Annotated in this window: 55 protein-coding genes and 2 tRNA genes (2 of these 57 cut by a window edge); 25 read left to right on the top strand and 32 right to left on the bottom strand. The window is 62.2% G+C overall.

Annotated elements, in window-relative coordinates; all coding sequences use genetic code 11:
• Positions 1–624, top strand: partial view of a LytR/AlgR family response regulator transcription factor gene (locus LVY65_RS00835; RefSeq protein WP_235066121.1) — the 3' portion only. Its footprint begins 135 nt before the window's first position; the window shows 624 of its 759 coding nt (coding positions 136–759); the start codon falls outside the window, past its left edge; its stop codon occupies positions 622–624.
• A 196-nt stretch (positions 625–820) separates the two neighbouring features.
• Here the strand turns inward: LVY65_RS00835 and LVY65_RS00830 are convergent, their stop codons facing one another.
• The gene (locus tag LVY65_RS00830; RefSeq protein WP_235066120.1) at positions 821–2,074 is read right to left on the bottom strand and encodes a dicarboxylate/amino acid:cation symporter; all 1,254 of its coding nucleotides are present in this window, start codon (positions 2,072–2,074) and stop codon (positions 821–823) included.
• Entirely contained in the window at positions 2,071–2,820 is a 750-nt protein-coding gene (locus LVY65_RS00825) for a class I SAM-dependent methyltransferase (RefSeq protein ID WP_235066119.1), read from the bottom strand. The genes LVY65_RS00830 and LVY65_RS00825 overlap by 4 nt, the downstream gene beginning before the upstream one ends.
• Positions 2,821–2,980: 160 nt before the next feature.
• Between LVY65_RS00825 and LVY65_RS00820 the strand changes: the two genes are divergently transcribed.
• Entirely contained in the window at positions 2,981–3,724 is a 744-nt protein-coding gene (locus LVY65_RS00820) for a hypothetical protein (RefSeq protein ID WP_235066118.1), read from the top strand.
• Between the two features lie 144 nt (positions 3,725–3,868).
• On the opposite strand, the gene LVY65_RS00815 is transcribed toward LVY65_RS00820, so the two are convergent.
• Genes LVY65_RS00815 through LVY65_RS00805 form a run of 3 tightly spaced genes read right to left on the bottom strand, consistent with a single transcriptional unit; the run spans position 3,869 to position 6,354 of the window.
• Positions 3,869–4,270, bottom strand: coding sequence for a low affinity iron permease family protein (locus LVY65_RS00815; RefSeq protein ID WP_235066117.1), 402 nt, complete (start codon positions 4,268–4,270; stop codon positions 3,869–3,871).
• Positions 4,267–5,838: a flavin monoamine oxidase family protein gene (locus tag LVY65_RS00810; RefSeq protein WP_328282461.1), complete on the bottom strand. Its 1,572-nt coding sequence runs from the start codon at positions 5,836–5,838 to the stop codon at positions 4,267–4,269. The genes LVY65_RS00815 and LVY65_RS00810 overlap by 4 nt, the downstream gene beginning before the upstream one ends.
• Before the next feature lie 30 nt (positions 5,839–5,868).
• Complete coding sequence (locus LVY65_RS00805; protein ID WP_235066116.1) at positions 5,869–6,354, bottom strand: RidA family protein; 486 nt, start codon at positions 6,352–6,354, stop codon at positions 5,869–5,871.
• A gap of 736 nt (positions 6,355–7,090) precedes the next feature.
• On the opposite strand from LVY65_RS00805, the gene LVY65_RS00800 reads away from it, so the two are divergent.
• Positions 7,091–9,361, top strand: coding sequence for an ATP-dependent helicase (locus tag LVY65_RS00800; RefSeq protein WP_235066115.1), 2,271 nt, complete (start codon positions 7,091–7,093; stop codon positions 9,359–9,361).
• Between the two features lie 13 nt (positions 9,362–9,374).
• Here LVY65_RS00800 and LVY65_RS00795 read toward each other — a convergent pair whose 3' ends face one another.
• The 5 genes from LVY65_RS00795 to LVY65_RS00775 all read right to left on the bottom strand — a co-directional run bounded on the left by LVY65_RS00795 (position 9,375) and on the right by LVY65_RS00775 (position 13,308).
• Positions 9,375–10,010 carry a hypothetical protein gene (locus tag LVY65_RS00795; protein WP_235066114.1) on the bottom strand — a complete coding sequence of 212 codons (636 nt, stop codon included), beginning with the start codon at positions 10,008–10,010 and terminating at the stop codon, positions 9,375–9,377.
• A 335-nt stretch (positions 10,011–10,345) separates the two neighbouring features.
• The gene (locus tag LVY65_RS00790) at positions 10,346–10,939 is read right to left on the bottom strand and encodes a Pr6Pr family membrane protein (RefSeq protein ID WP_235066113.1); all 594 of its coding nucleotides are present in this window, start codon (positions 10,937–10,939) and stop codon (positions 10,346–10,348) included.
• Positions 10,940–11,068: 129 nt separating this feature from the next.
• Positions 11,069–11,581, bottom strand: coding sequence for a hemerythrin domain-containing protein (locus tag LVY65_RS00785; protein WP_235066112.1), 513 nt, complete (start codon positions 11,579–11,581; stop codon positions 11,069–11,071).
• A 120-nt stretch (positions 11,582–11,701) separates the two neighbouring features.
• The gene (locus tag LVY65_RS00780; protein ID WP_235066111.1) at positions 11,702–11,878 is read right to left on the bottom strand and encodes a hypothetical protein; all 177 of its coding nucleotides are present in this window, start codon (positions 11,876–11,878) and stop codon (positions 11,702–11,704) included.
• A 125-nt stretch (positions 11,879–12,003) separates the two neighbouring features.
• A complete protein-coding gene (locus tag LVY65_RS00775) occupies positions 12,004–13,308 on the bottom strand; it encodes a serine hydrolase domain-containing protein (protein ID WP_235066110.1) in 1,305 nt (434 codons plus the stop codon).
• 160 nt (positions 13,309–13,468) lie between these two features.
• Between LVY65_RS00775 and LVY65_RS00770 the strand changes: the two genes are divergently transcribed.
• From LVY65_RS00770 to LVY65_RS00755, 4 genes are read left to right on the top strand one after another with little or no spacing between them, the layout of a single operon-like run.
• A complete protein-coding gene (locus LVY65_RS00770; RefSeq protein ID WP_235066109.1) occupies positions 13,469–13,756 on the top strand; it encodes a LapA family protein in 288 nt (95 codons plus the stop codon).
• A complete protein-coding gene (gene pyrF / locus LVY65_RS00765) occupies positions 13,753–14,427 on the top strand; it encodes an orotidine-5'-phosphate decarboxylase (protein ID WP_235066108.1) in 675 nt (224 codons plus the stop codon). Before LVY65_RS00770 ends, pyrF begins: the two co-directional genes overlap by 4 nt.
• A gap of 55 nt (positions 14,428–14,482) precedes the next feature.
• Positions 14,483–15,349 carry an acetyl-CoA carboxylase, carboxyltransferase subunit beta gene (gene accD, locus LVY65_RS00760; RefSeq protein WP_235066107.1) on the top strand — a complete coding sequence of 289 codons (867 nt, stop codon included), beginning with the start codon at positions 14,483–14,485 and terminating at the stop codon, positions 15,347–15,349.
• Positions 15,349–16,659 carry a bifunctional folylpolyglutamate synthase/dihydrofolate synthase gene (locus tag LVY65_RS00755; protein WP_235066106.1) on the top strand — a complete coding sequence of 437 codons (1,311 nt, stop codon included), beginning with the start codon at positions 15,349–15,351 and terminating at the stop codon, positions 16,657–16,659. The genes accD and LVY65_RS00755 overlap by 1 nt, the downstream gene beginning before the upstream one ends.
• On the opposite strand, the gene LVY65_RS00750 is transcribed toward LVY65_RS00755, so the two are convergent.
• Positions 16,637–17,983 carry an AmpG family muropeptide MFS transporter gene (locus LVY65_RS00750; RefSeq protein WP_408021970.1) on the bottom strand — a complete coding sequence of 449 codons (1,347 nt, stop codon included), beginning with the start codon at positions 17,981–17,983 and terminating at the stop codon, positions 16,637–16,639. The two genes, LVY65_RS00755 and LVY65_RS00750, sit on opposite strands and share 23 nt — an antisense overlap.
• Positions 17,984–18,143: 160 nt before the next feature.
• Here LVY65_RS00750 and LVY65_RS00745 point away from each other — a divergent pair, with 160 nt between their 5' ends.
• A complete protein-coding gene (locus tag LVY65_RS00745) occupies positions 18,144–19,283 on the top strand; it encodes an aromatic ring-hydroxylating oxygenase subunit alpha (protein ID WP_235066104.1) in 1,140 nt (379 codons plus the stop codon).
• On the opposite strand, the gene LVY65_RS00740 is transcribed toward LVY65_RS00745, so the two are convergent.
• Positions 19,280–19,711 (bottom strand): response regulator, encoded by a 432-nt coding sequence (locus tag LVY65_RS00740; RefSeq protein WP_235066103.1) that lies wholly within the window; start codon positions 19,709–19,711, stop codon positions 19,280–19,282. The genes LVY65_RS00745 and LVY65_RS00740 overlap by 4 nt on opposite strands.
• 24 nt (positions 19,712–19,735) lie before the next feature.
• Here LVY65_RS00740 and LVY65_RS00735 point away from each other — a divergent pair, with 24 nt between their 5' ends.
• Both LVY65_RS00735 and rsmD read left to right on the top strand, forming a co-directional pair.
• Complete coding sequence (locus tag LVY65_RS00735) at positions 19,736–20,560, top strand: pseudouridine synthase (protein ID WP_235066102.1); 825 nt, start codon at positions 19,736–19,738, stop codon at positions 20,558–20,560.
• Entirely contained in the window at positions 20,557–21,102 is a 546-nt protein-coding gene (gene rsmD, locus LVY65_RS00730; RefSeq protein WP_235066101.1) for a 16S rRNA (guanine(966)-N(2))-methyltransferase RsmD, read from the top strand. Before LVY65_RS00735 ends, rsmD begins: the two co-directional genes overlap by 4 nt.
• Here rsmD and LVY65_RS00725 read toward each other — a convergent pair.
• The 3 genes from LVY65_RS00725 to LVY65_RS00715 all read right to left on the bottom strand — a co-directional run bounded on the left by LVY65_RS00725 (position 21,094) and on the right by LVY65_RS00715 (position 24,534).
• Positions 21,094–21,459, bottom strand: coding sequence for a hypothetical protein (locus LVY65_RS00725; RefSeq protein ID WP_235066100.1), 366 nt, complete (start codon positions 21,457–21,459; stop codon positions 21,094–21,096). The two genes, rsmD and LVY65_RS00725, sit on opposite strands and share 9 nt — an antisense overlap.
• A gap of 27 nt (positions 21,460–21,486) precedes the next feature.
• Positions 21,487–22,500: a 2-oxoacid:ferredoxin oxidoreductase subunit beta gene (locus LVY65_RS00720; protein WP_235066099.1), complete on the bottom strand. Its 1,014-nt coding sequence runs from the start codon at positions 22,498–22,500 to the stop codon at positions 21,487–21,489.
• A gap of 147 nt (positions 22,501–22,647) precedes the next feature.
• The gene (locus tag LVY65_RS00715) at positions 22,648–24,534 is read right to left on the bottom strand and encodes a 2-oxoacid:acceptor oxidoreductase subunit alpha (RefSeq protein WP_235066098.1); all 1,887 of its coding nucleotides are present in this window, start codon (positions 24,532–24,534) and stop codon (positions 22,648–22,650) included.
• Positions 24,535–24,737: 203 nt separating this feature from the next.
• On the opposite strand from LVY65_RS00715, the gene LVY65_RS00710 reads away from it, so the two are divergent.
• Positions 24,738–25,514, top strand: a complete 777-nt coding sequence (locus tag LVY65_RS00710; protein WP_235066097.1) for a hypothetical protein — start codon at positions 24,738–24,740, stop codon at positions 25,512–25,514.
• 112 nt (positions 25,515–25,626) lie between these two features.
• Here the strand turns inward: LVY65_RS00710 and LVY65_RS00705 are convergent, their stop codons facing one another.
• From LVY65_RS00705 to LVY65_RS00690, 5 genes are all read right to left on the bottom strand, one after another.
• A complete protein-coding gene (locus tag LVY65_RS00705; protein ID WP_235066096.1) occupies positions 25,627–26,040 on the bottom strand; it encodes a hypothetical protein in 414 nt (137 codons plus the stop codon).
• A 126-nt stretch (positions 26,041–26,166) separates the two neighbouring features.
• Positions 26,167–27,834: an FAD-dependent oxidoreductase gene (locus LVY65_RS00700; protein ID WP_235066095.1), complete on the bottom strand. Its 1,668-nt coding sequence runs from the start codon at positions 27,832–27,834 to the stop codon at positions 26,167–26,169.
• A gap of 897 nt (positions 27,835–28,731) precedes the next feature.
• Positions 28,732–28,890 (bottom strand): ribosome modulation factor, encoded by a 159-nt coding sequence (locus LVY65_RS13410; RefSeq protein ID WP_408021951.1) that lies wholly within the window; start codon positions 28,888–28,890, stop codon positions 28,732–28,734.
• Positions 28,891–29,004: 114 nt separating this feature from the next.
• Positions 29,005–29,337 (bottom strand): DHCW motif cupin fold protein, encoded by a 333-nt coding sequence (locus LVY65_RS00695; RefSeq protein ID WP_235066094.1) that lies wholly within the window; start codon positions 29,335–29,337, stop codon positions 29,005–29,007.
• 234 nt (positions 29,338–29,571) lie between these two features.
• Complete coding sequence (locus LVY65_RS00690; RefSeq protein ID WP_235066093.1) at positions 29,572–30,903, bottom strand: L,D-transpeptidase family protein; 1,332 nt, start codon at positions 30,901–30,903, stop codon at positions 29,572–29,574.
• A gap of 261 nt (positions 30,904–31,164) precedes the next feature.
• Here LVY65_RS00690 and LVY65_RS00685 point away from each other — a divergent pair, with 261 nt between their 5' ends.
• The gene (locus LVY65_RS00685; protein WP_235066092.1) at positions 31,165–31,530 is read left to right on the top strand and encodes a hypothetical protein; all 366 of its coding nucleotides are present in this window, start codon (positions 31,165–31,167) and stop codon (positions 31,528–31,530) included.
• 22 nt (positions 31,531–31,552) lie between these two features.
• Entirely contained in the window at positions 31,553–31,945 is a 393-nt protein-coding gene (locus LVY65_RS00680) for a GFA family protein (protein WP_235066091.1), read from the top strand.
• A 321-nt stretch (positions 31,946–32,266) separates the two neighbouring features.
• Here the strand turns inward: LVY65_RS00680 and LVY65_RS00675 are convergent, their stop codons facing one another.
• A complete protein-coding gene (locus LVY65_RS00675) occupies positions 32,267–33,559 on the bottom strand; it encodes an NRAMP family divalent metal transporter (RefSeq protein ID WP_235066090.1) in 1,293 nt (430 codons plus the stop codon).
• A gap of 213 nt (positions 33,560–33,772) precedes the next feature.
• Here LVY65_RS00675 and lptB point away from each other — a divergent pair, with 213 nt between their 5' ends.
• The 7 genes from lptB to LVY65_RS00640 all read left to right on the top strand — a co-directional run bounded on the left by lptB (position 33,773) and on the right by LVY65_RS00640 (position 39,924).
• Positions 33,773–34,540: an LPS export ABC transporter ATP-binding protein gene (gene lptB / locus LVY65_RS00670; protein ID WP_235066089.1), complete on the top strand. Its 768-nt coding sequence runs from the start codon at positions 33,773–33,775 to the stop codon at positions 34,538–34,540.
• A gap of 76 nt (positions 34,541–34,616) precedes the next feature.
• Positions 34,617–35,141, top strand: coding sequence for a GrpB family protein (locus tag LVY65_RS00665; protein WP_235066088.1), 525 nt, complete (start codon positions 34,617–34,619; stop codon positions 35,139–35,141).
• A gap of 54 nt (positions 35,142–35,195) precedes the next feature.
• A complete protein-coding gene (locus LVY65_RS00660; protein ID WP_235066087.1) occupies positions 35,196–35,885 on the top strand; it encodes a CDP-alcohol phosphatidyltransferase family protein in 690 nt (229 codons plus the stop codon).
• A gap of 38 nt (positions 35,886–35,923) precedes the next feature.
• A complete protein-coding gene (locus LVY65_RS00655; protein WP_235066086.1) occupies positions 35,924–36,394 on the top strand; it encodes an RNA pyrophosphohydrolase in 471 nt (156 codons plus the stop codon).
• A gap of 58 nt (positions 36,395–36,452) precedes the next feature.
• Positions 36,453–37,661 carry a hydrolase gene (locus tag LVY65_RS00650; RefSeq protein WP_235066085.1) on the top strand — a complete coding sequence of 403 codons (1,209 nt, stop codon included), beginning with the start codon at positions 36,453–36,455 and terminating at the stop codon, positions 37,659–37,661.
• Positions 37,658–38,674: an arginine N-succinyltransferase gene (locus LVY65_RS00645; RefSeq protein ID WP_235066084.1), complete on the top strand. Its 1,017-nt coding sequence runs from the start codon at positions 37,658–37,660 to the stop codon at positions 38,672–38,674. The genes LVY65_RS00650 and LVY65_RS00645 overlap by 4 nt, the downstream gene beginning before the upstream one ends.
• Positions 38,671–39,924 (top strand): N-succinylarginine dihydrolase, encoded by a 1,254-nt coding sequence (locus LVY65_RS00640; RefSeq protein WP_235066083.1) that lies wholly within the window; start codon positions 38,671–38,673, stop codon positions 39,922–39,924. Before LVY65_RS00645 ends, LVY65_RS00640 begins: the two co-directional genes overlap by 4 nt.
• Before the next feature lie 414 nt (positions 39,925–40,338).
• Here LVY65_RS00640 and LVY65_RS00630 read toward each other — a convergent pair whose 3' ends face one another.
• Both LVY65_RS00630 and LVY65_RS00625 read right to left on the bottom strand, forming a co-directional pair.
• On the bottom strand, positions 40,339–40,686 hold the full coding sequence (locus LVY65_RS00630) for a hypothetical protein (protein ID WP_235066082.1): 348 nt from the start codon (positions 40,684–40,686) through the stop codon (positions 40,339–40,341).
• 88 nt (positions 40,687–40,774) lie between these two features.
• Positions 40,775–41,020: a hypothetical protein gene (locus tag LVY65_RS00625; protein WP_235066081.1), complete on the bottom strand. Its 246-nt coding sequence runs from the start codon at positions 41,018–41,020 to the stop codon at positions 40,775–40,777.
• 195 nt (positions 41,021–41,215) lie between these two features.
• On the opposite strand from LVY65_RS00625, the gene LVY65_RS00620 reads away from it, so the two are divergent.
• Positions 41,216–41,389 carry a hypothetical protein gene (locus LVY65_RS00620; protein ID WP_235066080.1) on the top strand — a complete coding sequence of 58 codons (174 nt, stop codon included), beginning with the start codon at positions 41,216–41,218 and terminating at the stop codon, positions 41,387–41,389.
• Between the two features lie 178 nt (positions 41,390–41,567).
• Positions 41,568–42,422: an outer membrane protein gene (locus LVY65_RS00615; protein WP_268828550.1), complete on the top strand. Its 855-nt coding sequence runs from the start codon at positions 41,568–41,570 to the stop codon at positions 42,420–42,422.
• Positions 42,423–42,567: 145 nt separating this feature from the next.
• On the opposite strand, the gene LVY65_RS00605 is transcribed toward LVY65_RS00615, so the two are convergent.
• Positions 42,568–42,644: transfer RNA gene (locus LVY65_RS00605), tRNA-Arg, on the bottom strand.
• 113 nt (positions 42,645–42,757) lie between these two features.
• Here LVY65_RS00605 and LVY65_RS00600 point away from each other — a divergent pair.
• Positions 42,758–43,249, top strand: a complete 492-nt coding sequence (locus LVY65_RS00600; RefSeq protein WP_235066079.1) for a hypothetical protein — start codon at positions 42,758–42,760, stop codon at positions 43,247–43,249.
• Here the strand turns inward: LVY65_RS00600 and LVY65_RS00595 are convergent.
• Genes LVY65_RS00595 through hemB form a run of 3 tightly spaced genes read right to left on the bottom strand, consistent with a single transcriptional unit; the run spans position 43,246 to position 46,071 of the window.
• The gene (locus tag LVY65_RS00595) at positions 43,246–43,818 is read right to left on the bottom strand and encodes a GNAT family N-acetyltransferase (protein WP_235066078.1); all 573 of its coding nucleotides are present in this window, start codon (positions 43,816–43,818) and stop codon (positions 43,246–43,248) included. The two genes, LVY65_RS00600 and LVY65_RS00595, sit on opposite strands and share 4 nt — an antisense overlap.
• Positions 43,815–45,071 carry an APC family permease gene (locus LVY65_RS00590; RefSeq protein WP_235066077.1) on the bottom strand — a complete coding sequence of 419 codons (1,257 nt, stop codon included), beginning with the start codon at positions 45,069–45,071 and terminating at the stop codon, positions 43,815–43,817. Before LVY65_RS00590 ends, LVY65_RS00595 begins: the two co-directional genes overlap by 4 nt.
• A gap of 1 nt (position 45,072) precedes the next feature.
• Positions 45,073–46,071, bottom strand: a complete 999-nt coding sequence (gene hemB, locus LVY65_RS00585) for a porphobilinogen synthase (protein WP_235066076.1) — start codon at positions 46,069–46,071, stop codon at positions 45,073–45,075.
• Between the two features lie 60 nt (positions 46,072–46,131).
• On the opposite strand from hemB, the gene LVY65_RS00580 reads away from it, so the two are divergent.
• Positions 46,132–47,022 (top strand): diacylglycerol/lipid kinase family protein, encoded by an 891-nt coding sequence (locus LVY65_RS00580; RefSeq protein WP_235066075.1) that lies wholly within the window; start codon positions 46,132–46,134, stop codon positions 47,020–47,022.
• 25 nt (positions 47,023–47,047) lie between these two features.
• On the opposite strand, the gene LVY65_RS00575 is transcribed toward LVY65_RS00580, so the two are convergent.
• The 5 genes from LVY65_RS00575 to LVY65_RS00555 are packed head-to-tail and all read right to left on the bottom strand — an operon-like array spanning position 47,048 to position 54,492.
• Positions 47,048–49,807, bottom strand: coding sequence for a valine--tRNA ligase (locus LVY65_RS00575; protein WP_235066074.1), 2,760 nt, complete (start codon positions 49,805–49,807; stop codon positions 47,048–47,050).
• A 38-nt stretch (positions 49,808–49,845) separates the two neighbouring features.
• On the bottom strand, positions 49,846–51,909 hold the full coding sequence (locus LVY65_RS00570; RefSeq protein ID WP_235066073.1) for a S9 family peptidase: 2,064 nt from the start codon (positions 51,907–51,909) through the stop codon (positions 49,846–49,848).
• 50 nt (positions 51,910–51,959) lie between these two features.
• Positions 51,960–52,370, bottom strand: a complete 411-nt coding sequence (locus LVY65_RS00565; protein ID WP_235066072.1) for a DUF2497 domain-containing protein — start codon at positions 52,368–52,370, stop codon at positions 51,960–51,962.
• A gap of 14 nt (positions 52,371–52,384) precedes the next feature.
• Entirely contained in the window at positions 52,385–53,824 is a 1,440-nt protein-coding gene (locus LVY65_RS00560; protein ID WP_268828549.1) for a TolC family outer membrane protein, read from the bottom strand.
• A gap of 17 nt (positions 53,825–53,841) precedes the next feature.
• Positions 53,842–54,492 carry a protein-L-isoaspartate O-methyltransferase family protein gene (locus LVY65_RS00555; protein ID WP_235066070.1) on the bottom strand — a complete coding sequence of 217 codons (651 nt, stop codon included), beginning with the start codon at positions 54,490–54,492 and terminating at the stop codon, positions 53,842–53,844.
• 143 nt (positions 54,493–54,635) lie between these two features.
• Here LVY65_RS00555 and LVY65_RS00550 point away from each other — a divergent pair.
• A tRNA-Cys gene (locus LVY65_RS00550) sits at positions 54,636–54,685 on the top strand; it runs 24 nt beyond the window's last position.

Here is a 54,685-nt window from a genome sequence, read left to right as displayed (position 1 = left end):
CGCATGGCCGAGGCGCTTCAACCAGATTTGCTGCTTCTCGACATCGCCATGCCCGGACAGGATGGAATCGAAGTTGCCCGCGCCCTCTCCCGGCACGGCAAATCGCCTGCGGTCGTATTCGTAACTGCCTTTGACCAGTTCGCCGTTGCGGCCTTCGACGTCGCGGCCATCGACTATCTGATGAAGCCGGTCGACGCCGACCGTCTGGCGCGCTCAATCGATCGCGCCCGTGCCTACCTTGAGGCCCGGGACGCACGATCACCGGACGAAGCGCTGGCGGCTCCACCATCGCAATGGCTCGAGGAATTCTGGGCATCGGATTTGTCGGGGCTGGTGCGCATCGCGGCAAGGGACATCGACCGGGTCACTGCCGAGCGGGACTATATGCGGCTGCATGTCGGCAAGCGCAGCTGGCTCATCCACCATTCGATGACGGCCCTGGAAGAAGGGCTCGATCCGGAACTGTTCGTCCGCCTCCATCGGTCGGCAATCGTCCGGCGAGACTTCATCGCCGGCTTCACCCGCAATTCCTCGGGCCGATGGATCGCGCGGCTGGCGGACAGCAATGAGCAACCCGTGGGCCGCCTATACGCCGACCAGGTCCGCGCGATCGCGGGGCGTTAGTCCATTCCGGTGCAACCATGGGTTGCGGCGCGAAGTAGGGTCGGGATGTCAGGGGTCTCCCCTCCTCGCGCCGCATCAAGACCAGACCGCAATTTGCCGCCATTTGCACCCGAACCTCGACGGGAATCATCGCGGGCTCGACCGGCAATCATAACAGCAGACGAACGGCTGCCCCGGACTGACGAACGACCGCCGGCTAGTCTTCGGCGCGCTCGCCGCCGGCGACCGCGCCTGTCACAACGACGTCCCAAGTAACATTGCCCAGCGTGCGGAAGATGTCGGGCAGGACTTCGACGGCGATCAACAGCGCCAGCGGCTCAATCGGTACGCCCATTGCCAAGGCAATCGGCGCGATCGAAGTGACAAAGGACAAGGCGCCCGGCAGGCTTACCGCCCAGTAGCTGGCGATCGACGCGACGGCGAACCCGGCGATAAGGTTGCCAAGGTGAAGGTCAACGCCCATCCAATAGGCAACATAAATCGCCACAGCGACGTTCATCGCCGGCCCAGTCGCGCGAAACAGCGCCACCGCAAGAGGAAGGGTTACATCGGCATTGCGTTGAGGCACCCGAAGGCGAGCGGACGCATCCAGCATCGCAGGAAGTGAAGCCAGGCTCGATTGGGTCGAGATGGCTACCGCCTGAGGAGCAATCATCGCCCGGGCGAAATCGCCGAGCCGCCACCGGGCAAAGGTCACGGCAATGACGTAGCCGAACAATGTCACGACGATGCCGATCAATGAGACCATCACGACATAATGGAGTACCGCGCCGAACGCCGATCCCCCGGCACCCGCCCCGACCGCGAATGCGAGTCCAAGCACACCGATCGGCGCTAGTGCCAGCACCCATCCCACGACCACCAGCATCGCATCCTGGATGCCTTTGAAGAAGCGGCCGACCGCCTGGCGCTCTTCAACCCCAATCCGCGTCACCGCAAAGGCAAAGACCGCCGTGAACACGACCAGGGCAAGCACCTTGTCATTGGCCGCGGCGGCGATGGGGTTGGTCGGAATCAGTCCCCTCAGCCAATCCTGGACCGTCGGCACCGAAGCGGCAGTTGCCGCGCTGTCGACACTGGCCAAGCCAGCCCGAAGCGCCTCGGCCGAGCTTGACGGCAGCGGGAATGCTTCGAGCAGCGCGGGCATGGCGAGAGCGCCGAACGCCGCAGAACTGGTCAGCACCACCACAAACCACAGGATCGACCGACCGGCTATTCCTCCGGCCCGCGCCTGATCCGCGCCGGAAACGATGCCCGTGACCAGCAGTGCAATGATCAACGGGATTACGGTCATCTTGAGCGCGTCTAACCACAGACCGCCAACCGTTGAGGCAATTTGGACCAGCGGCTCGCGATATGCGCCCGCCTGCGCCGATAGTGCGCCCAGCAGCAGACCCGCGACCAGCGCGCCGAGCACCAGCCACGTCGAGCGGCGGCTCGTCTCGCTCATCGCGGCTTCCGGAACTTGAAGATGAAGCGGTCGGTCTTGCCCCGGATGGCCGGGTCAAACACCAGCTTGCTGTGATCATCGGCCGGATTGCGAAGCAGGTTGCTCTCCGCTTCCAACACAAAGCCGGCGCGCTTGAAGTCTGCCTTTACCGTTGCGGGGTCGATGCGGTGGAGCTTTTCGACCGTTTCCCGCGTGTCGCCAGGAGCGGCGACGTGATCGACCACTCCGACCACCGCACCGGGCTTCATTGCGTCGTAGACAACCTTGAGCCACTGATCCGGTTCCATCCGCGTGATGCCGTACTTGGCGCTTTCCCAATAGACGTCATGATAGTCGAGGTTGATCAGCATGAAGTCATATTTGCCAGGCAGGTCGGGCGCCTCGAACGGGCTGACGCGCATCCACACATTCGGCTGCTTCACCTTTAGCGCCATATAGTTGTCGTAGGTCTTCTGGTCGTAAAACTGCTTTGGCTCCCATATGGTCACCCGGCCCTTTGGTCCGACCGCAGGAGCGGTAATTTCCGCCCAATAGAGGTTGCCACCAAATGGATCGGCGACCCACATTCCCTTTTGAAGGCCGAGAAACTTCAGCACCTCTGCCGGCTTGCGCGATTCATCCAGCTTGACGTTCGCCTCGCTCCGCGACGCGGTCGAAGCCACGCTGGCCTTCACGTCAGCGGGAGCGGACCATCCCGCAGCGGGAATTGTCGTCACCATCAAAGCTGCCAAAATCAACGCCCGCATAGCCGCCTCCTTCGAGTTAATGGCGAAGGCTTATCGCGGCGCTGCTGACCGCGCCAGTGTGCTGCAAATCCATCGGCGAAGATTTTCGACGAATGGGTGGTCCCTTTTACTTTGACTCATCCTCGACTAGCCTATCGCGGCTAAATCGAGGGTCCTTTACATGGCGTCAGTGGCGGGGGTGCCGGCCGACCGGCAGGCTGCAGAGCGGAAATTCTATTCGCGCATGGCGCTTCTGCTGGTGGCGGTTGTGTTCATTGGCTTTGCCCCGAGCTTTTATCTGCGCGGAGTCGTGCCATCCTATCCCCGTCCCAACCCGACGCTTCCGCCATCGGTGTTGCTGCACGGGGGGCTTTTCACGATTTGGATGCTGGTGTTCGTTGCGCAGACGCAACTCGTAGCGGCGCGCAAAGTCGAGCTTCATATGCGCCTCGGCAAGCTCAGCTTCCTGCTTGCGCTGGCAATCATCCCGATGATGTATCTGGTAGCCGTGTGGCAGGTAGCCCGCGCCAACCAGCCGCCTTTCACTGACCCGCTCACCTGGACGATCGTTCCGCTCGCGGTCATCCCCTCTTACGCCATCCTGGTCTGGCAAGGCTGGGCTAGGCGAAGCCAGGCGCAGTGGCACAAGCGGCTGATGCTCAGCGCCGCAATCCTGGTCATGCTCGGTCCGGCGATTGGCAGAATCCCGATTGCTCCACCGACGCTTGGCGGATTCCTGTTCCAGGTGCTGGTCGGCCTTGCGCTATTCATCCCGCTATTCGTTTGGGACCGTCGGGGGGATGGCCACGTCCATCCGGCTACCTGGCTCGGCTTTTCGCTCGCTGCGGCTAGTTCGCTCCTGCCCATTGCGATCATCGCCAGCGGTGGCTGGGCGCCAATCGCAGCCCATTTGCCGGGAATTTAGGCGACTAGCCGCGCGGCTTTCGAGCCAAGCTGTGCATCCCCGTAACGATCTGTGCGTTGGCAGGATATTGTCCTGCCGACCGATCGTTCCCGGCAGGACATGAGGCGGCGGGCTGGCCAGCACCGCCGCCTCCTTTTTAGGCGGCTAACATCGGCGCTCGATCAACCGAACGATCGCGGCGTGCCGGGTCGGTTCGTCTCCAGCGACCTTTTCTAAAGCGGTCCGGATTTCTTCCAGCTCTTCCTCGTTCAGATGCTCGATGCCGATGAATTCATTCCGGGCGTGGGCGACGGCACGGATGAGTTCGTCGAGTTTGGCCTGGATCGCCGCACCATCGCGATTCTGCGCATTCTGGATAAGGAACACCATCAGGAAGGTGACGATGGTGGTGCCCGTATTGATCACCAGTTGCCAGGTGTCAGACCAGTGAAACAGGGGACCGGTCACGCCCCAAACGACAATGGTTGCAAATGCTAGAATAAATGCTCTCGGCCGCCCCGCCGCCGCCGAAACCTGCGTGGCTATTCGTTCGAACGATTTGATCACGCTGCCTTACTCCCGCTTTCTGCTGCCATTGCATGGAGCAGCTTTATGGCCTCATGAGCCGAAAGCGCTGCCCCTTCCTGCCACAGACCGGCATAGGAAAGATGTTCGCCTGCAAACAGGATCGGTCCCTCGGGCTTCAACAGCTCGAGATAGGCTCCGGTCCTCCGCCCCGTATCGGCGGGCCCTCCATCCCACAGGGCACCGACCCCTTCCGAATAAGCCACCTGCCCCCAGTTCACCGCGACAGGGCTCGTCAACAGCCTCGACTTGCCTGGGTGTAACGCCTCGATCGAATCCCGGCTGATCTGAATCTGTTCTGCTATGGGCAGCTTGGTAAACGCCTCGGGCGTATCCTGGTGGGTCCAGCCGGCGACATAAGCTCCCACCAGCACGCCGCGGGAGGCCATATGCTGGCTACTTGGATAAATGATGTTCTCGTTGAGCCGATCGGTCCAGGCGAGTCCGCCATAGATACCTTCATCTTCCCAAAAGCGCGGCGCCTCGAACGCGACCTTGGCGCTTTTCAGATAGGGCACGTTCTTGAGCGCCGCCTGTTTGGCCGGCGAGAAGTCGTTGGGGATGCGGCTGAGCAGGTTGGCGGGCAGCGTGCAGACGCAATAATCGGCACGGGTTACCCCTCCGCGATGCTCGATCCGAACCCGATTGCCTTCGCGGCGGATGGCGCTGACCGGCTGGTTGAAGCGCACGCTCGACTTGACCTGGCGATGGAGCGCCTTTGCGATCTCATCCATCCCGCCGACCGGCTGCAGCATTGTCGGTTGCATGTCGATGATCGCTTCGAAAATCTGCGGGAAAGCCGCACCCCGGCTCGGCAATAGCTCCTTCAGCGTCAGCGGATCGAGCGGATTGCCGGGATCGTCGTAACCGCCCGGCCAATCAGTATAACCGAGCGCTCCCTGCGCCGTCGGCACGCCCTTGTCATTGAGTCCGCCGTAAAAGCCGAGGAACTGCCGAAACTGCTCCAGTTCATCCTTCGGCATTGCGGCATTGAGCGCATTGCCGTCGACGGCCTTGGCTAACAGTTCAGCCAGCCGCGACTGCAGACTGTAAACCATTTGGCGACCTCGGTGGATCTTGCCGCCAAAGTCCCAGCCCGTCGCCATGTGGCTGTTGACGAACGTTTCCATCGGAACGCCCAACCGGCGGGCGTAACCGAGAATGGCATGGTGAATTGAGGGAATGCGGGCTGGTCCCGCATTGAAATATAGGCCCGGAGAAAAATTAGCCTGCTGCGTTGGCCGATCTGCCTGGACGATCCGATCGCGGCCACGAATCGTCCACGCCCGCCCGCCAACCCGATCGCGCGCCTCGAGAAGGGTTACGGAATAGCCGGCGCGCTGAAGCTCATAGGCCGCAACAAGCCCGGCAATACCGGCACCGAGCAAGACCACCGACTTGCCGCCGCCTGACCCCTTGGGAAGCGCGAAGTCAGCGGCCGACAGCGGGGTAGCCAAGGTCAAGCCGAGCATTTGCATTGCGGCGAATGTCGCCCCTGCCCCGCCCGCAATCCCAACCTGCATCAAAATGTCGCGCCGCGTCAGGGTCATATGCCCTCCCCCCTTTTGCACGGCGCTCGGTTATTTCGCCGCTGTTACCTCAATCTCGACCAGCCAGCCCGGATCGACCAGGCCGACGACCTGCATCGTCGACCTTGCGGGTTTGTTAGGTTGCGCCTTGGTTCCAAATGCTTCGACGTAGGCGCGCATCATCCCGGCGAAGTCCATCCGTTGGCCCGCAGGCGCCACGAGGAACACGCGCATCATGACAATATCGCCAAGGCCAAGCCCCTGCTCAGCCAGAGCCGCCCCGATCTTCTTCAGCACGGACCGGGTCTGTGTCTCGGTGTCGCCAAAGCGCGCAACCGATCCTTCCGGTGCGGCTGGGTCGACGACGTCCGGGACAGTTCCGCTGACGTAAACCAGCCTGCTGCCCGGTGGGACTGAAACGGATGCGGAGATGGGCGATTGAGATGCGCCGACGCGATGAGGAGAATCGACGGCCAGTGCGGCGTCGGAAATGGCCAGCGAAAACACCAGCCCAATCAGCATGACACCGATCCGCATCGCGACTCGCCCCCCGTCTCTGCTCGGGCGGACCGTAGCACGACTATGCTCCGGCCATAATCACGCTCGATCGGGCGTAGGTCATAAACGACCAAAGTTCGGGATTACGGCGACCGGAGCATCAGGCAGGGCACCAGGCCCAAACAGAAATGGGGGCCGGCATTGCTGCCAGCCCCCACCTGCACCGAGCTAAGGATCTGCCGGTGTTCGCTAGCCTGACGACCCGAAGGCCTTCCGCTTTTCGATCCTGGCTCACCAGCTCAGGCGTCGCTTCCAATCGTGGTCCTGCCCGAAGGCAGGTTCTCGATTTTCCGCGGCCCTTCTTGGGTTGGATCCTTCGCGTCGCCTGCCCCCAGGGGGAGCCGCGAACTGCGACAGGAAGACCAACTCTTCCGGCGCCTCTTCCGGTGGTCCGACTTGGGCCGAAGCCCTCCTCATCGCCATCCGGTGGAGATCGGTCCTTCCGTCACCTGCCGTACCTTCTTGCCGTTGCCGACCTTCCGGTGAGGCGGGAACTTCCGTCCCGATCACCCATGTAACTTGGCGAACTTTTTCGAGTCGCGAAAGCGAAAAAAGCGAGTCAAAGCCTGTGGATAACGGGGATATCGCGCATAAGTGTCGATTCGTGCGCCGGGACTCCACCCAGCTTGGCGAGTCGCCGCGCCAAATAAAGGTTGGCCAGTTCCGCGCAAGGCCCGCAGTTGCCGTTTCGTTCCGGCATGCCTAGTTCGGATGGGTGCCCGAATCCCCTGCCCTGAACCCCGAGCCTGCTTATTTGCAGGGCCTCAATGCTCCGCAGCGCGAGGCCGTACTTACGACGGAAGGCCCGGTCCTCGTCCTCGCCGGCGCAGGCACGGGCAAAACCGCGGCGCTGACGGCTCGACTTGCCCATCTGATTGCTACTCGAAAGGCCTGGCCGAGCCAGATCCTCGCGGTCACCTTCACCAACAAAGCCGCGCGGGAGATGAAGGAGCGGGTCAGCACGATTACCGGAGGTGCGGTCGAGGGCATGCCCTGGCTCGGCACCTTCCACTCCGTGGCCGCGCGCATGCTGCGAAGCCATGCCGAGCTGGTGGGACTGCAATCCAATTTCACCATACTCGATACCGACGACCAGCTGCGGCTAATGAAGCAGCTGATCGTCGCTTCGAACCTCGACGAAAAGCGCTGGCCAGCACGGCAGCTCGCGGGTGTGATCGACCGTTGGAAGAACCGCGGCTGGACCCCCGCCCACATCGATGCCGGCGAAAGCGAGGCGTTCGCCAACGGATGCGGCCGCGAGCTTTACGCCGCCTACCAGGATCGCCTCCGTACCTTGAATGCCTGCGATTTCGGTGACCTGCTGCTGCATATGCTGACTATATTCAGGGCGCACCCAGACGTCCTCGAAGCCTATCGCGAGCGGTTTCGCTATATCCTTGTCGACGAATATCAGGACACCAATGCGTCGCAGTACGACTGGTTGAAGCTTCTCGCCGAGCCGAGGCGTAATCTCTGCTGCGTTGGCGACGACGATCAGTCCATTTACTCGTGGCGCGGTGCGGAGGTGGCCAACATCCTCCGCTTTGAAGCCGATTTTCCCGGCGCCAAAGTCATTCGGCTGGAACAGAATTACCGTTCGACGCCGCACATTCTCGGCGCCGCCACCGGCCTCATCGCCCACAACGCCGGCCGGCTGGGCAAGACATTGTGGACGGAAGTGAACGCCGGGGAGCGGGTCAAGATTATCGGCGTGTGGGATGGGCCCGAAGAGGCCCGCCGCGTCGGTGAGGAAATTGAAGCACATCTACGCCGGGGCGGCTCCCCCGACGATTGCGCCATTCTCGTTCGCGCCCAGTTCCAAACCCGCGAATTCGAAGAGCGGTTCATCGCGATAGGCCTGGCCTATCAAATTGTCGGCGGGTTTCGATTTTATGAGCGCGCGGAGATCCGCGACGCGCTGGCCTACCTGCGGCTCGTCGCCCAACCTGCCGACGATCTCGCCTTCGAGCGGATCGTCAACCAGCCCAAGCGCGGCCTGGGCGATAAAGCAGTGGCATCAATTCACGCGCACGCACGCGCGACCGGACAGCCCTTACTTATTGCTGCCGCCGCGATGCTCGACAGCGACGAGCTGCAATCCCGCGCCCGCAACAGCCTTGCCCGCTTCGTTTCCGACATCGCCCGCTGGCGGCAGATGGCGGCCGAGCTGCCTCACCCGGAACTCGCCCGAATCCTTCTGGACGAGAGCGGCTATACTGCCATGCTCCAGGCCGAGCGCAGCGCCGAATCCGCCGGCCGTCTCGAAAATCTTGCCGAGCTCGCTCGGGCAATGGAGGAGTATGAAAGCCTTGGCGCTTTCCTCGAACATGTCAGCCTGGTGATGGACAATGACTCGCAGGCATCGGGCGACAGGGTCACGATCATGACCATTCACGCCGCGAAGGGCCTCGAATTCCCGATCGTCTTCCTCGCTGGCTGGGAGGAAGGGGTGTTTCCATCGCAACGCTCGCTCGATGAAGGTGGCCTAGCCAGCCTCGAAGAAGAGCGCCGCCTCGCTTACGTTGCCATTACGCGAGCCCGCTCGCTGGCGACCATCCTTCACGCCGCCAACCGCCGAATTTATGGCCAGTGGACCAGTAGCATCCCCTCCAGGTTCGTCGCCGAATTGCCCAAGGATCATATCGAAGAAGAGACCACCATGACGGGCGGAGAAAGCCTCTGGCGAGCTCAGTGGAGCGAGCATGGCGATCCATTCGCCCATGTGGCGAGGCCGTCGCGCGGACCCGGCTGGCAGCGGGCTAGCGCCGGCGGCTACAACGCGCAGCCACAGCGGATCATCGAAGCACGAGCCTCTGCCATCTCCCTTGGCAACAAGGGCCGCGACGACCTGAGCGTGGGTCAGCGCGTGTTCCACAGCAAGTTCGGCTACGGCACGATCGAGGCCATCGAAGGCAATAAGCTGGAGATCGAATTCGAGAAGGCTGGCCGGAAGCGAGTGCTCGACAGTTTTGTCAGTGCCGGCTGATCTTGTTTCGCGGCTAGGCCGCCTTGTTGCGCCCAACTTCGCGGATCCACGGAATGATCGAAGTCCAGCTTAACTCTTCCAGAAGCTCGATCCCGGCCAGATCGCCTTTCCTCCACATCACCTCTCCGGAAGGAACATTCAGGCCTTCGACGAACAAGGAGACAAAGGTGCCGCGGGGCGGAAGCGCCTCGCCTTCGATCTGAAATCCTCGAGCGGAAATGTTTCGCATGACGGCAGGCGACAAGTTGGCGCCCCACTTCACATAGAGGCTGCAACAAAGCTCGACGCGGGGCATCGCGCGACGTTCGGTTGGCTGACTGATGAGATTGCGGTTGATCAGCGCAAACATGTCGATGGGCTGCCTGAAGCGTATCCCAACCTCACCCGCATTGACCCAATCGATCGTCGCGGCGGGCCGCTGGCCGGTCGCTAGTTCGACGGCGATCTCATCGCCGGGTGCACCGATGACATCGCCACGAAGCGTCGCGCCCAGCGTCGAAATTTTTCGAATGGAGCAATTGCGCCGCCGACCGGCGTCATGGATCACCCCGGCGTCAAATGGTCCATCGACGTCGACCATTGGGGCATCGTCCGGCCACGGAAGCCGTTCCTCCATAACGAAGGTAGTGACCGAAATTGCATCAGTCATGGACGACCTCTTGGCATCGCGCGCAAGCTTGCACCTGCGACGCCTAAGAAGTCGCTAACGCGGGCTGGAAGTCCGCCCGACCTACGCTTGCGCCGCCTAGATCGCGTAGACGATGGCTCCGCCTACGACGGCAATAGTCATCAACAGCGCGATCAGTTGCGTCTTCGTATTACGCCCGGCTTCGAATTCCATGTCTCTTCCCCCTCCACGAGCGAATGCCTCGCTCACTGCCACTATATCATGCGAGGGGGTCGGCGTGGCGGTGAGATATTCGCCGAAAAGAGAGGGAATCTAACGGGTTAGGCGGCGACTTGGGCAAGTTGACATGGCGGTGCCTAATTTGACTTGCCGCCGCCCATGCGCATGTCCACGGCGATCGCGCCTCCGGCGATGGTCGCGAACACTGCGAGCGTTCCAATAATGCTGACGCCCAGTTCAGCGGTCGTCTGCAGCCCAGGATTGAGAAAGTAATAAGGATACCAGCCGTCGATCGCCCCCCGCCCGAGTGCATAGGCGAGGTAGAGCGCAGGCGGGGCCAGTGCCCATTTCATGTCGCGCCACTGGAGCGAGCCATGGGGCATCAGCGCCCAGAGGATCGCAAACAGGATCGGCGTAGCGTCGTGCAGCGCCACGTCGACGACCTTTTGCCAACCCTGGGGGTTCCAGGTCGACCGAAGGAGCACGGAATAGACGAACCCAACCGTGACAATTGCCGTCAGCCCCATCAGACGCGCCCTTGCTTTCGTCAGCCTGTTGTCGCGGCCCAGCGCGATGGCCGTTGCAATGGCGGCGATGCCGATATTCGACAGGATGGTGAAAAATCCGACATAGCGCCAAGTCGCCAGTCCCAGCCCGACGGCCTTCGCGAAAATCACATATTGTAGTGCAAGCCCGCTCCAGCCGACGGTCGCCATAACCACGGCCGCCACTCTCGCTCCCCGCATCGCTCGCCCCTCGTTTGTGAACACCCGGCAAGCATGGCGCAGCTCGACGAAAAAGAAAGACTTGGACGGAAGGTCCCCGTCCAAGCCTCCAAATTCTTGTCGACACTGCCCGAGCTAAACCGTCGCCTGCTCCATCGTCGACAACTCGGGCTTGGGAACGCCGCTGGTCTCAAATTCCGCCGTCAGCCGGGCCTTGCGGACCGCCAGCTGCTCACCGAGCTCATCCATGTCCAGACCGGCCTTGCGGGCCTGCGCGAACAAACCCTCCAGCCTCTTCTCTTCTTCCTCGACATGATGCTCGATCTGCTCCTGCAATACCGTCACCTTAGCGTCGTAAAACTCGTCGCCAGGTTCACCAGCCAAGATTTCGGCGATCAGTAGCTTAGCGCCGTCATGTTCAACAAAGGCTTCCTTGAGCAGATCCTCGTCAACCTTGCCCTCGCAGGCCGGGTAGAAGATTTCCTCCTCGATCTTGGCGTGGACCGACAACTCGAGGCAAATCTGGGTAGCGAGCTTCTGCTTGCGCCCTTCCCCACTGGCTTTTGCGAATTGGGCGAAGAGGTTTTCGACTGTGCGGTGATCCTCCTTAAGCAGCGCCACTGCATCTTTTGCTTTTGTTTCCGCCATTTAAGCCTCCTGTTACGAGCGTGGCTGCTCAACGAGGCCGCGTGGCGCCAGTTCCTTCGCCGAACGTTTTCGCGACGGATCTCCGCATGCAATATCAACGATGTACTTGGAGGCGCTTGGCTAGATCAGGTCTTGGTCGGTCGCCATTTCCGCAGCGCTTCTGCGCGCTTCTGCCTCGTGGAACTGGGCGAGCTGCTCGTGGAGGTGGCGCACGGCAAGGTCGCCCGCCTCCTCAGCCATCTTCCGGCAATGCTCCGCGCGCTCCAGATGGAAGGCGCGATCGTTCTCCGCGCTCATTGCAACTATCCCTACGCTCGGCAGGTGGCGGCCCGCTCGGCCAACTGGACGCGCGACCCGCCCCGAAATCTTACAATCGCATCCAATCGATCCACTAGCACAAAATGCGTCACGCGCGTAGCGGATTAGGCCGCGCGCTTGCCATTGTGGCGCGCTGCCAAATCGCTGGGCGCAGGCGCCCGGGGCCCGGCCTTGTTAAGCTCCATCCAGTCACGAAATTCGAGACCATAGAGCATATCCATGACTTCGAACTCCAGCCCGCCAGGCTGCGACGTATTGCTGTTCCACAGCGCCACCACGCCGCTCTTCAGCTTGGGATCGAATAGGATCAGCGACCGATATCCGTCGACGCCGCCGCGATGCCCGATGATGTGGTGGCCAGCGTATTCGTAGCTTCGCCAGCCATAGCCATATTGGGCATCGCCCAGGCGCTCGAGGAATTTGCGCATCCGCCCACGCTCGCCCGGCGTCTTGACCCGCGGCTGATGGATTGTCTCAAGCAGCTGCGGGCTGAGCACCTGCGGCATTTCCCCCATCTGCGCGAGCATCCAAAGCGACATATCCTTGATGTTGCTATTGACCCCGCCGGCCGCCGGAACCCGGTAATAAATATCTTTCAATTCGAGCGGGCGCCGGCCGACGCTATGCGGGCGGGCCCAGCTCTTCGACTGTGTCATTCCATCCTTGGTCAGGCTGGCCGAGGTCATCCCAAGAGGCGCGAACAAGTCGCGCTCTACCGTTTCCTGGTAACGCGCCCCGCTCACCCGCGCTACCATCTCGCTGGCCGCATCGTAGGCGACGTTCTGGTAACTCCAGCAGCTGCCAGGTGGGCAAATGCTGTTAAGCGACGCGAGTGTGCCGCGGAGGAAAGTGACGTCCTGACCCTCCTCCAACTTATTGTCGAATGCGTTGCGATATAGTCCGAGACGGTGGCTGAGCACGTCGCCTACTGTCGCTTTAAATTCATTGCGGCCCGGCAATCGTAGCGAAGGTGCGGCTTCGGCGACCGGCTCATTGAGACTTAGTTTGCCTTCCTCGGCCAGCTTGGCGACCATTGTTGCGGCCACACCTTTCGACACCGACGCCCAGCGGAACACCGTTTCCGGCGTCACCTTCTCGCCAGAACCTGCAAGCGTCTCGCCATAGCCGCTAAGGAAGGTGATGCGGCCATTCTCGACAATCCCAACCGCCAGGCCGACCATCGTCGGCTTCTCGACCATCTGCTTCAGGCGCTCGTCCAGCCGAGCATAGTCGATGCGACTGCGGCTTGCAGGTTCGACCACCGCCAGCCGGGCGCTGGTCCGAGCAATCGCCTCGGCCCTGGCATCCTTCGCCGAGGCCTGCCTCGAATCCCCGAACGGATGGGCAAGCGCCAACGCCCCGGCCGCCAGCGCAACTGCGCCAAGTCCCAGCTTAAATTGTCGTTCCAATGAAAACGCGACCTCCCCATGACTGCTGTGGCCCTGCCGGCCCCAACGCTCAACTAGCAGAGGAATCTCCGTGCGCCGAACCGACTCTTTCGAGCGGCGAACGGCAGATGGCTGGTCAGTTTCGCCACAGTCGCCTAAAGGCCCGAGCGGGGAGATACGGATGAATTTTTTGAAGACGCTGTTTTGGGTCGTGGTCGCGGTTTCACTGGCGATCTTCGCCAACCGCAACTGGGCCGATGTAACGATCAACCTGTGGGGCAATATCCAGGCCGATATGAAGCTTCCCGTCCTCATCCTGCTGGCCTTCTTTGTTGGTTTCTTGCCCCCCTTCCTGATCTTGCGCGGACGAATCTGGGCATTGAAGCGCAAGCTGGCGCTGGCCGAACGTCCACTAGTGACGTCGATTCCTGCCCCGCGTGTCGATGCGGACGAAGAAGTCGCGGCATGAGCAGCCCGATCTTCATTGCCATCGATACCCCTGACATGGATCGGGCCCGATCAATCGCGACGGCGGTCAAGCGCCATGCGGGCGGGCTGAAGCTGGGACTGGAATTCTTCTGCCATAACGGCCGGGCCGGAGTACTCGAGTTGGCCGAACTGGGCTTGCCGATCTTCCTTGACCTCAAGCTCCACGACATCCCGAACACCGTCGCAAAGGCGGTACAGGCGCTGTCGCCCATCACTCCCGCGGTACTGACGGTCCACGCCGCGGGGGGCCGGGCAATGCTTGAGGATGCCAAGGCTGCCGCACCTGCTGCAACGAAGGTCGTTGCAGTCACGGTTTTGACCAGTCTCGACAACGACGACCTCGAGTCGATCGGGGTTGCATCCAATGGCCATGCCCAAGTCGAGCGGCTGGCCGCACTGGCGCGCGAAGCTGGGCTCGATGGCATAGTTTGTTCCGGCCAGGAGGTCGCCGCCGCTCGCAGGAAGTGGAAGGATGGATTCTTCGTCGTTCCGGGAATTCGCCCGGCAGATTCCGCGATCGGCGATCAGAAGCGCATCATGACCCCGCGCGCGGCAATTGACGCCGGAGCGTCGATCCTGGTGGTCGGCCGGCCGGTAACGGGCGCCGATCATCCCGACGAAGCGCTAAGGGCGATTGCGGCCACGCTTTAGTGGACATCATAGTCGGTCGCGCCTACCTCGCGCGCGACATGTTTAAGAGGTTTCGATGAGTTGGCTGAGTAGCGTCCGCAAGGGCATTCAATCGCTGACCAAGCGGCAGAGCGTCGATACGCTTTGGCACAAGTGCAAAAAGTGCGAATCTATGGTCTTCACCAAAGAGTGGGAAGACAATGGCTACGTCTGCCCCCGCTGCGACCATCACGATCGGGTAGGTCCCGCCGTGCGGTTCGACGCCCTGTTCGACCGAAAGAAATATGAGGTCCTGCCAAGCCCCGAAGTGCGCGAGGACCCGCTCAAGTTTCGCGATACGAAGCGCTACACCGATCGCATCAAGGCAGCTCGAACTTCCACGGGTGAGCGCGACGCGCTGATCAATGCCTTAGGCAAGATCGAGGGTCATAGCGCTGTCGTCGGGGTCCAGGATTTCTCCTTCATGGGCGGATCCATGGGTGTTGCGGTAGGTGCCGCCTTCGTCGCGGGCGTCGAAAAGGCGATTGCCAAGCAGAGCCCATATATCCTGTTCACTGCCGCGGGCGGGGCGCGAATGCAGGAGGGCATTCTTTCGTTAATGCAGATGCCGCGTACAACCGTCGCGCTGGCCAAGCTGCGCGAGGCGGGCCTTCCTTACATCGTCGTCCTTACCGACCCGACAACTGGCGGAGTTACCGCCAGCTATGCGATGCTGGGCGACGTGCAGATTGCCGAGCCCGGCGCGCTGATCGGTTTCGCCGGCCAACGGGTCATCGAACAGACCATCCGCGAGAAATTGCCCGAAGGCTTCCAGCGGGCCGAATATCTGCTTGAGCACGGGATGATCGACATGGTCGTTCATCGCAACGCACTCAAGGACCGGATCGGCCGATTGATCGCCTATCTCGCGCCGGAAAAAAACAAGGCGAAAAAGGCAGCCTGATGAAAGAGGTGATCCGCTCCGCGGATCCACGGGTCGCTGCGCTGATTCAGCGGCAGGCGACTCAGTATCAGGACCGCGACCAACTCGGCTTGGATCGTATCTCGGCGCTGCTTGAAGCGCTCGGACGGCCGCAGGACCGGATGCCGCCTGTGTTCCATGTTGCCGGGACAAACGGCAAGGGTTCCACCTGCGCCTTCCTTCGTGCGGGGCTTGAGGCCGCGGGTCATAGGGTTCACGCTTTCACGAGCCCGCACCTCGTCCGCTATAACGAACGCATTCGCATCGCGGGCAAGTTGATCGAAGATGCGCGGCTGGCTGAGTTGATGGGCCGTGTACTCGACGCGAATGACGAGATTGGCGCCAGCTTATTCGAGGTCAACACCGCAGTTGCATTCCTCGCCTTCGCCGAAACGCCTGCCGATGCCTGCATTCTTGAAGTCGGGCTTGGAGGTCGGCTCGATGCGACCAACGTTGTCGAGCGGCCGCTGGTCACCGGCATCGCCAGCCTTGGCCTCGACCATCAGCATTTCCTCGGTAACAGGATGGTCGACGTCGCAGGCGAAAAGGCCGGCATCGCCAAGCGCGGCGTGCCGCTCGTCACGCAACTCTACCCGCCGGAGCTTGCTGGCCGGATCAGCGAAATTGCGCAGGATGTCGGCGCCATTTGGGAGCCGCGCGGATTGCATTGGGACGCGATCGTCCGCCAGGGAAAGCTGCATTACCGCGACCGCAGGGGTGAATTCGCCCTGCCCCTTCCCCGACTGCCTGGAAAGCACCAAGCATTGAACGCGGCATCGGCGGTAGCGATGCTTCGGCATCAATCGGTGTTGGACATCCCGCCATCGGCCCTAAGCGCGGCAATGGGCTGGACGAATTGGCCGGCACGACTGCAGCAACTGCATCGTGGCCCGCTATTCGACATGCTGCCGCGCGGCAGCGAGCTTTGGGTCGACGGGGGCCACAATCCAAGCGCGGCGCGCCTGGTCGCCGATTATGCCCGCAAGCATTGGACGGACGGGCTGCCGCTGGTGCTCCTATTCGCAAGCCTGACCACCAAGGACGCTGCCGGGGTGCTGCGGCCGTTCAAGGGGACTGCCGCCCAGATATTGTCCTTGCCGATCGAAGGGCACGACTGCCGCTCGCCAAAGGAATTGGCGTTGCTGGCCGAAAGCATGGGCCTTCCCGCCAAGCCGAAATCCAGCCTGGCCGATGCCATGACCGCGCTTCCGAAGCCGGCCCGCGTACTGGTGTTCGGCTCGCTTTACCTCGCCGGCGAACTACTCATGCTCAACGGACCGTTGCCGGACTAAGTTCGACGGGATCGCCATCGTCGACAGTTCCTGCCGTGCCGATCGAGCTGTCGACCAAGCCGCTGCGCATCATGATCCAGAAGAGCAGGATGCCGGGCAGCGCCGCAACAGTCGTCAACAGGTAGAAATTGACATAGCCGAAGGCATCGATCAGCGCGCCCGCCGTGGTGCCCGTCAGGAAACGCCCGACGATGCTCGCGGCGGCGGAAATCAATGCATATTGGGCGGCAGTGAAGCGCAAGTCGCACAGTGCCGAAAAATAGGCGACGACGCACACTCCGCCAATACCGCTGGCGGTGTTCTCGAACCCGATCGCGGCGGACATGCCAAGATTGGAATGGCCTGACATTGCTAGCAACGCGAAACTGAAGTTGCTGACGGCCATCAGGATCAGGCTGATCATCACGGACCGCTTCATCCCAAGCCGCGAATAGAGGACGCCGCCAATGAAGATGCCAATGAGATAGGCCCAAAAGCCGACGCCGACGTCCCACAAGGCGATCTCGTCATTGGTGAATTTTAGGTCGTCGAACAGCAGGCGGAAGGTAAGGTTTGCCAGCGTGTCGCCAATCTTGTGGAGCAGGATAAACAGCAGCACCAGCCATGCACCCTTACGTGCGAAGAATTCCACGAAAGGCTTCCAGATCGTCGTGGCTGCGCCTGCGAAACCTGGCTTGTGCGCCGCTTCGCGGTGCCGCTGGGGCTCCCCATAAAGCAAGGCTGTCAACATGGCCGGCAGCGCCAACAGTGCACAGGCCAGATATGCGGCTTCCCAGCCCTGCCGAGCCGCAATCACCAGCGCCAGCGCGCCTGCCCCCGCCGAACCGATGCGCCAGCCATATTGGCTCATCCCCGATCCAACGCCAAGCTGGCGCGGCTCGAGTGCTTCAATCCGATAGGCGTCGATTACAATATCGAAACTTGCCCCGGCGACGCCAAGCAGGATCGCCGCAGTGACGACTGCAGCGATACCGTCACCTGCCGGGTCAACGATGGCAAGGTTGGCGACCGCGGCCATCACTGCAACGCCGGTGACCAGCATCCACGATACGCGCTGGCCCAAACGGCCGATCACCGGAAGTTTCACCCCATCGATGATCCAGGCCCAAAGGAATTTGAAATTATAGGCAAGAAACACCAGCGAAAAGGCGGTGATCGTCGACTTGTCGATGCCATCCTGCTTGAGCCGCGTGGTTAGCGTCGCGCCGATCATCGCATAGGGAAAGCCGGACGAAATTCCGAGGAACAGCGCGGCCAGCGGTGCCTTTTCCAAATAAGGCCGAAACCCGTCCCACCATTTTTTCGACTGGCCGTCACTCGGGATCGCCGCTGCATCGCTCACTATCTTCTCCCCGGCTCGATTTTGGAGCGGAGCCTAGCAGCGTCTTTGCCGAGGGAAAGCGCAAATGCGGGTCGGCTCGTACTGAAAAATGGGTCGGTTCGGCCTTGCAACTTACCCCCAACTGGCGCAGCCTCAATTAACCATGGACATGCCCCGCACGCCGCGCCGGCCGACGCCCGGCCAACGCGCATTGGCCGAAGCCCTTGCAAGGGGAGAGGCCGCACTTGGCGATGGCATTCAGAAGCTCCCGGCCAGCGTCTATATCGATCCCGTTCGTTTCGAGGCGGAGCAGCGGTCAATCTTCGACAGGCTGCCGCATTTGCTGGCTCCTTCCGCACTTCTGCCCCGTAATGGCGAGGCGGTAGCTCACGACGGTTATGGAACGCCGCTGATCCTATCGCGCGATCAGGACGGCAAGGCGCATGTGTTCGCCAATGTCTGCCGCCATCGCGGTACACGTCTGATCGATAGCCATGACGTTGCACCAGCCAAGCGGATCGTCTGTCCCTATCACGCCTGGGCCTATAAGCCGGACGGGCAGTTGACCGGCATGCCGCGGGCCGACTGCTTCCCCGATTTCGACAAAGATGCGCATGGCCTGAAGGAATTCCCGTCAGTCGAGGCGGGCGGGCTGATCTGGTGGGCGAAGGATGATGCGGCCGACTTCAGCGACGCGGTGGCGCTGGGGCCCGACCTCGACGCGTTCGGGCTCGGCGACCTGCATCTCTACCGTCGTCGTACCCACGACGTCGCTGCCAACTGGAAGTTGTTCGTCGACGCATTCCTTGAAAGCTATCATGTCCAGCGGCTTCACGCGGCCACCATCGCCACCTTCTTTGCTGACGGCATTACAACGGCCGACACCATCGGTATCCACCAGCGCGCAGCGGTGGGTCGCGAAGCCTATCTGTCCGAAATCGACCGCGACGATTGGAGCCAGCTGAGGAAGGCAGTAACCTTCACCTACCAGCTGTTTCCAGCATCGGTGATCATCGTCAGTCCCGATTACGTCAACCTGCTCGTGGGAATGCCCCAAGGCGTCGATCAGACGTTGATCGAAGACTTCATGCTGATCCCCGAAGCCCCGGCGACCAATGAGGCGGAGGCACACTGGCAGAAAAGCTGGGATCTTCTCGACGGCGGCACCTTCAGCGCTGAGGATTTCTACGCGGCAGCTCTGTGCCACAAGGGGTTGGCTTCGGGGCAGATCGAGGAGGTCATCCTCGGCAAGCTGGAAAACGGCATTGCCGATTTCCACCGCAAGATCGAGGAAGCGCTTTAGACCTTTGCCGACGGGTAGAGAGTGAGGCCCCTGGGTGGCCTGACCTTTTCGCCGGCCAGATATTTGTCGACAGCCGCGAGCGTCGCTTTCAGCGTTCGATCACTATACGGCTTTAACAGGCAGCCGATCACCAACTCCGATGCATTTTCAGGAAGGGCGCCGGTCACGAACAATACTGGAATGCGCCGGTTCTTGGCGACCTGCGCCAGGTCGATCCCGGTCCGCTCCCCGGTCAAGCGAACGTCGCACAGGATCAGATCGACCTGTTCGCTGTCGAGCGTCGCGACCGCGTCGGCGAAGCGATCAAGGGTCGCTACCACCTCATAACCCTGGTCGCCGATCAGATTTTCATTGTCGAACGCAGTCAGCGGCTCATCCTCGACAATGAGGATTCTATTGACGATCCGCTTGCGCTTCCCGAACAGCATCTGGACTCCGTAGGACAGAAACGAATGACCCCGCAACGAACGAAGCGAGCCCCGGTGCCGCGCCAAGGGCGACGCGCCGCAAGGGGACAGCAACCTCCGCGCGGGCCAAAGCCCGGCGCGGCGCGCGATGAAGGACCGCAGCGCATCGCCAAGCTGCTCGCCCGAGCCGGAGTCGCATCGCGCCGCGACATTGAGCGGATGATCGCCGAAGGGCGGATCGCGCTGAATGGCGAGAAGCTGACAACGCCGGCAACGCTGCTCGAAAATCTGCAGGGGGTGACGGTCGATGGCCAGCCGGTAAAGCCCGCCGGAGCGGCGCGGCTTTTCCTTTTCTACAAGCCCGCGGGATGCCTCACGGCAGCTCGAGATCCCAAGGGGCGGCCGACGATTTATGACAAGCTGCCGGCGGGGCTGCCGAGGCTGATGCCGGTCGGCCGGCTCGACTATATGACCGAGGGGCTGCTGCTGCTGACCAACGACGGTGAATTGAAACGCCAGCTAGAACTGCCCAGCACCGGTGTAGTCCGCCGCTATCGGGCCCGGGCGTTCGGCGATGTCACCCAGGCCCAGCTCGAGGCACTGTCCGAGGGCGTCACCATTGACGGCATTCGCTACGGATCGATCGACGCCAACCTCGAACGCCGAACCGGGCGCAACTGCTGGATCGAGATGGCGTTGACCGAAGGCAAGAACCGCGAGGTCCGAAACGTCCTCGCCCACCTCGGCCTCCAGGTCTCGCGCCTGATCCGGATCAGCTATGGCCCTTTCACTGTCGAAGGACTTCAAGCGGGCAATATCGGCGAGGTGCAGCGCGAACAGCTGTTCCGATTCCGCCAGACTTTAAAATGAGGATCATTTCCGGCGAGTGGCGCGGGCGAAAGCTGGTGGCGCCTGCGGGACAGCAAACCCGCCCGACCGCCGACCGGACTCGCGAGACCCTTTTCTCGATGCTCACCAGCCGTCTTGGCAGCTTCGATCGGCTGAGGGTCGCGGACCTTTACGCAGGGAGCGGTGCGCTCGGCCTGGAAGCTCTCTCGCGCGGCGCCGATCTTGCGACCTTTGTTGAGAACGACCGTGCCGCATTGAAGGCCATCGAGGCCAATGCCGCTGCGCTGGGCGCAGGCAATCGCATCTCGATCCGGGCGACGTCAGCCGCGGCCCTCTCCGCCGCCGAACCCTTTGACCTGATACTCGCCGATCCGCCCTACCAGCCAGGATCCGGCACCGCCGCCGCGGAAGCAGTGGCGAAGGCGCAATGGCTTGCGCCATGCGGCTGGATGGCGGTCGAGACCGAGCGCGGCGACGAGGTCAGCCCTCCCGACGGCTGGACGATCGAAGTCGAGCGAAACGTCGGCCGAGCGCGACTGACGTTACTCAGACGATCAGGCTGAGGATTTCTTCGACGCCTTTTTGACCTCGGAAAATTCGGAAATCAGTCGCGCTCCGATGGCGGCTGCGGCCGCTTTGCCCGCGGCCTTCACGGCCTTGGACGAAGCATGCTTCTTCCCTTTGGAGAAATTCTCGTCGGCGATCGCGGCAACCGCTGCGATGGCGCCGATGGCGAGAAGTTCGCCGACCAGCGGATTGCCGGCCAGTTTCCAGAGGATGTCGACGCCCTTGCCATCGGCCTTGGACTTCTTGGCCTTCTTGGATCCAGCAGGCTTGGCCTTGAGCGTGACGGCCTTGGCGGGCGCCTTGGGAGCCTTCTTCACCTTTTTCGGCGCCTTGGCCGTCGTCGCTTTCGCCATGCTCAAATACCTTCCTTGTGGTGACTGCTACTCCGGCCGCGGTTCCTTCTCGACCATCCAGGTCTGGCCCTTGCTGACCAGCGCCTGAAGGTCGGCGGTCTTGCCCTTCGATGCGGCCTCATTCTGCACCAGCACCGCGCTGTCGAAGGTCGGTGCCGGGTCCTCATAAAGGACGCCGAGCGCGACCGGGAAACTGGCGGCCGGCATTTCGGCCAACATGTGAGCGACCGCACGGTTCCGCGGATCGTGAACAAGGACTTCGTCGCTGTCGCCTTCGACGACCTTCAGCATGTGACGATCCATGTCGAGCGCCAGGCCCTTGGACCCGCCGGCGAACAGCATCTTCTCCCCCGCGACCAGCCACAATTGCTTCTCGGCCGCGACGCCCTTGTCGGTGAAGGAGGCGAACACGTCGTCATTATAGACGACGCAATTCTGGTAGATTTCGACGAAGCTTGAGCCGCGATGGGCATGGGCGGCCTTGAGCACGTCGACGAGGTTCTTGTGAACGTCGATGCCCCGCGCAACGAACCGAGCGCCCGACCCCAATGCAAAGGCGCAGGGGTTGGCCGGGCGGTCGACCGAGCCGAACGGGGTCGATGGGCTGCGCGTGCCAATCCGCGAGGTCGGCGAATATTGGCCCTTGGTCAGCCCGTAGATCTCATTGTTGAACAGGAGCAGCTGGCAATCGAGATTGCGCCTGAGCAGGTGCATGGTGTGGTTGCCGCCGATCGACAGCGCATCGCCGTCGCCGGTGATGATCCACACGTCGAGCTCCGGATTGGCGAGCTTGGTTCCAGTCGCAACGGCGCAGGCGCGGCCATGGATCGTGTGGAAGCCGTAGCTCGCCATATAATAGGGAAAGCGGCTGGAGCAGCCGATGCCGCTAATGAACACCGTCTTTTCCCGCGCCGTTCCGAGGTCGGGCATGGTCCGCTGAACCGCTTTCAGGACAGCATAGTCACCGCACCCCGGGCACCAGCGCACCTCCTGGTCGGACGCCCAGTCCTTGGCGGTAGTGATTTTCGCGACTTCGTTCATACGAGATAACCGTTGAGCCAGAGATAAAGGAACACCACCAGGATCAGCATGGCGATCAGCGGCCAGGGGTTGATCGGTTTCATGGCCGCGCGCCCTTAACTTCACTATTTTCATGGGGACGGGTGCCCTGAAGTGTGAAGTTAGCGGTCATGCCAGCGCACCCTCGATCGCCGTTTCGATCTCGGCAATCGTGAAAGGCTGGCCCGACACTTTATTGACCGGGCGGGCGTCGACAAGGAACTGGTCGCGCAGCAGGGTCTTCAATTGTCCGCTGTTCATCTCGGGCACGATTATGCGCTCAAAGCCCTTTAGTAGGACAGCCAAATTCTTTGGGAAGGGCGCGATGTAACGGATGTGAATGTGGCTGACATCGAGCCCCCTCGCCCGCGCCCGCCGAACCGCCTGGTGGATCGGGCCGAAGGTCGAGCCCCAGCCGACCACGGCGAGCTTGCCGCTGTCGTTGCCGATGCAGACGCCCTGGTCGCAGATCGAATCCGCGACGGACGCGACCTTGGCGGCGCGTAGCCGGGTCATTTCGGCATGCGCCTCAGCGGAATAGTCGATGTTGCCGGTGCCGGGGTTCTTTTCTATCCCGCCGATGCGATGTTCGAGGCCCGGCGTGCCCGGCTTGATCCACGGCCGCGCGAGGTCGGCATTGCGCTGGTAAGGCATGACCTCGTCGTTATCGGGTTCAAGCGCAGAACCTTCGGCGAACTTGACCGGGAACGGCTTGTAGTTCGCCATATCCGGCACCTTCCACGGCTCCGCCGCATTGGCGATATAGCCGTCGGTCAAAAGCATCACCGGGGTCATGTAGCGGGTCGCAATGCGCACCGCCTCGATCCCACAATCGAATGCGTCGGCGGGCGAGCGGGCAGCGATCACCGGCAGCGGCGCGTCACCGTTACGGCCATAGACCGCCTGATAGAGGTCGGACTGCTCGGTCTTGGTCGGAAGGCCGGTCGACGGTCCTCCGCGCTGCGAATTGATGATGACCAGCGGCAATTCCGTCATCACCGCCAACCCCATCGCCTCGCCCTTCAGCGCGATTCCGGGGCCGGACGAGGAGGTGACGCCCAGGTGGCCGGCATAGCTGGCGCCCAGCGCGGCGCAGATCGCGGCGATCTCATCTTCCGCCTGGAAGGTGGTGATGTCATATTCCTTGAGCCGCGACAGATGATGGAGGATCGGGCTGGCCGGAGTGATCGGATAGCTTCCGAAGAACATCGGCAAGCCTGCCAGCTGAGCCCCAGCGATAATACCCAGCGACAGCGATTCCGCGCCCGTGACGGTGCGATACAAGCCCGGCTCGGCCGGCGCCGGCGCGATATGGCGCTGGTGAACGTGCGCGCCGATTTCGACCGTCTCGCCATAGGCATGGCCGGCGTTCAACGCAGCGATATTGGCTTCGGCAAGCTCCGGCTTCTTGGCGAACTTAGAGTTTAGCCAGTCGACGATCGGCTGGCGATCGCGGTCGAACATCCACAGCGCAAGGCCAAGCGTCCACATATTCTTGCAGCGCAGCGCCTCCTTGTTGCCGAGGCCGAACGGCTTCACCGCATCCAGGGTCAGCTGCGAAATGTTGAAATGGACCAGCTGCCACTTGGCGAGGCTGCCGTCCTCCAGCGGGTTGGCGTCATAGCCCGCCTTGGCGAGGTTGCGCGGGGTGAACTCGCCTTCGTCTGCGATGATCAAACCGCCTTCGCGAAGCGCGGTGGCGTTCATCTTGAGCGCCGCGGGGTTCATCGCGACCAGCACGTCGGGCTGGTCGCCCGCGGTGTCGATGGCCGATGAGCCGAAATTGATCTGGAAGGCGGAGACGCCGAAGGTCGTGCCCTGCGGTGCGCGGATCTCTGCCGGAAAATCGGGAAAGGTGGCGAGATCGTTGCCGGCCAGCGCGGTCGACAAGGTGAACTGGCCGCCGGTCAGCTGCATGCCGTCGCCGCTGTCCCCGGCAAAGCGGACAACGACCGCTTCAAGCGGCGGATGGGCGCGGGCTTCCTTTTCGGTCGTCAAATGAGTGGCCGTGGCCATGATCGTCCTTCAGTGTAGGGTTTGAAACCTACAATAGGACCGCGAGGTGCGTTTCGCCACCTTCTTTGACAATCCCAGCTTCCTCGACGGTGTGCCAGTTGCTCGCTCCAATGGCCGGAATGGGTGGAAAGCGGACGTAAGCGCACGCTCCCGCCTTTCCTTTTCCCTGTGGTTCATGGACAAGGCGGCCGATAGGGGGCGTCATGATCTACAAGAGGGTGGCGGCGCGGCTGAGAGCGCAGGACTGGGTGGCGATCACCATCGAGCTAGCCATCGTCGTCGTCGGCGTTTTCCTCGGCACGCAAGCGAACAATTGGAACCAGGCACGGATCGACCGTGCATCCGCAAGCGAATATCGGCGGGAAATCATAGACGATTTGAAGGACAATGAGGCGGATCTCGAGACGCGCCAGGCGTATTACCGAGAGGTCCGAAGGCACGCCGTCGCCGCCCTTGCAGCGATTGAAGCACCCTCCCCCCAGCTTGCAGAGCCCTTCCTGATCGATGCCTATCAAGCAAGCCAGGTATGGCTCCGTCCATTGGTACGCACGGGTTATGATGAGATGATCGGAGCCGGCTTCAGCGGCGGCATTGGCAATCGGGAGAGCAGATTGCGCCTGTCTGCATATTATACGCAGATGGGACAGATCGACTCCAACGCCACCAGCACAACGTCATACCGCGAACGACTTCGGCATGCGATGCCATATGTGGTTCAATTGGCGGTCCAGCACAGCTGCGGCGATCAAGTAACTACCTTGCCTGGCGGATCGCTGGTCTCGGTTCTGCCCCCTTCCTGCACGCTGGAATTGAACCGGAAGATGGTCGAGCTCGCTGTGTCCCGCCTACAGGCGGCCAAGCTGAACGAGGACCTGACCCGCCATATCGGCGACATCGATCAGAGACTGGCGGGGTTCGAACGAGTTGGTCGGCTGGCGCACGAGAATCGACTTCATTTGCAGCAAATGGAATCGCGATAGCGGGGGGCTCGACAAGCCTTGGGGTGCACAGGAGAGGGCTTGCCCTCTCGCCTAAAGACTATTTCTAATGCGACCGCGCTAATGTCCGCTTTGGGTGGAAAACGGTCATTAGCTACAGGACGGGTTTTGTCGTTCGCCTGCATTTGAAGTTCGAACTTTCGTAGCCGCCGTCCGGATAGGCGCTAATGAAAGTAGCCCTAAGACCTCCATCGTCGCCGAACGACGTTGACAGCTTCGGGCTGCCTAGTCCGCCTAGGTGCCAATGGACAAACCATTGGCCGTTGCCGTTGCGTTCAACGTGGCCGTCTAGGCCGTTCAGGCGGATGCGGGGAAATGGTTTGCTGTCGAAGTTCACCTGCAAGGTGAAACGGTCAGGTTGTGGAACACCGCTGTCGATGCAGAAGCGGTCCGGCCCGCAGTGCCCCGTACCGCCATATAGGCAAGCAAAACTCCCCACGGGTTCTTCGGCCGCGCTGACGGGGCTGCTGGCGAACGCTACGAGCAAGGCAAGGGCTACGACACGCATACTGCCGGTGCTGACAGCGAATGGTTGCCGAAACCTGAAAACCCTAATGACCGGTTTGGGTCGAAAGTTGCCATTAGATCGATGGCGGTAAAGTTTGAGTGGAAAACCTACTCGGGTCCCAGCAGGTCAATCAAACTCGACGGTATGGTGGCCGTGGAAGAGGTTGCTTGGATCGTAGCTACGTTTAGCGCGTGCTAGCCGCTGATAATTTTCTCCCCAATAGGCAGTCTTCCAATGGGCATCGAAGTAGTTGGCTTCTGACACGTAGCAGCCGGCATTCGGCGCTAACCGGCGGATTGCCGCCATCGCAGCAGTTACGTGACTCGCTTCTTGCCGTCCTCGTACGATGTCTGGTTCATGACCGGGAATCCCCGGCCATGCGGGCTTCGCGTCCGCCGCACAAATGAGCAGGGCGAAGGCATCGAGCACTTCCGGATTGGTTGCCGTACGTCGCGTCGCGGTGAGCGCTTCGGTCGATCCGCCGGCCAGGCCTTTGTTCGTATGCAGTGATACCGGCCAGTAATTTGACGCTTTGACGAGTGCATCTGCCAACGACTGACGGCGGTGCGGACGAAGAAGATCCTTTGAGAGCCAGACCGATTCATATGCATTCAGAATCTGACCCGCCTCGCCTAGGTTAGTCGCCCAGAATACATTGTCCGGCGATGCATCGGGGCGATCGTCTTGGAGCACGATGCCGGATAAGCCTCGAAGACTCGCTGGGTCCCAGAATTTCGATCCGGGTATTGCGATCAATAGCGGCTCGCCAGCGAGTGCGTAGTCATTGGGTCGCTCGGCGACCCACGACAGGAAGGGTCGCCAAACTGCTTCCACTTGGTTTTGGTCGAGGCCGTGGCAAACCATTGCAATGCTGAGCTTTCGGCCCGGAGCAAAGCGTATCTGCTCGCCCCAAGTCGAGTTGAACAAGTTGTCCGAGTAAAACGACAGGATCCGATCAACCAAAGTGCGCCACGCGAGCTCCGACTTTGCGGCGATTCCGAATAGCGAAGCTCCGATGAACGAGGGTAAGGGATGTGTCTTGAGCGTCATTCTGGTGACGACGCCGAACGTTCCGCCCCCTCCCCCTCGCAGAGCGAAAAACAGCTCAGGCTCAACATGCTCATTGACTATTCGGACTCTACCGTCCGCAGTGACCACTTCCGCTTCGAGTAAGTTTGCAGCGCCGGTGCCGAACGCCTTGGACAGCGATCCAAAACCGCCGCCCTGAACAAAGCCCGCTACTCCTACAGTAAGGCATCCGCCTCCCTGCACGTACCGACCTGACCGTGTCACCTTATCGTAAACTCGGCCCCAGATTGCCCCAGCACCTACGGAGACAGCGGGCACAGCTGGCGCGCTGCTGGGCCAACCTTCGCCTCGAAAGCTGTCGTGCAGTTGCATCCCGTCCATCCGCCGAGTCCAGACTAGAAGCGAGCCGGCCGCGTTGGAATTACCGAAATAACTGTGGCCGCCGCCTTTCACGACAAGACGCACGCCAGACTGCCGAGCGAAATCCACGGCGGCCGCAATGTCCGAACTGCTCTCCGCGGCAACGGCCATGGCGCTAGGCTGGGATGTCCAGGCGTCGATCCACCCGAGCGTCTGAGTGAGGCTGGGTTCGTCACCGAGGTAATAAGGATTCTTTATTCGCCTGAACAATTCCTCAGATCCGGCACCACCCGCATCGGCCACAGCCGCGAGCGGCGACTGGACGGCAATCAACCGCTCCTGGACCTTACTACGCAACAGGGACCAGTCGATGTGGTGCGAACGGTCTGTCGGTTTGGCGAACAATGACTTTGGCAAGGCAGCCGCCGCAGCGGTGCCGCCAAGCAGTCTTACGAAATCTCTGCGAAGCATACCCGGAAGGTTGCAGCATTTGTGAATGACCGCAATGGGTCGAAAACAGACATTCGCCTAATGACCGGAATGGGTGGAAAGTGGACGCCTTATTGTACGGCCACTTCAGCACTGTCTTTGCGCAGCGGCGGTGGCGTCCCGGGAATCGTTCCTCCCCCTGCGCACGGTGGCTCGTCAGGGTTTGTCCAGTTTACCTTCGGTGGATTGACGCAGGTTGAGACCTTTACCACCCCCCCACCTGGCACAAGGGCGTTGAATACCGCTTCTTTTGGCACAGGGAAGTAAGGAGGAAGAGGGGCGCCATTCTCAATGGCTTTGTTGCACCATTCCGGCATTCTCCACCAACACGTGCCCCTATAGTAGCCGGCGCCGGGGGCTTTTTCACAATATTTAATAGACCCAGGAGGTCCGTGTTGGGAACAATGGTCACTTGTATCGCAGTGATAAGGATCGCGCCACCGATACATTAGACAGGCCCCACCTAAGCCCTCGTCTGTGTTCATTCCTTGGCCAGCCATCACTTCTTCATAATAAGCAATAGCTCGTACCTCGTAGGTACCGCCAACGTCGGGAGGGACCTTATTTACGTCTTTATGGATAATTATTTGCCCGACGCGGATCGCCATTTCGGCTGCGGCGGCGGATGCTGCAGTTGCCAAGATACCGACCCCGAGAATCAGCAGCTTTTGTCTTAGAGACATTTCGTCGCTCCCCACTAACGGAGGTCCGAGCTATCATTGCATTTACGTAATGACATGTCCTCGCACAAGTCCTGAACCCGCTTTGGTCTAATGACCGCAATGGGTCGAAAGCGGTCATTAGTCGCCGCCGCTAGCCTCGCTTCGAATCTTTCGCCTCTTGACCCGCACGCCATCCGGCGTGCCAGGATTGTTGCATCATGCCGCTTCCATAGGGGCAAGCGCTGAGAGGCTCATTGTGCTTCCCAGCCTTATGGCCCTCGGACCACGCTCGATCATGCGGACTAGCCATTCAACCTCCATGCTTTGCGCTAAGCATAGCACGTGAAGCCGCCCGCTCTAATGGCCTCAATAGGTAGAAAGCGGCCGTCTGCCCTAGCGGATGGAACTGGCCCCGATCGCGCTGCTAATCGACGATAAAGAGCTTGGCCCCGGTATCGGTAGTGGATCGATGCGCCGCATCGCCGGAGTCGGAGACTTGGTAGCTCATGCCGGGGGTCATTCGAAATCGACGTCCGTCCTTCAGTTCCGTGACGAGCTCGCCTTCAAGAACCAAAAGAATGTGGCCCTTGTCGCACCAATGATCCGCGACGTAGCCGGCGCTATATTCGACGTGTCGCACGCGAACATCGCCGATCGCCATGGTACGCCAAAGGGCGTGCCCGGTTTCCCCGGGATGCTCGGTCACCGGCACAACGTCCCAATCCACGACCTGGAAAGCTGAAACAGGCAGTTGCATGTGATGGGTCCTCCGGGCTTCTTCAAACGTGTGAGACTTGCTAGCGAGCGGCGACAGCAGCAGCCAACTAATCCCGGTTGGAGGCCCATAAGCACAGCTCATCGTCGAATGCCCGCAATGGGAGGCGTGTCGAAATCGCCTCGCATGCGCAACGATTGCTGGGTTCCCGCTTTCGCGGGAATGACGAAATGGAGTTGAGTATTCGCTAGACGGCCGGACGACCCGCGTCGCCGGTTACTGCCCGGCGATCGCCACCGCCTTGTTCGGCGACTGCCTGTCCCAGCCGTAGACGTCCTTGTTATAGGCGATCTTGCCGGCATCGGGCAGCGCCGTCAGGTAAGTGACGTAAATCGGCACGCCCTGCGGGAAAGGAACGGTCAGCTCCGCCGTCGTATCTTCCGGCCTCGCCGGGCGCCCCATCATCCAGCTTCCGAAATCGGCGGCCCGTTCCAGGCGAATGCAGCCATTGCTGAGCGTACGCGTCGCTTCCTTGAAATATTCCTTGTGCGGCGTGTCGTGGAGATAGATGCCGAGCCCGTTTTCGAACGGAAACTTCATTTTGCCCATGGAATTCGCGCCGGTCGGCTTCTGCCGAAGCAAGGCATGAGCGGTGCCGGCGGCAACCGCCTTCCAGTCGACCGTGGCCGGGTCGACGATAACCGGGTTGCTCGACCAGCTGGCGACGACCTCATATTTGTTGCCCTTCAGCGCGCCCGGCCCGAGCTTCGCCGCGGCCGGCGCGATGTTGCGGCGGACGAGGTGGTCCGGCACATGCCAATAGGGGTTGTAAATGGCGTAATACATGACGCCCGCGAGCATCGGTGTCCGCAGGCTGTCGCCGCTCCTTGGTTCGATTTCATTCTTGCCGACGACGACTTTCATCGTGTCCACCGGAGCACCGTTTTCGTACATCCACAGCCGCGCAGACGCGATGTCGATCAGCACGAACTTGCTCGACGGCGACTTGAACCGCGCGCGCGACAGGTTGAGCGCAAGAAGGGCCGATTGCCCGCCGTCCGGAAGCTTCGCCTCTTCGAGCGCAGCCTGGCGAAGCTGGGCATAGACCGGGTTGAGGTTCCACACGGTGTTTACATGCTCAGCAAGGGACGGGGCGCGGGCGGCAGTGGCGAGGATCGATTCCCCGCTTGGGGGCCTCGCGCGCACCCAATTGTCACCATAGGTCATGCCGGGGATTGGCGTGTAGAGCGACTGGACATAATCGATCAGCGACTGCGACATCAGGCGGTCGGCGCTGTTTACGGCGGCCGCATTGCCTCCCTGGGCAGTAGCGATCGCAGCCTCGATCTGGGTTGCGAGCGCCGGCCCGCGGGTGAATCCGTCGATCGGCGCATCGCGCAGCAATTGGACCAGCGCGACCTGGGCCTCGCGGTTCGACATCCACAGGAGCGCGTCCTTTCGCGCCGAATAGAAGCGATCGACCGGCGTGAAATTGCGCACGACCACAGGGGCCGCCACCGGCACCGGCTCCGGCCGCTTCTTGGCATACGCCGGCGTTGAGCCAATCACGGCGGCAAGGAGGACAAGCCTGTAGGTCGCTGAAATCACGGTTATTCCCCGATGTTGATCAATGGCGAATATAACGCATTGGCTTAACCTGTGCTGCATCATCCTCAACGCCCCGTCAACCAAAGTGGCGAGTGTGACCTCGACGCCACTCTTCGCCGGGTCGGGCTGCTCCGCGTAGGGGGAGCGAGAGCATGCGCACGGCCATTTATCGATGCGACCTCCGCGCCTTAATCCTTCAAGAAACGGCCCGGGCACCCCATCTATGTTGTTGGTAACGGGGCTATTGCAAAGGAGTCCCTGATGCTCGGCAAATCGCTTTTGATATTCTCCGCCGTCGCCCTGGCCGCCGTTCCCGGCTCGGCCGAAGCACGAAGCGATGCCGTTGTCGGCAGTTCCCCGGCCCGCAACGATTTGAACAGCCACGCCGACGACTTTGGATATCATCCCGGCCGCCGCAGCTTCTACAGCTATCCGCGACACCGCCACATCGACGGAGGGGGCGAAGCCGGCGGCTCTTTCGCCCGGCCCCTCTCCGGTCGCCATGAGGGTTCGCCCAACTATGACGGCAATTATGGATCGCCCTATTATGGCATCAATTATGGCGCGCCCTATTACGGCTGCGGCTATTATGATGGCGGCGTTTACTACCGGGAGCGTCGGGACTGAGTCAGGGTGGAGGAGGCGCAGGATGGATCGATTCACCGGCGGTTGCCTGTGCGGCGAAGTCCGAATTGCTGCGTCTGGACCGCCATACCGGGTCGGCCTCTGTCACTGTCTCGATTGCCGCAAGCATCATGGAGCCCTGTTTCACGCTTCCGCGGTGTTTCCTGAGGAGGCGGTGACGATCGATGGCGAAACAGGCGAGTATGCCGGGCGGCATTTCTGTCGGCGCTGCGGATCGTCCGTATTCGGGCGTACCGCCGACGAAATCGAAGTGAACCTGGGTTCCCTGGATGCCCCCGACCAGTTGGTACCAACTTACGAGAGTTGGATCATCCGCCGCGAATCCTGGTTGCCGCCGTTTTCGCTCAAGAGACGATATGACCGCGATCGTGACCCTACTGGCCGCTTCGAGGATTAGGCCGAACAGAACCCCGACTGGCCCTGGCAAAGCCTGCATCACGCGTAAGGGGTTATCCTTATGGCCCGCACAATGGCGCGATAATAGATTTGAACAATGGAAAAGGTCGAACGACTGCATCGCCACGCGAAACAATGCCGGGCCTTAGCCGATAGCGCCCTAAGGGCGGAGGCCCGCAAGGTCCTGCTGGAAATGGCGCGGGAGTATGAAGACAGAGCCACAAGCTTGCAGGCGGTAATTAACGGCCGGACGGACCCGCCGTTCCTGTGGTCCTCATCAATACAGTAGCGCGAAATCGGTGAATTGCGGTTGTTCGGCCCGCTAGAGCCAGGACTTTATCGTAAACGTCAGAAACAGCAGCGACGCGGCGAACATGACGGCGGTGGCGGACCATCCGAGTATCTTCGTGCGCCTCGACGCCGTCAGCCGGCCCATTGCGCGCGGATTGCTGATGATCAACATCATCGCCGCCATCAGGGGCGCGGCCAGGATGCCGTTCACAACAGCAGCCCAATAGAGAGCGCGCGCGGGATCGATACCGACCAGGCTGAGCGACGCGCCTGCAAGGGTAGTGATCGCGATTGTCGCATAGAATAGCCGCGCCTTGAGCGGCTTGGCATCGAGGCTGCCCGGAAAGCCGGTCATTTCCGTTACCGCATAGGCTGCCGAGCCGGCCAATACGGGCACGGCCAGCAGACCCGTGCCGATGATGCCCACGGCGAACATGGCGAATGCGAACTGGCCGGCAATGGGGCGAAGCGCTTCGGCGGCCTGCTGCGACGTGGCGATGTCGTGGATGCCATTGGCGTGCAATGTCGCTGCCGTAGCGAACACGATGGCAAGGCTGACGATTGTGCTGAACGCCATGCCGGTAAGCGTGTCCAACCGGATGCGCCTAAGCTCTGGACCGGCCTCGCCCGGCGTAATGCACAGCGCCTTGACGTGGTGCCGGCGCTGTTCCTCGATTTCCTGCGACGCCTGCCAGAAGAACAAGTAGGGGCTGATGGTCGTCCCGAGGATTGCGACCAATGCCGTGGCATAGGCCACGTTCCACTGTATTTCCGGCACAACCAGGGAGCGAAGCGCCTGCGCCCAGGGCACATGCGCGACCATAACCACGCCGACATAGGTGAAGAGTGTCAGCGTGGTCCATTTCAGGACCGAGGCGTAGCGCGGGTAGCTGATCGCGACTTCAAGAGTAATGCAGAGGATGCCGAAGAGGAGCGTGTAGAGCACCTCGTTACCACCCGCCAGAAGCGCCAACGCGGCTCCCATCGCGCTGAGATCGGCGCCAAGATTTACGACATTGGCGACGAGCAACAGCCCAACCATCCACCTCAACAGGCCTCGATAATGCCGCTTCAAATTGCGGGCGATGCCGACGCCGGTAACCCGGCCGATATCGGCAGCAACCTCCTGAATGACCACCATCAGCGGAAAGCTGAGAACGAACGTCCAGGCGAGGCCGTAGCCAAATTCGGCGCCAACCTGGCTGTGCGTGCCGATACCGCTGGGATCGTCGTCGGCGGCGCCAGTGACGAGCCCAGGACCGAGTGTTTTCAGGAATGATCGAAATCCGTTCCGGTTGGTCTCTGGATTTTCGGCAGGCTCCATTGCCGAACTCTGGCGGCTATGAGCCTTAACCGCAACTCAGGCCGGCGACAGGCGTTGTCGAGCTTCGGTGCGTCCTTCGGCGACGATCTTCGTAATAACGCGTAATGCCCGATTGGATTTTGCCGCTCATAGAGAGCGGATGTTCAGGCGTTTTCCCATGACATGGGCGGCCTTTCATGAACCCGGGGGCGCATTCGAACGCCTGGGTATCACATGAGGGAATCGCAAATCTCGACAGTCGAAAGGGCCAGCACTGGTCTGGCCAGCCTTGTGACCGAAGCGATCAGCCTTGCGGTCGGCAAAGTTCAGATCTTGTCCGACATATCGGTCCATGTGGATCAGAATGAAGTCGTCGGCCTGCTGGGACGCGACGGCGCCGGCAAGACGAGCTTGTTCCAGCTATTGGCAGGCTTGGTAGCGCCTGATTCCGGCAGGATCATCCTGGACGGCCAGGACATAACGGCACAGGTGGCAGATGATCGCGTGCACCACGGACTTTCCTACTTGCCCGAAGAGCCAAGCGTCTTTCGAGAGCTGAGTGTCGAAGAAAACATCGAACTGGCACTCAGCTTCTCGGAGCCCGATCCGGATGCTCGATCGACGCGGCTCGAGGAGTTGCTGGAAGCCTTTCAGCTGCAGCGGGTCAGGGGGCAATGGGCGGAGAGCGTGTCGGGAGGGGAGCGGCGACGTTGCGAAGTCGCCAGGGCCATGGCGACCCATCCCGCCATCATGATGCTCGACGAGCCCTTCCGCGGTCTGGATCCGATGTCGGTCAGGGAAGTAACCCGGACCGTTGCATCGCTTAAGGAGCAGAAGATCGGCGTTCTCATCAGCGATTACGACCTGCACGATCTCTTCGGGCTTATCGATCGCGCATATGTGCTTCACGAGGGGGGCGTCATTTTCAGCGGGACAGCGACCGAACTGATGAGCGACCCCGTCGTCCGCCACTTGTACCTGGGCAAGAGCTTTTCCCTGTAGCTGTCCGCAAAGGGCAGGCAGGACGATGGCGACATTGCGGCTTGATGCGAACGCCGGCTGCACGCACAACAAGCGCATGCTGCCGCCTTACACAGTTCGACTCGTCCCGCACGACCCGCAGTGGGCCATAGAAGCCAGCCGGGAAGCGGCCCGGCTCCGCGAAGGGGCTGGATCTGCGATCCTGTCGGTCCATCACATCGGATCGACTGCGATTCCCGGTATCGTTGCGAAGCCCATCATCGACCTGATGGCGGTAGCACCGGACCTTGAGACACTTGAACGGGCAAGGCCGGATATCGAGGCTTTGGGATATGCCTGGCACGGCGATTATGGAGTGGAAGGGCGGAGGTTTTGCACGCTGACCGATGCCGCAACCGGTTTGCGCAAAATGCATCTGCACTGCTACGCTGACGGCGACCCGTCCATTCGCCGACACTTCGCGTTTCGCGATTATCTCTGCGCGGAACCGGACAGGGCGCAGGCCTATGCGCGGATGAAGCGCGGCTGTGCCGCGAAATTCCCGGCGGACAGCAATGCCTATACCGACTGCAAGGACCAGTGGATCAAACGAGTAGAGGCCGAAGCGCTCAAACATTATTAATGGAGAGTCGGCGCTTATCATTGCCTGTGGTGCGCTGACGCCCGATAAGCGGGCATGACAAACCAACCGAAACGAATTGCGAAGCCTGTCACGCGCATCCAGGGCAATTTCCTGGCCGCGCTGGAGCGCAGGCTGCTGACATGGCTGTGCGCCCGAATGCCGATTTGGGTGACGCCCGACCTGCTGACCGCCGTAGGCGTAATCGGCGCAGTCGCCGTATTTGCGGGATATAGCTTCAGTGCCTTCGACAGTGGCTGGCTGTGGCTGGCGATCGGCGGCTACTGCGTCCAATGGTTCGGGGACTCGATGGACGGGAGCCTAGCCCGTTTCCGGAAGATCGAGCGGCCGTCCTACGGCTACTTCATCGACCATAGTTGCGACGGGCTGGCGACACTTTTGATCCTTGCCGGGATGGGCATCAGTCCTTTCGTCAGGCTGGATGTCGCATTGGTCGCGCTGGCGGGTTACCTGCTGCTTTCCATCCATGCATTCCTGGCTGCTCGCGTGCTGGGAGAGCTTCGGCTCTCCTACCTCGCCGCGGGCCCCACCGAGCTAAGGCTGGTCCTGATCGCGTTGACGATAGCCATGATGACGCTTGGCAGCGGCCCAGGCCTTTTCGGAGCTTTGTCGGGTTTCGACCTGTTCGTCGGCACCGTCGGAATCGTGCTGATCCTGTTGTTCGTCGTCCAGACACTGGTGACGGCGAAGCGGCTTGCGGGGGATGAACAGGCGGGTTCAAACTAGGCTTGCCTGCGCGTGCCGATGGCCACAATGAAGAACCGATGACCGACGACCATCTATACCGCCGCGGTGTCGGCGTGATGCTGATCAACCACGATCGGCTCGTCTGGGTCGGGCGGCGGATCGATAATCGCGACGAGGCGTGGCAAATGCCGCAGGGCGGCCTCGACAAGGGCGAGGAGCCATGGGCAGGAGCGTTGCGGGAACTGGAGGAAGAGACCGGAATCGTTCCGCACCTGGTCGAACGGCTGGCCGACCATCCACAACAGCTGCGTTACGACATTCCTGATGCGATCGCCTCCCGGCTGTGGGGCGGCAAGTGGAAGGGACAGCTGCAGGACTGGTATCTTGCGCGGTTCCTGGGAACCGACGTCGACATCGACATTGTCACCGACCATCCGGAATTCAGCCACTGGAAATGGGTCGAGCCGCACTTGCTCCCCGAACTGATCGTCCCGTTCAAGCGGGAGATGTACCGGGCGATCGTCGAAGGGTTTGGCGACTTCCTCTAACTGCCAACCCAGCGACGGGTGTGGCGTTCGGCGCTCCGCCAAGCTAGGAGCGGCGGCCATGGAGGGGTTGAGCCAGATCGAGCGAGACTGCGTCGCACATGCGACGGCGGAGGAAATGCTGCAGCAGGTCGAGGCCTGGTCGGCGATCAATTCGGGCTCGCGCAATCTCGACGGCCTGGCGTCGGTCGCATATCTCCTGACCGAGGCCTTTGCAGAACTTCCGGGTGAACTGCGGATGCTGGAGCCGGCCCCGGTCGACGCAATCGATTCCGCGGGAAAGCCTTATCAGGTTGCACATGGTCGCAACCTTCACCTGACCGTCCGGCCCGGCGCGCCGGTCCAGCTGCTTTTCACCGGCCATATGGACACGGTGTTTGGCGTGGATCACCCCTTCCAGTCCTTAAACTGGCTTGAGCCTGGCAAGGTTCTGAACGGCCCGGGCGTCGCCGACATGAAAGGTGGAATCGCGGTCATGCTGGCCGCCCTGAAGGCCGTCGAAGCAAGCCCGATCGCGGCGCAACTGGGCTATGAGGTCGTCATCAATAGCGACGAGGAAGTCGGCTCGCTGGGTTCGGCCTCGCTGATCGCCGAAGCAGCCAAGGGCAAGCGCGCGGCGCTGACCTATGAACCGTCGGCGCTGCCCGACGGAACCCTAGCGGGAGCGCGGCCGGGCAGTGGCAATTTCAGCTTCACCTTCACCGGCCGCTCGGCCCATGCCGGACGCAATCCCGAGGATGGCCGCAATGCACTGGTGGCCGCGGCCGACCTCGCCTTGCGATTGAAAAAGGGGGTTGGCCCGCGGCTGTCGATCAATCCGGCGAAGATCGACGGCGGCAGTCCCAACAATGTCGTACCGGACCTGGCCATATTGCGCGTCAATCTGAGGCCCGCGACACTCGACGACCAGGCCCGCGCGCAGGGCCTGATCGACGATGCGGCGGCAACGGTCGCCGCCGAGCATGATGTCCAGATCCACGTTCATGGCCACTTCGCCCGGCCGCCCAAGCCGATCACTCCGGAAACCGAAGCCCTGTTTGCCATGGTCCAAAAGGCCGGCGCGGACCTTGGCCAGTCGATCGGCTGGAAGCCCACGGGCGGCGTTTGCGACGGCAACAATATCGCCGCTTGCGGCGTGCCCGTGATCGATACGATGGGCGTGCGCGGTGGAAGCATTCATTCGATGGAGGAATATCTGATCGTTGAGTCCCTTGCCGAGCGCGCCGCGCTGTCGGCCCTGACCATCCTCCGGCTGGCGGAGGGCGCATGAGCTACCGGATCCGCGCCGCGCGCCCCGACGACCTTCGCGCCTTCTACGACCTTGCCAAGCTGACCGGGGGCGGTTTCACCAATCTGCCGGCGGAACGTGCGACCCTTGAGGACAAGCTGGCGCGTTCAGAGGCAGGGTTCAGCCGCCCGGGAGAGAATCCGGGCGACGACCTTTATGTATTCATGCTGGAGCATGTCGAAACCGGAGCGATCCGCGGCACATGCCAGGTGTTCGGCGCGGTCGGCACCGACCGGCCTTTCTACAGTTACCTGATGTCGACCCTGACCCAGAAGAGCGAAGAGCTGGGCCGCATCTTCCGCAACCAGACGCTGACTTTGACCACCGACCTTGAAGGATCGAGCGAGGTCGGCGGACTTTTCCTCCATCCCCAGGAACGCGCGGGCGGGCTCGGCATGCTGCTCGCCCGCTCCCGCTATCTGTTCATCAAGCAGCATCGCCCGCGCTTCGGGGATACGGTGCTGGCCGAGCTTCGCGGGGTGATGGACCAGGCCGGGCATTCGCCATTCTGGGATGCGCTGGGAGGGCGGTTCTTTGGCATGACCTTCCCCGAGGCCGATGAATTCAACGCGACTCACGGCACCCAGTTCATCGCCGACCTTTTCCCCAAGACGCCGATCTATATGTCGATGCTTCCGGAAAGCGCGCGGGCGGTGATTGGCCAGCCGCACCCAACCGGGCGCGCGGCGCTCAAGATGCTCGAAAATGAAGGCTTCGTCTGGGACAGCTATATCGACATTTTCGACGGCGGCCCCACGGTTACGGCGCGCACCGACCGGATCAAAACAGTGATGGAGGCCGATTGGCTTCGGATTGCGGGCACCAATGGCGCCGACGGCCCGATGATGATGATGGCGGCGGGGGTCATGCATGACTTCGTCGCCTGCTATGGCCATGCGACCAAGACCGACAATGGCGAGCTGCTGATCGAACCCAAGTCGATGGAGATGATGGGTATCGGTCCGGGCGACCGGATATTGGCGGTGTCGCGGTGAGCACGATCCGGGAGATCAATTTCGACGGGATCGTCGGGCCAAGCCATAATTATGCCGGCCTTAGCCTCGGCAATCTCGCCTCTTCCCGCAACGCCGGGGAGGTGTCCCGGCCGCGCGCAGCGGCGCTCCAGGGCCTGGAAAAGATGCGCGCGAATATCGGCCTTGGCCTCGTCCAGGGCGTTTTCGTGCCGCAGCCAAGACCGGCGCGCGCCTGGCTTTCCGAACTCGGGACGACGATCGAGGAAGCCGAACATCATATTGCTGCCAACGCAATGAGCGCGTCGTCGATGTGGGCCGCCAATGCGGCGACCGTAAGCCCGGGCCCCGACGCGGCCGACGGGCGATGCCACCTGACCGTCGCCAATCTGAAGACCATGCCACATCGCAGCCATGAATGGCCGGGGACGCTGGCCCAGCTCCGCCTCGCCTTCGCCAGCGATGGCTTTACGGTGCACGGCCCGGTCCCGCCGGCGTTCGGCGACGAAGGCGCGGCCAATCATATGCGGATTACACCGTCGCATGGCGAACCGGGTATCGAGGTGTTCGTCTATGGTGTCTCGGGCGGTCCCTTCCCGGCCCGCCAGCATATCGAGGCATCGAAAGCCATTGCGCGGCTGCACCGACTGGATCCCGATCGGACAGTGTTCGCCGCGCAGAGCGAGGATGCGATTGCCGCCGGCGCCTTCCACAATGACGTTGTCGCGGTGGCCAACGGACTGGTGCTTTTTGCCCATGAAAAAGCCTTCGCCGACCGCGACGCATTGGTTGCCGAGCTTGCCGAGAAGGTCCCAGGCTTCGAACTGGTCGAGGTGCCCGATGCCGAAGTTCCGCTGAAAGACGCCATCCGCAGCTATTTATTCAACGCCCAGCTGGTGACGCCCCCCGACGGAGCGATGACGCTGGTGGCGCCAACGGAATGCCGCGACACGCCATCGGTCAAGGTGTGGATCGACCGGCACCTCGCGTCGAACGGCGCGATCCGCAGGGTCGAGTTTGTCGACGTCCGCCAATCGATGGCCAATGGCGGCGGCCCCGCTTGCCTTCGGCTCCGTGTCGCCTGCGACCCGGCGGCGGTGGATCCGCGGTTCCTGGTCGATGAAGCCAAGCTCGACCGGCTTGCCGATGTCATTGCCGGGCATTGGCCGGAAGAAGTCGCATCCGGCGATATTCGATCGCCTTCGCTGATCGCCGATGTCGAGCAAGCGCGACGGGCCCTGCTCGACGTTCTTGGGCTTGTCGAACTGGCATAAGTCGCGTTCTGGGACAGTGCCCACAGGGCCATTCGACCCGACTCAGTTTTTCCGCTACCGAGGAACGGTAAAGGCACAGTTAACCACTGTCCTTAATCGGGAAAGGGCGGAACGACGCCATTCATGTGGCGTTTGCTTAACATATGACGACACTCCGCAAGCTTGGCAGACTCTTTACCATCAAGACGCGTCTGGAGGCGTTCCTCGTTACTTATGCAATCGCAGTAGGCGCGGTCGAGCGCGGTGCTCACTATATGCAAAATTATCCCGGAAATGGCGGAGTCCTGCTCGCCTTCGCATGCCTAGGAGTACCGTTCATCGCCGGTGCGAAGCTGCTGGACAGCGTTCGCCCTGCCGAAGCCGGCCCGGCAATGAATAAGGCACCTTTAGCCCGCCGCCTGCCGCGGCGACGCATCAGTCATAGTCGACCCAAAGATCACCACTCGGCCCGCGGTTCAGCGTCACCGTCGTCACATCGCATAGATTGACGCCGGTAAAGGTCGCGGATCCGCCCCCGGCCAAATCCGCCTTGATGTCGAATGCGCAATCGGGATTGGCATAGGCGACAGCCGTCCGGCCGCCATTGGCAGGCGTGCCGCCGAGCGGGGTCCACGCACTTGTGCCGACCCGCCGGATGCTCATCGAGCTGATGTTCGCGCCGGTCTTGTTGACCAGTGTGAAATTGCCCGCCCCCGCGGCGGCGGCCGGAAATGGTGCGGCAAGGATCGCGATGCCAAGCAACGAGGCGATGATACGGTTCATGATGCAAACATAATCCCGACGGGTCTGGGATTCAAAGGGGTGACGCGCGCCCACCCCGCTCGTCGAGCGCGCGCCAGAGCCCCCGCAGCTAAGCTGCGAAGGCCGAAGGACTGTGCGGACGCGATCGGGAAATGAATACCGCCGCGGCCGGTTGGCGAAAGCTTTCGGATAGCGGCAATGCCGTGGAGCAAAAGCCGCATTCGGCAAGCATTCGGCCGACATACCAATGAGTTCGCCCGCAGCCGGGGCAGCGGTTGATCTCATTGTCACGATACACGGCGTGGTAGCCGCGTCTTGCCGGATCAAATCCGGTAACGTTCGAACTCCGCATCATCGTTCCTTCCTTAAGGCCCGAAACGAGCGACGAGTCGTTAGGTTTCAACGATAAGCTGATTCGCATAGGCTGTCACCACTGTGCGACGCTCCTGTCCCAGGGGGGGACGGGCAAGCCCCTGTGGATATTAACTATCGATTCACTTTTTGCGCGCAGTCTGCTGTGCGCCGAACGATAGTTGGGGGAGTGCGTGGAATGGTGTCCAACCAGCGTTTCTATCTGCGCCGTGCTGCAGAAGAGCGGACGGCCGCCCAGCGTGCGATTACGCCCCAAGCCCGCGAATGGCACAGCAAGCTGGCCCAGGATTTTGCCCGTCGGGCGGTAGAATGTGGCGCCGTCACGGTCGGCGCGGTCGCCATAAACGCCTGAAACCGCCTCGTTCGGCGCCAAGCAAATCCGGTCCGGCCATCCAGCCCGTTTCTAGGGCGAGACGTTCTCTGGACTGCCTCGGGAAAATCCCCAGTTTTGCGCCGCAACAAACCCGACTGGCGGTCTTTCATTAACTCTGTTAAACAAATTGAGTTCGTTATCTGGAACGGGGGTTATCATGCTTCGTCGTACTAGCTTGGCTTTGTTGGCCACGACTCTCATCGCAACGCCCGCCGTGGCCCGCGACAAAACACTCTATATCGGCGCCGAAGGCGGCCTGACATGGGCCGGCGATACCGATCTGGACGCCAACGATGTACCTACTGGCGTTGGCAGTGCCACCGTCGACATCAACAACTTCCTGACCATCAATCATAAGATGGGCTACGATGTGGGCGTCATCTTTGGTTACGACGCAGGCATTGTCCGGGCGGAACTGGACCTGTCCTACAGGCGCGTTTCGCATAAGGACTATGATTTCAACTTCACCGACGGCGAAGGCGGATTCATCGACGGCTCGATCGATGGCAACGGCCATACCCGCTACGTCGCGATCATGACCAACCTCTTGCTCGATTTGGGCGATGAGGATGGCTTCAGCTTTTATGCGGGCCCTGGCTTGGGCTTCGCCTGGGGCAAGTTCAGCCTCGACAACGTCCCCGGTGACGACAGCATCACGGACGGCGGTGTAGCGTGGCAATTGATTGCCGGCGTGCGCTATGCGCTGAACCCGAACGTCGATCTTGGCCTGAAGTATCGCTACTTCCATGCAAGCAGGGTCACGGAGCATTTCTCCGACGGATCGGATGTGGACGGAAGGTTCACTTCCAATTCGATCCTGGCGACGGTGACATATAATTTCTATGTGCCGCCCCCGCCGCCGCCACCACCTCCGCCACCGCCGCCACCGCCGCCTCCGCCGGCAACGCAGACCTGCCCGGACGGTTCGGTGATCCTGGCGTCGGACGCGTGCCCGCCACCTCCACCGCCACCGCCGCCTCCGCCGCCTGCGCCGGAGCCGGAACGAGGCTAAGCTCGAAATCCAATAGGGCGGCCAGCCAGCTTCGCCGTCCTCTTGGGGGCAGGAACGGTCCGGGGAGAAATTCCCGGGCCGTTTCGCATTTCGATGCGCCCGAACGGCCGACGGGCGCCGCGAAGTTTTGCTTTGTTAGGGAAAATGGCGCGCCCGGAACGATTCGAACGTCCGACCCTCAGATTCGTAGTCTGATGCTCTATCCAGCTGAGCTACGGGCGCGTGCCGGGGGGTCCCTTAGGGTGAGCGATTGAACGGCGCAACCCCTTGGCGACAATATGGCCCGCATTGCGCGAACAATCGCGCGCCCTTAGACGATCATCATGCGCTGCCCAGTGATCCTATCTGCCATGTTGATGGTCGGGGCCTGTTCGGCGCCTATGGTTGGCCCGGAGCCAAGCCTTGCCCCTCGCGCCGCGGAAGCGATCGATCCTCGCGTGCCGGTGCCAGACAACGTCCCGAGCGGCCCGGTCGATGCGGCGCTTGCAGGCAAGCTCGATGAGCTCGTCGGCATGGCAAAAGCCGGGCAGCCTATGTTCGATGCGAGGCTGGCAAATGCCGAGCGGCAGGCCGCTGCGGCCGGTCCAAGCGCCAGCGAGAGCTGGGTCGTAGCCCAGCAGGCGCTATCTCAACTGGTCGAGCAATTTGGAGTGACGACCAAAGCCGCGGCGGACATCGATTCCCTCGCCTCGGCACGGATTGAAGGCCAGCGCTGGATTCGGCCAGCCGACCAGCAGGCCATCGCTGCGGCCGCTGCGGAGGTTGCCGCCATAAGCGGGCCGCAAGCCGCATCGATCGAGCGATTGCAAATCCTGTTGAACCGCTAGGCGAGCGCGGCCGCCCTGGCGGCCGGCCAGTCCGCCGCTTCGATCCGGTAGACCACGGCCGGATTCATCTCCGGCCCAAAGCGCGGATCGACGAAGTCCAGATCTTCGCGCCTGGTCATTCCGAGCCGTTGCATCAGTCCCTGGCTCTCTTCGTTGCGCGGTACCGTGAGCGCGACGACATCCGGCGCCCCGAAACGGCCGAATGCGAGGTCCAGCGCAGCGATAGCGGCTTCCTTGGCATAGCCTTTGCCCCATGCGCTTTCGCGCAGGCGCCAGCCAACCTCAAACTGGCCGGTAAGGTCGGTTCCCGGCGAATTGACCCGCTTCAGGCCGCAAAATCCGAGCAGCTCGCAGTCGTCCTTCCGCTCGACTAGCCAGAAGGTATGACCGAAGTCGCGCTGGAAACCATTGATGCGGCCGAGCGCTGCCTCCCAGGTCGCGCGATCCTGCACGCCGCCAAGATGGCGCATCACGGCGGGCGTATTCATGATTGAATAGAAACGATCGCCGTCCCCCTCACCCCATAAGCGCAGGCGCAGGCGTTCGGTTTCGGCGACGACGTCGGTCATGATGTCCTCCGACCGCGTCCCGCGATCAGGTATAGAAAGGCCCCCACCACAAGGAAGGCGATGAAGGCCTGCCATTCCGCAACGTTGGAATGGGAAGCCGCCCAGACACACAAGGCCGCCGCCACGATGGGCAGCAGAATGCCCCGCCCCCAGCGAAGCTTCCCGTCAAGAAAGTCCAGCCGAGGCACTGCGGCGATGCAGGCGATATAGGCGAACAGGCGGGACACGGTGCTGATAACGGCAAGGGTAACGAAGGTTCCCGACAGCGCGAGCGCAAGCCCTATCCCGCCTACCGCCAGAATCGAATTCACCGGCGTCGCGAAGCGCGGGGAAATTCGGCCGAACCAGCGCGGAAGCAGGCCTTGGTCGGCAAAGCTGGAAGTAATCCGCGAAATGGACGTCACCGCGCTCAGCTGGTTGGCAAGGACCGAGATGATTGCCGTCACCCCGAGGAGCAGCGCGCCTGCGGGCCCAAGCGACTTTGCCGCCAGGTCGGCTAGCGGCGCATCGCTTCCCCCAATGCCGGACGCCGTATAGGCCAGCTGGACCAGAACATAGAGCAAGGTGACGCCAGCCACCGTCAACAGCAGCGCCTTCGGAATTGCGCGCTTGGGGTCGCGTGTCTCGCCGGCCGGGATCGTTGCCGCCTCAAAGCCGACGAAGGCGTAAAGCGCTGCCAGCGCCACTCCCTCTATGGCGGAGAAATCGGGCAAGGTCGGCGCAGGTATGGGAGCAAACAGCAGCCCCAGCGCACCAATCAACAGCAATGGCGCCACCTTCAGCATCGTCATTCCGCCCAGCGTATCCACCGCACGGCGAATACCGACGATATTGACCAGCGTAATCGCGCCGACCGTGACGATGATCGTCAGCGGCCCCTCAAGTGGCGGCCACAGAGCCCCGGCATAAGCACAAAGCACGTTGGCGTTGGCGGCCAATGCCGCAGCCCGTGCCGCGTAGAGCATCCAGCCCGCCTCGAAACCGATAAACCGGCCGAATGCAGCACTGGCGTATAATTGCGGGCCGCCTGAGGAATCGAACCGGCTTGCCAGGTCGGCATAACAAAGCGCGATCGGCATCACGCCCAACCCGGCGAACAGCAACAGCCACGGAGCGAAGCTGCCGACGGCAGTATCCAGCAATCCGGGCAAGCCGAAAATCGCGGCCCCGATCATGCCGTTCAAGGCAAGAAAGGCGGCACCCCAAACTCCGACGTCGCGCCTCGTCGCGACGGCCTGTCCCCCCTCGCTCAAGCTATTGCTCCGCGATTAGTCGCGCGGCGAGCGGCGCATGATAGGTGAGGACCCCGGTCGCGCCGGCGCGCTTGAAGGCCAACAGTGTTTCAAGGACCAGCGCATCGCGTTCGCCCGCGCCGGCTGCGGCCGCGGCCTCGATCATCGCATATTCGCCGGACACCTGGTAGGCGAAGGTCGGAACGCCGAAACGGTCCTTCACCCGGGCCAGAACGTCGAGATAGGGAAGACCCGGCTTCACCATCACCATGTCCGCCCCCTCGGCGAGGTCGAGCGCGACTTCGCGAAGCGCCTCGGCGCCGTTGGCGGGGTCCATCTGGTAACCGCGCTTGTCGCCCTTCAACAGTCCGCGGCTGCCGACCGCATCGCGGAACGGGCCATAGAAAGCCGAGGCATATTTGGCGGCGTAAGCCATGATCGCCGTGTCGATGCAGCCGGCCTTTTCAAGCCCCTGGCGGATCGCGCCGACGCGGCCATCCATCATGTCCGAGGGGGCAACGATGTCCGCGCCCGACACGGCCTGGACCAGCGCCTGCTGAACCAGGACAGCTGTCGTCTCGTCGTTGAGCACCCTGCCATTGGCGTCCGTCAGCCCGTCGTGGCCATGAGCGGTGTAGGGATCGAGCGCGACGTCGGTCAGAATACCAACTTCGGGTACCGCATCCTTGATCGCCTTGATCGCACGGCAGATGAGATTGTCGGGATTGAGCGCTTCGCGCGCATCCTCGCTGCGAAGGTTGGCGGGGGTATTGGGGAAAAGCGCGACACAAGGGATTCCAAGTTCGCGCGCTTCGCGGGCCTTTTCCGCAAGGCGATCGACCGACCAGCGGCTAACGCCCGGAAGTGTGGAGATCGGTTCCTCCTGACCCTGCCCTTCGCAGATGAACAACGGCCAGATGAGGTCGCTGGGATGAAGCCGATGTTCGGCCAGCATATCGCGGATCCAGGGGGCAGAACGGCCGCGACGCATGCGCATGGCGGGAAAGGATGGAGTCACCATGCGGCCCCTCTAGCGGAGAAGGGTAAAGGAAAGAAAGCCGCCGCCGTGCATTGAGCAACAATGACCGATGCGCTTCCGAAACGAGCAATATTGATCGTCAACGCGATGAGCCGGAAGGGGGAGGCCGCGTTCGACGAAGCGCGCGACAAGCTGTCCGCCACGGGCCTGGACCTCATTGCGGCGCATCGGGTGACTGAGCCGCAGCAACTGGAGCCGCTGGTCAAAGCGGCCATAACGCAGGCCCCGATGGTGATTATCGGCGGTGGCGACGGGTCATTGTCATCGACCGTCGATCATTTCGTCGGGAAGGACACGGTGTTTGCCGTCCTGCCGCTGGGCACCGCCAATAGCTTCGCCCGAACTCTTGGGCTTCCGCTCGACCTGGACGGCGCGTTGGATGTGATTGTCCATGGTCGGCGCAGGCGGATCGACCTTGGAATCATCGACGGCGATTATTTCGCCAATGCCGCGGCATTGGGCCTGTCGCCCCTAATCGCCGACACGGTCCCGCATAATCTCAAGCGCTATCTGGGGATGGTCGGTTACCTGATCTGGGCGACGCGCGTGGCGTTCAAGTTCAGGCCGTTTAGGATTCGGGTCACGCTGGATGACGGGACAGTCGAGAAATGCTGGTCGACCGAGGCACGGATCGCCAACGGCACCCATCATGGCGGGGTCGAGCTGGTCGAAAGCCAGCAGCTGGATAGCGGAGTGATTGTTATCCAGGCGGTGACCGGAAAGAGCCTGCTGCACCTGGCCTGGAGCTGGTTTGCAACCCTTTTCAAGCTTCGGAACCGAGAGCAGACGGTCACCGAATGGCGCGGCAAGAAGATGGTCCTCGATGCCCGTCCACGCCAGAAGATCAGCATTGATGGAGAGATTGCGGCCAAGACCCCGGTGAAGGTCGAGGTGGCGCGAGGGGCGATCGAGGTGGCGGCGCCGAGGGATTAGTACCCCTGCGTAGGCAGGGGCACGCTCAACCCAACCGCTTGAGCGCCGCCGCCAGCCGTTCCGCCTCCGCCGCGCGGGCATCGTGGTCGGCGCGGGCTTTCTCGACCGCTTCGGGTTTGGCGCGCTCGGCAAACGCAGGATTGTTGAGACGGGCGGCCAGCTGATCGCGATCCCTTTCCGCCGCAGCAACCGCCTTCGAGAGGCGCGCGCGCTCGGCATCGAGGTCGATCGCACCTTCGAGCGGGAAGGCGATGGTGACGCCGCCAGCGACGATCTGAGCCGAACTCGGCGGAACCGTGTCGGAATTCACGGGACTATCGACCTTGGCCATCCGCGCCAGGGTCGCCGCATTCTTCGCCAAGCGATCGTGCATGGCCGTGTCGCCGCCGATGACGTGCGGGACCAGGCTCGCGCTCCAGGGAATGTTGAGCTCGGCGCGCAAGGCGCGGACCTGGTCGATCACTTCGACCAGCCCACCGACTTCACGGGCGGCATTGGCATCGCGCTGCGCCGCGGGCGCGGGCCATTTAGCGACAATCAGGTCGTAAGGCCGCTCACCCATCGAGTGCCACAGCTCTTCGGTGACGAAGGGCATGAAGGGGTGGAGCATGACCAAAATCTGGTCGAACGCCCAGGCGGCGACGGCGCGGGTCTCGTCGTCCCACGCGCCTTTCACCAGCTCGACATACCAGTCGCAGAAGGTGCCCCAGGTGAAGTGGTAGATGGCGTCGGCCATGCCGTCGAAGCGTAGCTCGTCGAACGCCTTGTTGAGCTTCGCAAGCGTTTCGACAACTTCGCCGATGATCCAGCGGTTGACGGTCAGTGATGCTTCTGGCGCGGCGATGCTCTGGCTAGCGCCGACGCCGTTGCCCTGGAGGAAACGAGCGGCGTTCCACAGCTTGGTGGCGAAGTTGCGGTAGCCCTCGACCCTCTTCTCATCGAGCTTGATGTCGCGGCCCTGGCTTTCCATCGCGGCGAGCGTGAAGCGCAGAGCATCGGCGCCATATTTGTCGATCAGGCCGAGCGGGTCGACCGTGTTGCCCTTCGACTTGGACATCTTCTGGCCCTTGGCATCGCGGACCAGCCCGTGGAGGTAGAGCGTCTTCCACGGCCGCTCACCCATGAATTCGAAGCCCTGCATCGCCATGCGGGCATCCCAGAAGAAGATGATGTCGAAGCCGGAAATGAGGACGTCGTTGGGGTAGTGGCGCTTGAGATCGTGCGTCTGCTCAGGCCAGCCTAGAGTGGCGAACGGCCACAGTGCCGATGAGAACCAGGTGTCGAGCACGTCCTCGTCCTGGCGAAGCGCCTTTCCGCCTGCCTGAGCCTTCGCCTCTTCCTCGGTCTCGGCGACGAACACGGTGCCGTCTTCCGCATACCAGGCCGGAATGCGATGGCCCCACCATAGCTGGCGCGACACGCACCACGGCTGGATATTCTCAAGCCAGTTGAACCAGGTCTTCTTCCAGGTCTCAGGCACGACCGCGATGTCGCCGGACTTCACCGCCGCGATCGCCGGCTTGGCCAAAGTTTCGGCGTCGACATACCATTGGTCGGTCAGCATCGGCTCGATCACCAGCCCCGATCGGTCGCCGAACGGCTGCATGATCATCTTGTCTTCGACCTTGATCATCAGGCCTTCGGCATCGATGTCGGCGACCACCCGCTTGCGGGCATCGTAGCGGTCGAGGCCGCGATAGGCTTCGGGAACGAGATTGAGCGCGTCGATCTCCTCGGCGCTGGCCGCTGCCCCGCGCGCGATGGCGATAGCCCGGGCCGAGGACTCGGCATAGGACGGCCCGTCGCTGCGCATGTGGGCGGTCCCGTCCATCAGCCTGTACATCGGAATCTTGTTCCGCTGCGCCACGCCATAGTCGTTTAGGTCATGCGCGCCGGTGATCTTGACCGCACCGGAAGCGAAATCCGGATCGGGATAATCGTCGGTGATAATCGGAATCAGGCGGCGATGCTCCTTCGGGCCGACCGGAATCTCGCAAAGCTTCCCGACGATCGGACGATAGCGCTCGTCACCCGTATGAACCGCGACCGCGCCGTCGCCGAGCATCGTCTCGGGCCGGGTCGTCGCAATCGAGATATAATCCCGCTCTTCCTGGAGGACGACGTTCCCGTCCTCGTCCTTCTCGACGTAGGTGTAGGTCTCACCGTCCGCGAGCGGATATTTGAAGTGCCACATATGGCCCTGCACTTCGCGGTTCTCGACCTCCAGGTCGCTGATCGCGCTTTGGAACTTAGGATCCCAGTTGACCAGGCGCTTGTCGCGATAGAGCAGCTTGCGTTTGTAGAGCTCGACGAAGACCTTGATGACGGCTCTCGAAAAGCCCTCGTCCATGGTGAAGCGCTCATTGGCCCAGTCGCAGCTTGCTCCGAGACGGCGGAGCTGGCGGGTGATCTGACCACCCGACTGCGCCTTCCATTCCCACACATGTTCGAGGAACGCCTCGCGCCCGATCTCCGCGCGCTTGATCCCCTGGCTGTCGAGGTTGCGCTCGACCACCATCTGCGTGGCGATTCCGGCATGATCCATGCCGACCACCCACATCGAATCCTTCCCCTGCATCCGCGCGTGTCGGACGAGGATGTCCTGCAACGTGTCGTCGAGCGCATGGCCGATGTGCAGCGAACCGGTGACGTTCGGCGGCGGCATGACGATGGTGAAGGGCTCGGCCTCCGGCCGATCGGGGCGGAACAGCGCCTGCCCTTCCCAATAGGCATACCAGCGGTTCTCGATCGGACCCGGTTCGAACGTCTTGGCAAGTTCGGTCATGGGCCGCGACTAACGACCCATGTGCCGCACCGCAACAATCAGTTGGCGGGCGGCTTGCCCAGGTAGGTGCCCAGCCAGCCCAGCACCTCGCCATACCATTGGATCGAGTTCTTGGGTTTCAACACCCAGTGGTTCTCTTCCGGATTGACCAGCAGCCGTGACGGAATGCCGCGGCGCTGGAGCGCGGTGAAGCTGGCGATCCCTTGGGTATAGGGGATGCGGTAGTCCTTCTCCCCGGTGATCACGAGCATCGGCGTCTTCCACTTGGCGACATGGTTGACGGGGTTCCAGCGTTCGAAAGCGGCGGGATCTTCATAATAGGCCTTGCCGCCATGCTCCCACTCGTCGAACCACAGCTCCTCGGTTTCATAGGCCATGGCGCGGGCGTCGAACACGCCGTCATGCTGGACCAGGCATTTGAACCGGTCGGGCCATTGGCCGGCGATCCAGTTCATCATATAGCCGCCATAGCTGGCCCCGAGCGCGCAGGCATTGTCGGCATCGAGCTGCGGATCCTGCGAGGTCGCGAAGGCGAGGCCCTTTTGCAGATCCTCGAGCGGCCAGCCGCCCCAATTGTTGCGGATCGCGTCGGTGAAAGCTTGGCCGTAACCGGTCGACCCGTGGAAATCGACGCTGACCACCGCATAGCCGGGACCGGCGAAGACCCGCGGGTTCCAGCGATAGGACCAGCTGTTGCTGAAGCTGCCCTGCGGACCGCCGTGAACTACGAAGGCAATCGGAAGCTTGGCCGCTGCCGCATATTGCGGCCCGCCCGGCTTCAGCGTGAAGCCCCAGACGGTGTCGTTGTTGGCGCCCTTGAAGCTGAATTTCTTGAAGCTGACCGGGTCAAGCTCTGCCAACAGGTCGCGGTTGACGTTTGTCAGCTGCGTGACCTTGCCCCTGGCGTCGACGCGATACAGATCGTCGGGCGCCATCACGCTGTTGGAGGTGAATAGCGCACCGCCGCCGGACAGGGGCACAACGTTGCCGGCATGGCCGTTACCGGTCAGGCCGGTGACCTTGCCGGTGGCGGCATCGACCCGGTATACCGGCTGCTCCAGCACGTCTTCGGCCGTAACGAGGATGGACTTGCCATCCTTGGCCCAGGCGATGGAGCCGACCGAACGGTCCCAGTTTGCCGTCACCGCGCGGGTCTGGCCGGTGGCGAGGTCGCGAACCTGGAGCACCTGCCGATCGGCCTCGTACCCGGCGCGCGCCATCGAGAAATAGGCGAGGCTGCGGCCGTCAGGCGACAGCACCGGGAGGTTGTCGGTGCCGTCATTGTCCGCGGTCAGGTTGGTCGGCTGCGCCGATCCATCGGCGGGTGCGGCAAAAATGTCGAGATTGGTCGAGGTAGCCTCGATCCGGCCAGCCTCGCGAAGCGCGAAGTAGACGGTCTTGCCATCCGCGGAGATGTCGATCTCCTCACCGCCGCCGAATGGCTTCGACGGAGTATCGCCGACCAGTCCGCCAGTCACCGGCACGCCGGCGCCGGTGACTTTCCCGCCTTCGATGGGGAAGGCAAAGATGCGGCTGCGCACGCCCGGCTCGGCCCATGTGTCCCAATGCCGAATGAACAGCTGGTCATAGGTGCGGCCAGCGCCCGTTTTTTCGGGCTTGGTCACGCCCTCGCAGGCGAAGTCGGAACAGCGCAGGTCACGGTCGGCCCAGACCAGCAGCCGGCTGCCGTCAGCGCTGACCTTGAATCCGGAAATGTCGCCCTTCAGGTTGGAAATCTGTGCCGGCTGCCCACCGACCGTCGCACGGAACAGCTGCTCCTGTTCGCCAACCGGAGCAAGGTACCAGATGGCGCCGTCGGCGCCGAATGTTGCGTCATGCGCGCCCTTGGTGAGGTCGAGAGGCTGCGGCGCAACGCCTTTGGCCGTCAGGTCGAGAATGTGGACCACATTGTTGCGCTTGTTGGCGGCAAGGTCGGTCGTCGACAGCGAAAAGAGGGCATAACGCCCGTTCGGCGAAACGCTTGGCGCGCCGAGGCGCCGCATCATTTGCATGTCGGTCGCGGTCATTGGCCGGGCGAACGACGGGGTGGCGATGAGGGCGGCGGCCGCGACACTGGCGGCTAGGGCGATGCGCTTGATCATGGCGCGGGCGTAACGGCGAGTCGCTTAAGGTTCAATAAGTTGATTGGCGATCAGACCGGACGGCCGGTGATGCGATGGATTTCGCGCTTAACATGCTCATCGACAATCGCCGGCAAATGCTCGTCGAGCCACTGCTTGAGGATCGGGCGAAGCATCTCGCGGATCATTTCCTCGAGCGGATTATAGGCCGGTGGCGGCGGCGCGGCGGCGGCGACGCTGGCCAGCGCTTCCAGCTTCTGGCGGCTCTGGTCGGCTGCCCCTTCCTCCAGCAAGGGCGGTCCGAGGTCGATAGGCGGCAGGCTTACCGCCGCCATGCTTTCATCGAGCTCGAGAACATCCTCATCGTCGGAGGCATCCGGCGACGGCGGTACGGCCGAAGCGCGAATGTCCTTCTCCTCGGCGATCACGCGTTTGATCGACGCGAGAATATCTTCCATCGACGGTTCACGGGCGCCAGCCATGGCTTCCCTATTACCTATTGGGCGGCCGGTGTCACCCCTTGCGGCGGCTGCTCGGCGGCGGTGACCGTGCTGGTCGCGACGGTCGGGTGCTTTGGATCGCTCGACCAATCGTTCCAGTCGCCGGCGACCCGGCGATAATTGCCGAGCGGATCGTAGAGTGCCCCGCCATCGAGGCCGAGATCTTCGGCCTCGGCCTGGCCCATCGAATTCAATAGCTGGAATCCGGCAACATAAGCGTCGCGCCGCGCGGTCACGAGCAGCACCTGCGAGTTCAGCAGCTCCTGCTCCGCATCGAGCACATCGAGGATAGTGCGGGTGCCGACGCTGTTTTCGGCCCGCACGCCCTCCAGCGCAAGTTCGTTGGCTTTCACCGCCACGTCATTCGACTTGATTGCGTCGAGCGCTGACTGATAGTCGGCATATGCGGAACGGGTGTTGGAAACGACCGCCCGTTCGGTCCCCACGCGCTGCTCAAGCGCCTGACCTTCGAAGGCCTGCGCCTGCCGGATCCGGGCTGCCGGAAGACCGCCCTGATAGAGCGGAATTCTAGTCTGGACACCGATGCTGGTCGCCGTGCCGGATTGCAGCCCCTTATCGTCCCCCGTCGCATCGAAATAGTCGCCGGCGGCAACTGCGGACACCGTCGGAAGACGGGTGCCTCGCGCAGCGCGCACATCATATCCCGCGGCTTCGGCCTGCCGCGTAACCGCAACCAGGTCGGGGTTGTCGGCCAGTGCGATGCGCACCGCTTCGTCGGCCGTGGCCGGCAGCGGCGGCAGCGGTGGCGGCGGCTGAAGCTGGTCGGGGTGCTTGCCGATCACGCGGCGATAATTTTCCTCGGTCGCGATCAGTCGCCCCTGGGCCAAGGTTAGCCGCGACCGCGCGAGGGCAAGTCGAGCCTCGGACTGAGCAACGTCGGTGCGGGTGACATCGCCGATTTCGAACCGGTCGCGCGTCGCCTGAAGGTTGGTTTCCAGGACCTTGACGTTGTTATTGTTGAGCTCGACCGTGGCCCGGTCGCGGATCACGTCCATGTAAGCCGCGACCGCCTCCGTGAACACATCGCCTTCCACGGCACGAAGCGTTGCCCGCCCTGCTTCGACGCGGGACTTTGCGGCCTTGATATCGTTTTTGACGGTGCCGCCCTGGAATAGCGGAAGGCTGACGTCCACGCCCGCATTAAGGAAGGGTCCACGGCCGGTGCCGACGTCAAACCGGCCGCTGCGGGTGAGGTCGCGGGTTACGCCCGCCGTACCGCTGACCGTCGGCCTTCCCGCCGAGCGAGCGACAGCGACGCCGGCATCGGTGGCCTTCAGGCTTTCCCGCTGTGAGGTCAGCGTCGGATTGGCGCGATAGGTCGAAACCAGCGCCTCACGCAGCGTGTCGGCCGAAGCCGTACCCGTGGCGAGAGCAACGAGAAGCGATGCGATTGAGATGTTACGAATCACAGGCATTGCTCTTTCGAAAGCTGTCAAAAGATGAAGGCTCGGGGCCGTTCGAATCCGGGAAGCGGATCGACGTCTGCGTCGGTGAGGGTACGAAGCCCAAGCGCGCCGCCAGACACGCGGCCGACGAACAGGCGGGTTACGCCCCGGTCGGAAATGGCGCCGCCAACGCTACCGCCTTCACGGATTTGCTTGACCAGCGCGGCGGGAATTTCCTCGACCGCCCCATCAAACAGGACGAGATCATATGGCGCGCGCTTGGCCCAGCCCATTGCCAGATCGCCATGGACCGTCTCCACCCCGGCCTCGTTTGCGGCCGCTACCAGCGCGTTGTCCGACTCCAGTGCGACGACATCGAGTCCGACGGCCTTGAGCACCGCGGCCGAATAGCCGGTTCCCGAACCGACGACCAACGCCCTCTTCCCCGGCTTTGGGGCAAGCTCGGAAAGCAGTCGGCCAAGGGCCGCCGGCGGCGTCATCGTCCGGCCATCGGCAATCTTCAGCGGCCGATCGAAATAGGCGAGCGCGCGGGCGCCTTCAGGGACATAATTTTCGCGGGGTACCGAACCCATTGCTGCCAATACGTCGCGGTCGGTCACGCCTTCGGGGCGGAGCTGATTGTCGACCATCGTCCGACGGGCCAGGCTGAAATCCTGCATGAGATCCTCGTTTGCCACGAACTGTTATATGCCACTAATACAGTGACAATTCAAGTCGTCCTTATCCGCTGCGGCTTCCCCCGCCAAGCCGAAGGCGCCACCGTTCGTCGAATGGCTCGGTTGACAAGCGGCTGGCCCAACCGCCAAAGGCCTGCCCACGAGGCCCGATGGCGGAGTGGTGACGCAGAGGACTGCAAATCCTTGCACCCGG

This window comes from Sphingomonas cremea, from assembly GCF_021502585.1.
Lineage (GTDB): Bacteria > Pseudomonadota > Alphaproteobacteria > Sphingomonadales > Sphingomonadaceae > Sphingomicrobium > Sphingomicrobium cremea.
The sequence above is the reverse complement of the archived record's forward strand: the minus strand, read 5'-3'. Positions and strand labels throughout refer to the sequence as shown.

What these genes read in the sequence shown, in the direction of transcription:
- LVY65_RS00625 (WP_235066081.1), bottom strand. Translation starts at nt 41,020, where the DNA reads ATGATGCGGAGTTCGAACGTTACCGGATTTGATCCGGCAAGACGCGGC.
- LVY65_RS00645 (WP_235066084.1), top strand. Translation starts at nt 37,658, where the DNA reads ATGAGCTACCGGATCCGCGCCGCGCGCCCCGACGACCTTCGCGCCTTC.
- LVY65_RS00570 (WP_235066073.1), bottom strand. Translation starts at nt 51,909, where the DNA reads ATGATCAAGCGCATCGCCCTAGCCGCCAGTGTCGCGGCCGCCGCCCTC.
- LVY65_RS00725 (WP_235066100.1), bottom strand. Translation starts at nt 21,459, where the DNA reads ATGGCGAAAGCGACGACGGCCAAGGCGCCGAAAAAGGTGAAGAAGGCT.
- LVY65_RS00685 (WP_235066092.1), top strand. Translation starts at nt 31,165, where the DNA reads ATGCTCGGCAAATCGCTTTTGATATTCTCCGCCGTCGCCCTGGCCGCC.
- LVY65_RS00740 (WP_235066103.1), bottom strand. Translation starts at nt 19,711, where the DNA reads ATGCTGTTCGGGAAGCGCAAGCGGATCGTCAATAGAATCCTCATTGTC.
- LVY65_RS00780 (WP_235066111.1), bottom strand. Translation starts at nt 11,878, where the DNA reads ATGAGCGCGGAGAACGATCGCGCCTTCCATCTGGAGCGCGCGGAGCAT.
- LVY65_RS00680 (WP_235066091.1), top strand. Translation starts at nt 31,553, where the DNA reads ATGGATCGATTCACCGGCGGTTGCCTGTGCGGCGAAGTCCGAATTGCT.
- LVY65_RS00715 (WP_235066098.1), bottom strand. Translation starts at nt 24,534, where the DNA reads ATGGCCACGGCCACTCATTTGACGACCGAAAAGGAAGCCCGCGCCCAT.
- LVY65_RS00560 (WP_268828549.1), bottom strand. Translation starts at nt 53,824, where the DNA reads ATGCCTGTGATTCGTAACATCTCAATCGCATCGCTTCTCGTTGCTCTC.
- LVY65_RS00660 (WP_235066087.1), top strand. Translation starts at nt 35,196, where the DNA reads ATGACAAACCAACCGAAACGAATTGCGAAGCCTGTCACGCGCATCCAG.
- LVY65_RS00655 (WP_235066086.1), top strand. Translation starts at nt 35,924, where the DNA reads ATGACCGACGACCATCTATACCGCCGCGGTGTCGGCGTGATGCTGATC.
- LVY65_RS00615 (WP_268828550.1), top strand. Translation starts at nt 41,568, where the DNA reads ATGCTTCGTCGTACTAGCTTGGCTTTGTTGGCCACGACTCTCATCGCA.
- LVY65_RS00620 (WP_235066080.1), top strand. Translation starts at nt 41,216, where the DNA reads ATGGTGTCCAACCAGCGTTTCTATCTGCGCCGTGCTGCAGAAGAGCGG.
- lptB (WP_235066089.1), top strand. Translation starts at nt 33,773, where the DNA reads ATGAGGGAATCGCAAATCTCGACAGTCGAAAGGGCCAGCACTGGTCTG.
- LVY65_RS00665 (WP_235066088.1), top strand. Translation starts at nt 34,617, where the DNA reads ATGCTGCCGCCTTACACAGTTCGACTCGTCCCGCACGACCCGCAGTGG.
- LVY65_RS00735 (WP_235066102.1), top strand. Translation starts at nt 19,736, where the DNA reads ATGACCCCGCAACGAACGAAGCGAGCCCCGGTGCCGCGCCAAGGGCGA.
- LVY65_RS00745 (WP_235066104.1), top strand. Translation starts at nt 18,144, where the DNA reads ATGGACATGCCCCGCACGCCGCGCCGGCCGACGCCCGGCCAACGCGCA.
- LVY65_RS00575 (WP_235066074.1), bottom strand. Translation starts at nt 49,807, where the DNA reads ATGACCGAACTTGCCAAGACGTTCGAACCGGGTCCGATCGAGAACCGC.
- LVY65_RS00795 (WP_235066114.1), bottom strand. Translation starts at nt 10,010, where the DNA reads ATGACTGATGCAATTTCGGTCACTACCTTCGTTATGGAGGAACGGCTT.
- LVY65_RS00595 (WP_235066078.1), bottom strand. Translation starts at nt 43,818, where the DNA reads ATGACCGACGTCGTCGCCGAAACCGAACGCCTGCGCCTGCGCTTATGG.
- LVY65_RS00755 (WP_235066106.1), top strand. Translation starts at nt 15,349, where the DNA reads ATGAAAGAGGTGATCCGCTCCGCGGATCCACGGGTCGCTGCGCTGATT.
- LVY65_RS00580 (WP_235066075.1), top strand. Translation starts at nt 46,132, where the DNA reads ATGACCGATGCGCTTCCGAAACGAGCAATATTGATCGTCAACGCGATG.
- LVY65_RS00770 (WP_235066109.1), top strand. Translation starts at nt 13,469, where the DNA reads ATGAATTTTTTGAAGACGCTGTTTTGGGTCGTGGTCGCGGTTTCACTG.
- accD (WP_235066107.1), top strand. Translation starts at nt 14,483, where the DNA reads ATGAGTTGGCTGAGTAGCGTCCGCAAGGGCATTCAATCGCTGACCAAG.
- LVY65_RS13410 (WP_408021951.1), bottom strand. Translation starts at nt 28,890, where the DNA reads ATGGCTAGTCCGCATGATCGAGCGTGGTCCGAGGGCCATAAGGCTGGG.
- LVY65_RS00675 (WP_235066090.1), bottom strand. Translation starts at nt 33,559, where the DNA reads ATGGAGCCTGCCGAAAATCCAGAGACCAACCGGAACGGATTTCGATCA.
- LVY65_RS00565 (WP_235066072.1), bottom strand. Translation starts at nt 52,370, where the DNA reads ATGGCTGGCGCCCGTGAACCGTCGATGGAAGATATTCTCGCGTCGATC.
- LVY65_RS00820 (WP_235066118.1), top strand. Translation starts at nt 2,981, where the DNA reads ATGGCGTCAGTGGCGGGGGTGCCGGCCGACCGGCAGGCTGCAGAGCGG.
- LVY65_RS00830 (WP_235066120.1), bottom strand. Translation starts at nt 2,074, where the DNA reads ATGAGCGAGACGAGCCGCCGCTCGACGTGGCTGGTGCTCGGCGCGCTG.
- LVY65_RS00810 (WP_328282461.1), bottom strand. Translation starts at nt 5,838, where the DNA reads ATGACCCTGACGCGGCGCGACATTTTGATGCAGGTTGGGATTGCGGGC.
- LVY65_RS00785 (WP_235066112.1), bottom strand. Translation starts at nt 11,581, where the DNA reads ATGGCGGAAACAAAAGCAAAAGATGCAGTGGCGCTGCTTAAGGAGGAT.
- LVY65_RS00705 (WP_235066096.1), bottom strand. Translation starts at nt 26,040, where the DNA reads ATGCGTGTCGTAGCCCTTGCCTTGCTCGTAGCGTTCGCCAGCAGCCCC.
- rsmD (WP_235066101.1), top strand. Translation starts at nt 20,557, where the DNA reads ATGAGGATCATTTCCGGCGAGTGGCGCGGGCGAAAGCTGGTGGCGCCT.
- LVY65_RS00650 (WP_235066085.1), top strand. Translation starts at nt 36,453, where the DNA reads ATGGAGGGGTTGAGCCAGATCGAGCGAGACTGCGTCGCACATGCGACG.
- LVY65_RS00630 (WP_235066082.1), bottom strand. Translation starts at nt 40,686, where the DNA reads ATGAACCGTATCATCGCCTCGTTGCTTGGCATCGCGATCCTTGCCGCA.
- LVY65_RS00825 (WP_235066119.1), bottom strand. Translation starts at nt 2,820, where the DNA reads ATGCGGGCGTTGATTTTGGCAGCTTTGATGGTGACGACAATTCCCGCT.
- LVY65_RS00720 (WP_235066099.1), bottom strand. Translation starts at nt 22,500, where the DNA reads ATGAACGAAGTCGCGAAAATCACTACCGCCAAGGACTGGGCGTCCGAC.
- LVY65_RS00805 (WP_235066116.1), bottom strand. Translation starts at nt 6,354, where the DNA reads ATGCGGATCGGTGTCATGCTGATTGGGCTGGTGTTTTCGCTGGCCATT.
- hemB (WP_235066076.1), bottom strand. Translation starts at nt 46,071, where the DNA reads ATGGTGACTCCATCCTTTCCCGCCATGCGCATGCGTCGCGGCCGTTCT.
- LVY65_RS00710 (WP_235066097.1), top strand. Translation starts at nt 24,738, where the DNA reads ATGATCTACAAGAGGGTGGCGGCGCGGCTGAGAGCGCAGGACTGGGTG.
- pyrF (WP_235066108.1), top strand. Translation starts at nt 13,753, where the DNA reads ATGAGCAGCCCGATCTTCATTGCCATCGATACCCCTGACATGGATCGG.
- LVY65_RS00695 (WP_235066094.1), bottom strand. Translation starts at nt 29,337, where the DNA reads ATGCAACTGCCTGTTTCAGCTTTCCAGGTCGTGGATTGGGACGTTGTG.